This window comes from Vibrio sp. TRT 21S02, from assembly GCF_050113675.1.
Classification (GTDB): domain Bacteria; phylum Pseudomonadota; class Gammaproteobacteria; order Enterobacterales; family Vibrionaceae; genus Vibrio.
This window is the reverse complement of the sequence record NZ_JBNJOI010000003.1, coordinates 403,701-446,186: the sequence shown is the minus strand read 5'-3', so window position 1 is coordinate 446,186 and position 42,486 is coordinate 403,701. Positions and strand designations below refer to the sequence as shown.

The following is a 42,486-nucleotide window of genomic DNA, read 5'->3' as shown; positions in this document are numbered from 1 at the left end:
GAAGCTTCACCAGCTCCAGAACAAGAAGACGATCCGAAAAAAGCAGCCGTTGCTGCCGCTATTGCACGTGCTAAAGCACGCAAAGCGAAGCAAGAAAGCAAACCGATTGCTGAGCCGGAAGCTTCACCAGCTCCAGAACAAGAAGACGATCCGAAAAAAGCAGCCGTTGCTGCCGCTATTGCACGTGCTAAAGCGCGCAAAGCCGCAAAAGACCAACCATCAAAACCAAGCCAACAACCTGAGGAGGAAGAGTAATGGCCTTCTTCATTGCCAGCTCACCACACGCGCACAGTCGCAAAAGTACTCCTGATCTGATGAAATGGGTCGCCTTATGTGCGTTACCTGGTTTAGCAACACAGACGTATTTCTTTGGTTGGGGTACCATTATTCAGCTGATCATGGCCATTGTTATTGCATTGGTTTTAGAAGCAGGCGTGATGCTCGCTCGCAAGCGTCCCCCTATGTCAGCACTCAGGGACAATAGTGCCCTAGTCACCGCTTGGCTACTTGCGGTTGCGATACCACCACTCTCTCCTTGGTGGCTCATTACAATTGGTTTGGTGTTTGCTATTTTAATTGCCAAACATCTATACGGCGGGATCGGGCAAAATCCATTCAACCCAGCGATGGTTGCTTATGTGGTCCTACTGATCTCTTTCCCTGTTCAAATGACTAGTTGGATTTCTCCAGCTGAACTACAAACGACTCATATCTCTATGGGAGATGCTTTCTCGTTAGTATTCAGTGGATTGAATAATGAAGGGCTATCCTTACAACAAATCAGGACTGGCATTGATGGGGTGACCATGGCAACCCCTCTGGATGCATTTAAAACATCACTACACTCAGGCCATACAACAGCTGAAGCCCTAAGCCAACCTCAATTTTCTTCCTTAGCTGGTATCGGTTGGGAGTGGGTAAACCTCGCGTACTTGATCGGCGGATTACTGCTGCTGAAAATGCGAGTTATCAGTTGGCATATTCCCGTGAGCTTCCTTATGAGCTTATTGGTCATCAGTAGCCTATTTATGCTGTTCGCCCCTGATTCAACAGCGTCACCATTACTCCACTTGTTATCTGGCGCAACAATGCTCGGTGCATTTTTTATCGCGACAGATCCCGTTTCTGCATCAACAACCGTCAAAGGACGCCTGATTTACGGTGCCTTTATTGGGATCATGGTATTCATCATTCGTAGTTGGGGTGGTTTCCCCGATGGCGTAGCTTTTGCCGTATTACTCGCTAATATGTGTGTTCCGCTGATCGATTACTACACTAAACCACGAACTTACGGGCATTAAGGAGCAATATGTTAAACGCTATTCGTAAAAACGGCGTCACACTTGCCATTTTTGCCTGCGCTTCGACAGGCCTTGTGGCATTGACGCAATATCTCACTCAAGATCAAATTAAACTGCAAGAACAGAAACAATTGCTTTCCGTGCTAAATCAAGTTATTCCCCACGATTTACACGATAACGAACTTTATCGTTCATGCACTTTGGTCAGTGACCCCGCTCTGGGCACAACAACGCCGATGCCAGCCTATTTCGCCACGTTAAATGGTAAGCCAAGCGCACTGGCTATCGAAGCCATCGCCCCAGATGGCTATAACGGCGCAATTAAACTTATCGTTGGTATCAAGCAAGATGGCACCATTACTGGCACTCGAATTCTGTCTCACCAAGAAACACCGGGACTAGGTGATAAAATTGATTTACGTATTACCGATTGGGTCTTGGGTTTTAGTGGCAAACAGGTGACAGAGCAAAATATCAACACTTGGAAAGTGCGCAAAGACGGTGGCCAGTTTGACCAATTTACAGGCGCCACAATTACCCCTCGTGCGGTCGTCAAAGCGGTCAAAAATACCGTAAACTACGTCAACCAAAATCGCGAACAGCTACTTAAGCAACCAATGGATTGTGGAGACAATCATGGCTGAGCATAAAACTCTGATTAAAAATGGCATGTGGGACAACAACCCCGCACTTGTCCAACTGCTAGGCCTGTGCCCTTTGCTTGCGGTCTCATCTACAGTGACCAATGCTCTAGGGCTCGGCATTGCAACCTTACTGGTTCTGGTTGGATCTAATGTAACCGTTTCACTGGTACGAAATTTTGTCCCTAAAGAAGTGCGTATTCCTGTGTTTGTGATGATCATTGCTGCATTGGTTACTTGCGTACAGCTGCTCATGAATGCTTACGCTTATGGCCTGTACTTATCACTGGGCATTTTCATCCCCCTTATTGTTACCAACTGTATCATTATTGGCCGTGCGGAAGCCTTTGCGTCTAAAAATGATGTATTGCCCGCCGCGCAAGATGGTTTCTGGATGGGCATGGGAATGACCAGCGTACTCGTTTTATTAGGAGCCATGCGTGAAATCATTGGCAATGGGACACTATTTGATGGTGCAGATCTTCTGCTCGGAGATTGGGCAAAAGTGCTTCGTATTGAAGTCTTTCATTTCGACAGTAGCTTCTTACTTGCATTACTACCGCCAGGCGCATTTATTGGCGTTGGCTTACTGATCGCCCTCAAAAACGTTATCGATAAGCAAATGGAGTCTCGCCAACCAAAACAAGAAAAAGCGACGATAGAGCGCGTGCGAGTCACCAACCAATAAGAATACACAGGAAGCAGCCTACCAATGAACAAAACAAAACGCATCGAGATCTTGCAACGACTGAGGGATGACAATCCCAACCCACAAACCGAGCTTAACTGGAGCTCTCCATTTGAGCTCTTGATTGCAGTGCTGCTTTCTGCGCAAGCGACCGATGTCAGTGTGAACAAAGCCACAGATAAACTTTACCCTGTAGCTAACACACCACAAGCCTTATTCGATCTGGGTGTCGACGGTGTTAAAGAGTACATCAAGACCATTGGCTTATTTAACTCTAAAGCAGAGAACGTTATCAAAACGTGCCGTATTTTGTTAGACAAACACAATGGTGAAGTACCAGAAAACCGTGAAGCACTCGAAGCGCTACCTGGTGTCGGCCGAAAAACAGCCAATGTTGTCCTTAACACCGCATTTGGTTGGCCCACGATTGCGGTTGATACTCACATATTTCGTGTCTCCAACCGAACTAAGTTCGCAATGGGGAAAAATGTGGATGAAGTCGAAGAAAAGCTACTAAAAGTGGTCCCTAAAGAGTTTAAATTAGACGTTCATCATTGGTTAATTCTTCACGGTCGCTATACCTGTGTCGCCAGAAAGCCACGTTGCGGCAGCTGTATTATTGAAGATCTTTGTGAGTTCAAAGAAAAAGTCTATCCAGAGAGCTAGGAGCAAGCTATGTCAAATGGTCGTATTCTTCACACAATGCTACGTGTCGGTGACTTAGATAAGTCTATCGAGTTTTACACCCAAGTTATGGGTATGCAGCTTCTGCGTACCAACGAAAATACGGAATACAAGTATACCCTTGCATTTCTTGGCTACGGTGATGAATCTCAAGGAGCAGTGATTGAGCTGACTTACAACTGGGGAACCAGTGAGTATGATTTAGGCTCAGCATTTGGCCACATTGCGATTGGGGTCGATGATATTTACACCACTTGTGACACCATTAAAGCAGCTGGAGGCAACATTACACGTGAGCCAGGCCCCGTCAAAGGCGGAACAACCCACATCGCATTCGTAAAAGACCCTGATGGCTATATGATTGAGCTTATCCAAAATAAGCAAGCCAGTGCTGGACTAGAAGGCTAACCCTGTTTCAAATAAGCAATACATATCAAATAGATACAAAATATTCATAAGGTAGCACTTCGCTGCCTTATTTTTTAACTTTACATGATAATTGTTATCATTTAATCTTTCGATACCTCGTGTGTTGGAGATAATAAAATGGGCATCGCAGATTGGGAGAAGCATACTCTACTTGCTGACATAGCAATGAAGGAAGACGATCAGTTGAGAAGTATTCTTCATTATCAGCAAGCATTGACGCTCAGTGAGCAAATTGGTGATTCAGAAGACATTGATGTCGAAGATCGCTTAATGATTTCGGTGATTTCATGCCATAACCTCGCTTCTTTCTGGCGTACTGTTGGCGATACCACCTACGAACTTAAATATCTACAACTGGCATCCGAGAAAGTGTTAACGCTCGTACCACAGTGCCCAAATACAGATTGCAATGCGTTTATTGATTCGATGGGGTGCTGCAAAAAAGCGCTGATTGAATTTATGAAGCGTCACCCAAATCCTGAAATTGCGAAGCAAGTGCAAGATATTGATACCGCAACTAACTGCAATCTAATCGCCAAATTCCGCCTAAATTAAAAAAGCCAGCTGATGCTGGCTTTTTTGTTCATTAGACTTGTGTCCGACCCAGAGATATTACCACACGTCGATTTCGGTCTTTACCGATTGGAGAAGCATTGTCATCGATTGGTCGGCGTTTACCGTAACCTTGAACCTGAATCCTATCTTCCGGCAACCCCAGAGACTTAAAGTAGTTTCTTAACACTTCAGCACGGCGCTCAGATAGGTTTTGACTGGCACTTTTACTGTCCTCTGCATCGGTATAGGTCGAAACCAACACCAGATCAATATCTTGGTTATAGCGAATGTACTCTGCGATCTGAGCTAAGCGCTTTTGTGACGCTTTGTTAAGATCAACACTCGTACGGTCGTAATGAAGAATAGTGAACGATATATCTTCAAAACTGTAAGGTAATAAATTAGCAATACAGCTACTAAAAACATTGTATTGCTGCTGGAAAAGTACTGAAGACAGTGCAACTTCCACTCGTTGATCGCGGCTTTGCCACTCTTGATAACTAAACGTTGGATAACGCCCCTTTTCGAGTTCATCCAATAAACTCCAAGCGGTTTGCCCACCGACGTAACCGTCAAACTGCTTGAAAAAACGTAAATTGGTAATGCGCTCAGCACCATCGCCAGGGCGCCATACTGGCGGCATAGAAACCAAATTCACGTCACGGGTTTCCCCCATCGGACGCTTCATTTTCAATTCGAAATCGAGGTTAATTTTTTTGCTCGCATGAGACGAAAAAACCGCATCGCCAAAATTAGGGATCGGGTGCACTAAACGGCATTCAAGCGGCGTATTGGACACCATTTGCCAAGTCGACTGCTGCGGTTTAGCTACATAGCGCTTTTCTATTGCGTTAGAGGCGTATGACGCAATAGAACAGGAAAACAGAAGACTGATTGCTAACAGCTTTTTCATAGTGACGTTATCTCAATAGGTACAGCTTGAGGAGGCAACACATTGCCATCCGTATTTATTCTCACTAAATAATGCAAAAAGCTCGCCACACTGCGTGTCATGTTCACCGCTTTTTATTCAGCTCGCTGGTTTTTCTTACAACAAGAATCTGCAATAATGCCAGCTTCATCACACAATTGTAGAACGACATGACTGTAGAAAACGAAGCATTGACGTTAAAAAAACGTTTTCGTGGCTATTTCCCGGTGGTTATCGACGTAGAAACCGCTGGATTTAATGCAAAAACTGACGCACTTCTAGAAATATGTGCCATCACTTTAAAAATGGATGAAAATGGTGATTTGCATCCAGCCACCACTATGCATTTTCATGTCGAGCCATTTGAAGGCGCAAACCTTGAAAAAGAAGCGCTTGAATTTAATGGCATCCGCGACCCTTTCAGCCCATTACGGGGCGCAGTTAGCGAAGCCGAAGCACTAAAAGAAATCTTTAAACAGATCCGCAAAGAGCAAAAATCGGTCGATTGCAGCCGTGCCATTATCGTGGCGCACAACGCCACCTTCGATCATAGTTTTGTTACAGCTGCGACTGAGCGCTGTAAATTAAAACGAGTCCCTTTCCATCCCTTCGCTACGTTTGATACCGCAACGCTTGCTGGTCTAGCCTATGGCCAAACCGTATTAGCCAAAGCTTGTAAAACTGCCGGGATGGATTTTGACAACAAAGAAGCCCACTCTGCACTCTATGACACACAAAAAACAGCAGAGCTATTCTGCGGCATCGTTAACAAATGGAAAGCTCTCGGTGGCTGGCCATTGATTGATGCTGAAGAAAAATAACAAACACAACAATACGAGTTAAATATGAATCCTGTAGTTATTTCAGTATGTATCATGCTGATCCTCGCCTTGATGCGGGTGAATGTCGTTGTCGCTCTGACATTCAGTGCCATCGTTGGAGGCGTGGTTTCCGGTATGGATCTCAAAGAAGCGGTTTCGGCATTTGAAAGTGGTTTAGGTGGCGGTGCGACCATTGCGCTAAGCTACGCCATGCTTGGTACTTTTGCGGTGGCGATTTCGAAATCTGGCATTACTGACATCTTAGCCCGCAGCGTAATCAAGCGTTTAAACGGTAAAGAAGATGGTGCCGCCACAACCGGACTAAAATATGGCGTTTTGGTGGCTCTAATTGCCGTTACTATGTCATCACAAAACGTTATTCCGGTTCATATCGCCTTCATCCCCATCTTAATTCCACCTTTACTGAGCGTTTTTGCCCGACTAAAACTTGATCGCCGTATGGTCGCCTGTGTTCTGACTTTTGGCTTGATCACCCCTTACATGATTCTGCCAATTGGTTTTGGTGGGATCTTCCTTAACAATATCTTGCTAAAAAACCTGCACGACAACGGTTTAGACAATGTGGTGGCGAGCCAAGTACCAACAGCCATGTTGCTGCCTGCCGCTGGGATGATTTTTGGCCTCTTGACCGCTATCTTCTTCAGCTATAGAAAACCACGTGAGTACCCTGAAACCGAACTCACTCATGTGGAAGAGTCACCTCAGACCGTGTGTAAAAAGAACATTATGGTTGCCGTTGCCGGTATTATCGCAGCACTCGCTGTACAGCTCTTTACCGGCTCAATGATCATCGGTGCATTGGCTGGCTTTATGGTATTTACCTTTGGTGGCGTGATCGCGTGGAAAGAAACCCATGATGTATTTACTAAAGGCGTTCACATGATGGCAATGATTGGCTTTATCATGATCTCTGCAGCTGGTTTCGCTGCTGTCATGAAAGCCACTGGAGGCGTTGAAACCTTAGTGCAATCACTATCCACCAGCATTGGCGATAACAAACCGCTGGCTGCTCTATTAATGCTGGTTGTTGGTCTTTTAGTCACCATGGGCATTGGTTCATCATTCTCAACCATCCCAATTATCGCGACAATTTATGTGCCTCTGGCTGCTGCATTTGGTTTTTCACCCATGGCAACCATCGCTTTGGTGGGTACCGCAGCGGCATTGGGTGATGCAGGTTCACCGGCATCTGACTCTACATTAGGCCCAACATCTGGCCTAAATGCCGATGGTCAACATGAACACATATGGGAAACAGTGGTTCCAACCTTTGTTCACTACAACATTCCTTTAATTGTCTTCGGCTGGATTGCAGCGATGGTGCTCTAAAGCCAAAAGAAACAAAAGATAGCTATAAAAAACGAGCCCCTGAACTGGGGCTCGTTTTGTTTGATTAGTGCGGTGAGATATTTGATAGGCTTTGGATATGTACCGTGATCTCTTCACGGTCATGGTAAAGATGCTTTGCTTGCAGCTTAAACTTCACCCCGTTTTCTTTTAGGAAGATCTTAAGGTTTTCAATATCTTCCAGAACTTCATCATAACGGCCTTTCATCGGCAATTTCAGGTTGAAGATGGTTTCTTTTGCCCAACCACGGATGATCCACTCACCCATTAACTGAGCAACACGAGACGGCTTCTCTATCATATCGCAGACCAGCCATGTAACGTTCTTACGTGCTGGCTCAAACTTAAACCCATCTTCTTGGTGGTGTTTAACTTGCCCTGTCTCCATCAGGCTATCCGCCATCATGCCATTGTCCACAGAGTGGACAAACATTGAACGCTTCACCAATTGGTAAGTCCAGCCCCCCGGGCAAGCACCTAAATCCACGCCCCACATACCAGACGCTAAACGTTCATCCCACTCTTCACGCGGAATAAATACATGAAACGCTTCTTCTAACTTTAATGTCGAGCGGCTTGGCGCATCGGTTGGGAACTTAAGACGGGGGATCCCCATAAAGAACTGAGAGTTGTTACCCGATACCGAGTAGCCAATAAAGCAGTGACCAGGAGCCACAAAACAGATATGCAGAACCGGCTTTTTTGGATTCTCTTTATTGAGCAAAATCCCCTTGCCACGCAGCGCCTGACGCATAGGCACGGTAAACTTGCGACAAAACTTCAATAACTCTTTTGCTTCATTCGTGTCCGGGGTTTCAATCCGGATGTCACCACAGCGAGGGAAAGCTTCAATGTCACTCAATTCCTGCAGAATTGGGGAAATACGATCTTCACGTGGCAACTCTTCGAACTCAACGGCTACTGCAAACATTTGACGTGCAAAAATCAATGATTGGAAGTCCAGTTTTTTAACCAGCTTTTCTGCATCACCCGCTTGGTAACATTCAAACAGCACATAACCAGAATTCTTTTTAAGGCGTGGGAAACCATAAACTTCCAGTTCGGCGGCGCGATCTTGGATCTCTCCCGCACACTCTTTTTCAAAGCCCGAACGGCAATAAAGCATTACTTGTTTCACTTGCTAACCTCTTTTATCTGCAGTGCTGCGAATACGAACATCCCCCACCCTAACATAAACGTTACTCCACCAAATGGTGTGATTGGCCCAAACCACTTTATTCCAGTCAGAGTCAATGCGTAGAGGCTGCCACTAAAACAAAAGATGCCGATGATAAAGCAAATTGATGCGATGAAAAAATATTTTTGCGCTTTTACGGAAATTGGAAGACTAAGCAACACCCCACACAATAAAATCGCCAATGCGTGAATCAATTGATATTGCACTCCAGTTTGAAAGACATCCAATAGATATGCAGAAACCTGCTGCTTTAAACCGTGGGCCGCAAATGCACCCAGCGCAACAGCAACACCCATCAAGATTCCACCAAAAGCCAGTAAGTACTTATGCTTCATGATAAGCCTCTTTAATAAATTGACTCAGTTGTGCGATTGTTTGTTCGATATTTTCGGCCTCGGTATAACCTGAACGTTTCCGAGGTTTAAAACTATGATCCCCATCTGGCAGAAAATGAACCTGAATCTTTGGGGAAAGCTCAAAATCGACAAACTCTTCTTTTTTACCAAAGGTGTCACGCTCACCCTGCAAGATCAAACAAGGTTTTTCCAACGTTGCAAGGTGTTCGGCTTTGTACTTCTCCGGTTTTCCCGGTGGGTGAAATGGGAACCCTAAACAGGCGACCGCAGCGACATTCTCCTCCTGTGCTAATAAGCTTGCCATTCTTCCACCCATCGATTTTCCACCAATAACCACTGGTTTGGCCGCATATTTCGCGATGACGTCCTGAAAAGCCTCGAGCAGTTTTGGGGCGCGATCCGGTGGACGCTTCTTGCCGTCCTCAGCTCGTTTAACCATATAAGGAAAATTAAACCGAATAACTTGAATGCCAGTATTAACTAACCCCATTGCCACTTGCTCCATAAACGCATGCTCCATGCCGGCGCCAGCCCCATGAGCAAAAATAAATAGTGGATGCTCACTGTCACCTTGAACAATCACATCACTCATCTAATAGATCCTCTTGCTCACTTTGTGCCTTCGCTAACATCCAATCTCGGAACGTTGCAATCCGTCCCATGTCTGCCTGCTTTTCATGACACACAACGTAAAAGGCATTTTTTGAAACAAGCAGCTCATCAAACGGAGCGATGAGACGCCCGGCTTCTAGCTCTGGCTGTGCCAGCACGTTATTCCCGAGCGCAACCCCTTGTCCATGAGCTGCCGCTTGAAGCACCATGGTTGAGTGACTGAAGATAGGACCATGGTTAACGTTAACGCCATCAAGACCATGCTGCTTAGAAAATTGTTTCCAATCCTTTCTAGATGTGTCATGAAGTAACGTATGCTGTTTCAAATCGGTTAGTGATTCTAATGGTTTAGGCCCAAGCAATAGTGACGGTGAGCACAGTGGAATTAAATATTCTTGATAGAGTTTATCTGCACGTAAACCCGGCCAATTTCCACGGCCGTAATAGATCGCGACATCGACATCATCAGTCAGTGAACCTTCATCCATATCCACCGCTTTGATACGAACATCAATATCCGGCTCTTGTTGGTTGAAGTCAGATAACCTAGGAACCAACCACTGGATAGCAAAGCTCGGTGGCAGACTAATGGTTAAAGCCCCTTTCTCACTGCGTTCCAGCACTTTATCCGTCGCTTCAGAAAGCGAGGTAAAGATGTCTTTTATATCAAGAAAGTAACTTTGCCCCTCTTCCGTAAGCAATAAAGAACGGTTGCGACGACGAAAAAGTTTCAGCCCTAAAAACTCCTCTAGAGCTTTAATTTGGTGGCTGACAGCGGCTTGAGTAACAAAGAGTTCTTCAGCGGCGCGGGTAAAACTTAAGTGACGTGCAGCCGCTTCAAAAACTTTTAACGAGTTTAGGGGAGGCAATCTTCTGGACATGCTAGCTCTCAACGTTAAAGATTAGTTTTTTTAATCTGAAACATTATAAATTGTCCGTTGCCTCTCGACCAGAGAAATTCTATATTTCATCCCGCAACGCAAGCCTGAACGGCTTGATTCTTATTTAGAATCAATTGGCTTTGTTGTTGCGATGTTGTGTTTGCAAACTCGAATTTCGAGTTAGGTAGGTTTCTACCACCGTTCTGTTTCACACCGAAATAGAACATATACTTCCTGTATTTATTTTGACCTGTCTGTCAAATTTTTAGCACCGCCTCTTTGGCGGTGTTTTTTTATGCCGATTCAGTGCTACCCCACCTTTCAGATACAAAAAAAACGCAAACCGCTTTCACGATTTGCGCTTCTATACTCTTATGAGCAAAGATAATTAAGGGCGATATACCTTAACGTTATTAAAACCTTGCTCTTGCAAATACAATGCTTGTAGGCGGCTCATCACACCTCGGTCACAGTACAACAAGTACGTTTTAGACTGGTCTAAATCACCAAACTGGGTACCGAGCTTGTAAAATGGAAGGTGCTTTACTTCCACGCCATCAATTTCTAATGGATTGTCGTCTTCTTCTTCAGGGCTGCGAATATCCAAAACAATTGCATGCTCTTCAACCGCTTTCACTTGCTCGACTTCTGGCGCAGCTTGCTCAGACTCTTTCGCAATGTCACGAATGTCCATTTGGCGAGCATCTCGAACCACTTGTTCTAGAATATCGAAGTCAAACTTCTCTTCTTCCGCTTCGAGTTTCGCCTTCACGGCTTTCACTGTTGGCTTCTTCGAAATCACACCACAATACTCAGGCATTGTTTTCGCGAAGTCTTCAGTGCCAATTTGGCGAGCTAAGTTAATAATGTCTTCTTTGTCCCAGTTGATTAGAGGACGAAGGATAAGTGAGTCAGTTACACCATCAATATGACGTAAGTTGGTCAACGTCTGACTAGAAACCTGACCTAACGCTTCACCCGTCACCAAAGCCTGAATACCAAACTTCTCAGCAATCATGCCTGCGGCACGCATGAACATGCGTTTTAAGACAACACCCATCTGACCGTCATCGACTTTCTCTAAGATCTCAGCCACAACAGGTTCAAAGTCAACCGAGATAAAGCGAACTTTCGCGGAAGAACCATACTTGTTCCATAGGTAGTGAGAGACTTGCTTTACACCAATCTCATGCGCTGGACCACCAAGGTTAAAGAAGCAGTAATGAACCTTTGAGCCACGTTTGATGTGTAAGTAGCTTGATACGCCAGAGTCAAAACCACCGGAGATCAGGCTCAATACGTCTTCTTGAGTTCCAAGAGGGAAACCACCTAATCCTTTATGGCGAGCAATGATTTGGTTTAACTTCTCACCCGCCACTTCAATCTTCACGGTGACATCTGGGTTTTGCAGTTTAACTTTGGCACTCTCTACCGCTTGGTTAAGGCCACCACCGACATAACGCTCTAGTTCAATGGAGGTGAAATCATGTTTACCACGACGTTTTGCACGCACCACAAACGTTTTGTTTTCAATGTTTGGACGATTCAGTTCCAGTACTTGCTCGTAGATGTCGTGCAAATCTTTGAATTCAGATTGCTGAACTTCCAGTACATGATGAATACCCGGAGTATGAGTAAGTACTTGAAGTACTTCATTGAAATACTGATCACTTTCAGAAGTGACTTCAATGTGGTCTCGACGGTTAAATACCGCTACCGACTCAGTGCGACTCTGAATGATGTTGCGAATGTTGCATTCTAGGATCTTCGTGAAGCGCTTACGCACAGATTCACTTTTAACAAAAATTTCTGGATGGGGCTTTACGATAAATTTCATACTTCACTTCACTAGTTAGCAGCTTTCGCGGTTTAGTTCGCAATCTACGGTAGTGATGACAAGATCATCACTCTCTAAGGGCGCAAGATTATACATGATGAAATGACCATAAAAAAGACGAGCTTTTCAGCTCGCCTCTTGTTTGGCTTATTGCGGTGTGGATGGCACTTCATCACTATACAAAGGCTCACCCTGCATAATACTGATTTCCACTCGTCGGTTTCTTGAGCGTTGAGCTTCCGTATCATTTGGCCCTAGAGGAGCCGTATCTGCCATACCGCGAACTCGCAGACGTTGATGAGAAAAGCCGCGTACTTTTTCCATTTCTTGAGCAACCGATACTGCACGCTGCGCAGATAAATCCCAGTTGGAACGATACAACTCGGAATCGACTCGTTGGTTATCAGTGTGGCCAGAGATCCGCACAATGCCCGGAACATCTTTGACTAGCTCTGCAATTTGGCGAACTAGAGGACGGAATTTCGGTTGCAAGAATGCCGAACCTTCTGGGAACGCTCCCTTCTCTCGAATCCGAATCACAATTTGTTGGCCAAGGTTTTCAACTTCAATCGCCCCTTGTTCGATTTCACGTTCCAGCGCTTTTTTGATGGCTTCCATAACGGTTTCCATCTCTTCAGACATCGCCTCAGATTGTTGCTGAGTTTGATCCGATTCGGAATTCTGATTGTTCTTGGTCGATGTTTCGGGTGATTGTCCCCCCGTCATCTTACCTTGATCGCGCTGAGTTCCACCTGCTCTATCCGATTCCCCTTCATGGAATTCAAGCGTCTGCTGCGTAATGTCTATGGTTTGCTGCATGATGACATCAATGGGCGTTGGCTCTGGCCGACCAGGCCTAAATTCTTGCGCAATAATGCTGGTCCCTTTAGGGATATCTTTCACTTCTAAACGGTTTTGTACACCAAAGGCAAACTTCATTGAACCTGCAATCTGTTTGAACTTCAGCACGTCCATTTCTGAAAACGAAAGCAGAAGTACGAAGAAGCACATCAGCAGTGACATCAGGTCCGCAAATGTTCCCATCCATAATGGAAGGCCGGGTGGCGGACATTTGCATTCGTTATCATCATCCATTGTGCTTCCTTACTCGTTATCTACATCAAGCGCACGTTTACCTTCATTGAGGTAATTCTTCAGATAACTATCAATAACACGAGGGTTTTGACCATCTTGAATCGCGAGCACCCCATCCATGATCAAACGACGGTTAAGTTTTTCTTGCTCACGACGAAGTGAAAGTTTGTCTGCGATTGGGAAGAAAACCATGTTGGAAAGAATCGCACCATAGAGCGTTGTAAGAAGTGCAACTGCCATCGCAGGACCAATTGCCTTGGGGTCATCCATGTTTGATAGCATAGCAACCAGACCCACCAGCGTACCTATCATCCCCATGGCTGGTGCTACGTCGCCAAACGCACGAAATACACCAGCACCTTGCTCGTGACGCTCATCAGTTAACGCGATATCTTTTTGTAATGCTGCGCGGACGACATCGGCATCATGACCATCCACTAATAAGTCGATGCCTTTTTGCATGAAGCTGTTAGTGATTTCCATCTCTTCTAGAGCTAAGAAACCGCCTTTACGTGCCGCATCAGCCATTTCAACCACTTTCGCGATCAAATCCTCTGGCTCATCGGCTTTAAACATGAATGCTTTACCAGCGATTTTCGTGGCACCAAAGAATTGCCCCATGGTAAATTTCATTAACACAACGAAAGTTGAGCCGCCCACAACGATCAAAATCGACGTCACGTCGATGAACATCATGATGCTTCCGCCTAAAATCATTGCCATGATCACGAAAGCAAAGCCGCCAATGAGTCCTATCAGCGTTGCTAAATCCACAAAGCACTCCTCATGCTATCTTTAAAGCTTCTACCAAATTATATCGGCAACATGCTCAGATCTTTAATGTTTTATTGGTATCACACTCACACAAATTAGGCTTAGCCTGCTTATTTGTCATACTAGACTATAAATACGCCGCTGTTGATGACCTTTTTCCTTTTGTGGGCATGCATGTGTAAAATCTATTTTTCTGACAATTTTACTCGGTTAAATTTGACCATCATTACCTGCTAAGGTAACTTTCGTGCATCTTTCAAAACGTAGATAAGTTATGGCGAGCAAAAAACCTGAAAATATGACTTTTGAAGCCACAATTGACGAGTTGGACACACTGGTTGATCAGCTTGAAAATGGTGACCTGTCTTTAGACGACGCTTTGAAAAAATTCGAACGTGGTATTGCTCTAGCCCGAGCTGGTCAAACCAAACTGAGTGATGCCGAGCAGCGTGTCAGTATCTTGTTGCAAGATAACGATGATGCTCCATTGAGTGAATTTGATTCTCAGTCTGAATAACCGTACCAAAGAAGATCGCTTTATGCTTGAGGCTCTACCCTCTTACCAACAAAGAAATAATCAGCAGCTAGAAAACTGGCTGACTCAACTTCCACATCAGAACCAAGCCTTAATTGAGGCAATGCGTTATGGCCTTTTATTGGGAGGCAAACGCGCACGTCCTTTCTTAGTCTATATTACTGGCGAGATGCTCGGTATTGAACTTTCAGATCTCGATACGCCAGCGTCTGCTGTCGAATGTATTCATGCCTATTCGCTGATCCATGATGACTTACCTGCAATGGACGATGATGCGCTGCGCAGAGGTCAGCCGACATGCCACATAAAATTTGACGAGGCAACGGCGATTCTGACAGGCGACGCGCTGCAAACATTGGCATTTACCATTTTGGCCGAAGGCCAACTTGCGCCACAAGCTGAAACCAACCGAATTCGTATGGTGCAGGTCTTAGCTGAGGCATCTGGCGCACAAGGTATGTGTATGGGTCAAGCATTGGATTTAGCGGCAGAAAATAAAGCGATATCGATAGCTGAGTTAGAAGAGATCCACAGAAACAAAACAGGTGCATTAATTAAATGTGCCATTCGCCTTGGCGCATTGGCCGCTGGCGAAAAAGGCAAAGCCATATTGCCGCAACTGGATCAATTTGCGGATGCAATTGGTCTGGCGTTTCAGGTTCAAGACGACATTTTAGATATCATTAGTGACACCGAAACCTTAGGCAAGCCCCAAGGTTCCGATCAAGAATTGAATAAAAGCACCTACCCAGCTTTACTTGGCTTGGAAGGCGCAGTAAACAAAGCTCATACTCTGTTGCAAGAGGCACTTCAAGCGTTAGAAGCAATCCCATACAATACAGAGTTACTCGAAGAGTTCGCCCGATACGTCATCGAGCGCAAGAACTAAACTAAAAGCGCGCAACTATATGACTCTTAATATTTCAAAGTATCCAACACTGGCACTGGCAAATACACCTGATGAGCTACGCAGCTTACCCAAAGAGACGCTGCCGGAGCTGTGTGAGGAACTACGCACATATTTATTAAATTCAGTTAGCCAGTCTAGTGGTCACCTAGCATCTGGTTTGGGCACGGTTGAGCTGACGGTAGCACTTCACTATGTCTACAACACCCCTTTTGATCAGTTAATTTGGGATGTGGGCCACCAAGCATACCCACATAAGATCTTAACTGGCCGTCGCGAACAAATGCCAACCATTCGCCAAAAAAATGGGCTGCACCCTTTCCCGTGGAGAGAAGAAAGTGAATACGACACTTTGTCTGTCGGTCACTCATCCACTTCAATTAGTGCGGCTTTAGGAATGGCAATCAGTGCAGACAAAGAAGGCCAAAATCGTAAAGTAGTAAGTGTTATTGGCGATGGTGCCATCACTGCTGGTATGGCTTTTGAAGCAATGAACCACGCAGGTGATATTCATCCTGACATGCTGGTGGTTCTAAATGACAACGAAATGTCGATTTCAGAAAATGTTGGCGCGCTCAATAACCACTTAGCACAAGTATTGTCAGGCAGTTTGTACACTTCCATTCGTGAAGGTGGAAAAAAGGTCCTTTCTGGTATCCCACCAATTAAAGAGCTAGTGCGTCGTACTGAAGAGCATTTAAAAGGAATGGTAGTTCCAGGCACTCTTTTCGAAGAGCTTGGTTTTAACTACATTGGCCCAGTGGATGGTCATGATGTCATTGAACTGGTCAAAACACTCCGCAATATGCGTGAGTTAAAAGGCCCTCAGTTCTTACACATTATGACCAAAAAAGGTAAAGGCTACGCACCTGCCGAGAAAGATCCAATCGGTTATCACGGTGTACCTAAATTTGATCCTAGCCATAACTCACTACCTAAGAGTAACGGTGGCAAGCCATCTTTCTCGAAGATTTTTGGTGATTTCCTCTGTGATATGGCGGCCCAAGATCCCAAGCTTATGGCCATAACGCCTGCAATGCGTGAAGGCTCTGGCATGGTTCGATTCTCGAAAGAGTACCCGAATCAGTACTTCGATGTGGCGATTGCAGAGCAGCACGCTGTAACATTAGCAACAGGTATGGCTATTGCGGGTGATAGCCCAATTGTTGCCATCTATTCAACCTTCCTACAGCGTGGCTACGATCAGTTGATTCATGACGTTGCTATCATGGACTTGCCTGTAATGTTTGCGATTGATCGAGCGGGTTTAGTCGGCGCCGATGGTCAAACCCACCAAGGGGCTTTCGACCTTAGCTTTATGCGCTGTATTCCTAATATGGTGATCATGGCGCCAAGTGATGAAAATGAGTGTCGTCAGATGCTTTATACTGGTCATAAGCATACCGGACCTTCTGCTGTTCGTTACCCTCGCGGTACAGGTCGGGGCATTGAGATCGAAAAAGAATTTACCGCACTCGAAATCGGTAAAGGTCGCCTCGTTCGTCAAGGTGAGAAAGTCGCAATTCTTAGTTTCGGCACGTTCTTAGACAACGCACTTAAAGCGGCAGAAGCGTTGAATGCAACAGTTGCAGATATGCGTTTTGTCAAACCACTTGATGAAGCATTAATTAAGCAGTTGGCCAATGAGCATGATGTCCTCATCACTCTTGAAGAAAATGCCATCGCTGGCGGCGCTGGTGCTGGCGTGATTGAGTTCATGATGAAAGAAAAGCTATTGAAACCAGTTTTGAACCTTGGTTTACCCGATAAGTTCATCGCTCAAGGTACTCAAGAAGAACTTCATGAAGAACTAGGATTGGATGCTAAGGGAATTGAACAATCAATTCGCAACTACCTTGAAAAATGATCATTTATCATTGTAAAAAAGCCCTCTGATGAGGGCTTTTTTATTGCGGTAAAATCCAGTTAAACTCAGAACACAGTTTTTTCCAAGTATCATCAACTCCCGCTTTAATCACCACTGTTTGCTGACTAAACGGATGAGTAAACACCAACTTCGATGCATGCAACAACAAGCGATGAGAGTCATAAACCTCTCGAAATAGCTTATTGTGTTTTCCATCACCATGCGTCGTGTCACCAACGATTGGATGACGTAAGTGCGCCATATGACGTCTCAGCTGATGCTTTCGTCCTGTCAGAGGCTTTAACTCCATCAAACAATATCGTGTTGTTGGAAACTTTCCTGTCGAATAGGGGATTTCTACCTGAGCAAGAGGACAATAATCAGTAATCGCATCTTGGGCCTCTTTCTCCTGACTTGCATGTTTATCCGCTATCTTATCTAACTCAATTTTTAGCGGGTAATCTAAGCGTCCTTCTTCAACAATCCATCCGCGTACAATCGCATGATAGGTCTTTTCCATTTCATGATTCGCAAACATCGGCATCACTTGTGATGCGACTTCACTCGAAAGCGCAAACATCAACACTCCGGAAGTTGGTCTATCTAAACGGTGTAGTGGAAAAACATGCTGACCAATCTGATCACGCAACGTCTGCATCACAAATTGGGTTTCATGCTTATCTAACCAACTTCGGTGAACTAACATTCCTGCTGGCTTATTGACGGCGACAAAATATTCATCTTGATAGACAATTTCTAACATCAAGCACATGCCTCTTCAATTTGTCGAATAATTACAATCAATGACTCTAGGTGTGTTTCATCTTTCCAGCTTTCTTCAAAATAAGGCGACATTCTAAAACCAGCAGGGAGTTTTTCTCGGTGAAGCAATATCGACTCCATCTTGGGAATAAATACCCACTGCAGCCACTCATGAGGTGCTAATACATCAATAGCAAAAGGTTCGGTGCTTTCAAGCGCATCTTTGGCAGGGGAAGCCTCCTGCCAAAGCTCTAACCGCATCATAGTGACTTGCAGTTGCTTGAGTAACATTAATATTTGTTCTTCTTTCTTCATTATCTTCTTCAAGACCTTGAAAATCAGCAATAGAGTACCATTTATAAGGGAAAGAAAGTTAGGACAATTCTTCCATGGAAACGATTCATACTCTTACTCAGCTATTGATCAATAGTCACTGCCAGTACCAGATTTTCGATCTAGGACGACGCATCAGTCCTATCGATAACCATGTCTTTGAAAAGGTTGAGCAAGGCCAACAACCCTACCCTTATCCAATGCAGCGTAAAGCGCATCTAGCCATTGCATACTGGAATGAACATAACCAACCGTGGATATGGTTTCTTAAATTTGAACTGGATGAAAGAGGGTTGTTAAAGCAGTCCGATGTGGGTAATTTCATCAAATTTGTTGTTGAAGCGATGGGAAGTCGCTTACAAGATAATATGTCCGAAGAGCAACAGCAAAAACTCGCAAATAACCCATATACGTTTAAACCTGCCGAAGACAAGATGGCAGTATTTCATAGTCAGGTACGCGCTCTCTTAACTCTACCCTGCAGCCAATACTACGAACATGCACAGCACTACTTTTCTGGTGGTTTAGGGTGGGAGAAGTGGCAAACAGTCGGATTGCAAGGTGTCACCGACATGTGTGCACGCCTAGGACAAGAGCAAAATGGTGTAAACCTTCGTAAAGCACTGCCTCATTTACCAGCTGAGCCTCTCTATGCATTACTTGGGGCTTTAGAACATACTCCGCTACCGGAAAAGCTCGCCATACGCCTCGCTGAGATGGCGCAGCAACAAATATCCAGCTCAGACCCTGATCTTTTTTTGCTTGGAGCATTAGCCCGCGCTTTATCGGGTGCTGATAAGAGCCTAGCTCAGCCAATTCTAGAGCAGGTACTCACCTCCCCTCGGTTAAGCCATCAAGAAGTGTTGATAGGTATCGCAGGAAGAAGTTGGCATTTACTGGCAGACAGCACCCTTGCTGAGACATTCTTGTTACGCTTAGCACAAACAGGAAATCAGCCATTATTTAATCAGCTATTTGCCGACTTAGTGATGTTGCCTCAGTTACGGTTAGTATTGCTACCCTTGCTACATAGCAGCCCATCACCAGAGCTTTCCCAAGCTCTAATTAAACTCCAGCAAGCAACTAAGGGGTAAACAATGATGACTGATTTATTTGCTATATTAGCGCTATCAATGGTTTGTTTTTTGTTTTGGCAGCAACGGCGTCAGGCTGAAATTGCGAAAAACATTGTAAACCGTAAATGTGAACAGCTTGAACTGCAAATGATCAGTATCGCTCTTAAAGCCCATAAAATAAAAACGCTAGACGGCATCTGGCGTTGGCATACTGTGTATCAATTTGAGTTTTCTTCGCTTGGAGACGATTGCTACGTCGGAGAACTCACTATGTATGGCTTTCAAGCTGGCAATTTTCATCTGCCTCCACATCGGATGTGAAAACAAACTCCAAAAAAGGCCCGAACGTGTCTTCATGCTCACCAACCAAAACAAAGCCCAGTTTATTAAGGATTGAGAGCGACGCGGTGTGATGAGTATTTGCAGTCGCTTTGACTGTTTCTAAGTTCAGTTCCCAACATGCTCTTGAAAAGAAAGCTTTGACAGCCTCAGTACCAAGCCCCTTTCCCCAATAGGTTTTGTCAAAGAGATAACCAAGCTCTGGCGCACTGTCTATCTCTGATATAAACACATGCCCCATATATTCACGAGTTTGAATATCTAGCACTGCCATCGCGTAAATACTTGGGTCATTAAGAATACGCTGAAACAGTTGTTTTGCGCTGGCAACGGTATGAGGTCCATTCATTTCCGCACGATTTTTCGCGCAGCAGTTAAGCATCAAAAAATCTGATTGTAGTGACTCACTATAAGGCACTAAAAGCGTTCTTCGAGTTACAATCGTCATCACCATACCCTTGGTTTTGTAAATCAAATCGACTGACTAAGTGAAGGTCGAAACGTTAAACCAACTCACTATTGTATATATTGATCTGAGTATGAGTTTATTTATGTAATTGTAATTATTCTCATACCCCAGAAAGTCTTGGGTAAAGAAAAGCCCCAACATAGAAGTATGGGGCTAGTAGCTTATCGCATGGCATCCTGCTAGTTTTACTCCATATATTCCTTACTACATTACAGTAATCTGTATATGTCTACGCCATCCCAAGCGGTGTCCCTCCCCCTCTAGCACCAACACCTTTTGCTGTCTAGAGCACTACTTATTCCTTCAAAATAGTGGCGAAGTATTGTCCTTTACTTCTTCCTAATAAAAATCAACACGGTTTCCTGCCGTGGCTACACTATCCTTTGCCTGTCCTTCCATGTCAGCTTCCAACCAACAGGTTCTACTGTACCAATATTGCTTTTCCCAACAATATCCTTCCACTTATATCAATAGAGAAAACCATAACCAAAGAACAAAAAACACCAAAAGATCAATAAGTTAGGATGAATTAAATATAAAAACTCTTTCGTTTAAAAGACTCTTCTCACATTCAAGTAAGCGATCTCTCACAAAGCATCAGGCTATTGGGCTACTCGTGTTTTAATAACATTGTGCAAAGCAACTCAATAAGCAAGCATATCTTCTCAATAGAAAGGTTATAATATGGTTGTATCACCGATTTGACACAGGAATAGAGGATGTTAACTAAAGATGTAACCGAAGAATTGCATGGGATAATGCAGCAACTACAAAATCAGGGAAAAGAACCAACTGTAGCTTTGGTCAAAGCAAGATTAAGTAGTAATGTGCCTATTCCAGCCCTTATTACGACTATCAAAACATGGAAAAATGCTAATCGAGTACCTAAAGTCGAAATTGCTGCAACTGAATCAAATGAAAACAACAGAATCGAAGAACTTGAAAAGAAAGTCGCGGATCTGACATCGAGGTTGATTGCATTAGAAAAGAAACTGGATAAATAAGCTATATGTGATCAATTAAAAAAGGCTTGGTAAACCAAGCCTTTCCTTTTCCAAATTGGTTCAATTACCAACCCGTGATTTCGCGTAAACCTTTACCGATGTCAGCTAGAGACTTCACAGTCTTAACACCTGCCGCTTCTAGAGCTGCAAACTTGTCTTCCGCAGTACCTTTACCACCAGAAATGATTGCACCTGCGTGACCCATACGCTTACCCGGAGGAGCTGTTACACCTGCAATGTAAGAAACCACTGGCTTAGTGACGTTCTCTTTAATGAACGCAGCAGCTTCTTCTTCTGCAGTACCACCGATTTCACCAATCATTACAATTGCTTCAGTTTCAGGGTCTTCTTGGAACAGCTTCAGAATGTCGATAAAGTTTGAACCTGGGATTGGGTCACCACCGATACCTACACAAGTAGACTGACCAAAACCTTCGTCTGTAGTCTGCTTAACTGCTTCGTAAGTTAGTGTACCGCTGCGAGATACGATACCCACTTTACCTTTCTTGTGGATATGACCAGGCATGATACCAATCTTACACTCATCTGGAGTGATTAGACCCGGACAGTTAGGACCAATCATGCGAACGCCAGTTTCTTCTAGCTTCACCTTCACGTCGATCATATCGGTTGTAGGGATGCCTTCAGTGATGGTCACGATTAGCTCGATACCCGCATCAATCGCTTCTAGGATTGCATCTTTACAGAAAGGTGCTGGTACGTAGATAACTGTTGCTGTTGCGCCAGTTGCTTCTACTGCTTCACGTACTGTATTGAATACAGGAAGGCCTAGATGAGTTTGACCGCCTTTACCCGGAGAAACACCACCAACCATCTGTGTACCGTATGCGATAGCTTGCTCAGAGTGGAAAGTACCTTGACCACCAGTGAAACCCTGACAGATTACTTTGGTGTCTTTATTAATTAGTACAGACATTATTTGCCCTCCGCAGCAGCAACAACTTTCTTAGCTGCGTCAGTTAGCGACTCAGCTGCAATGATATCAACATCAGAATTAGCAAGAACTTCGCGACCTAGGTCTGCATTAGTACCTTCTAGACGAACAACTACTGGTACGCTTACACCTACCTCTTTAACTGCACCGATAATACCTTCAGCGATCATGTCACAGCGCACGATACCACCGAAGATATTTACTAGTACTGCTTTTACATTGTCGTCAGATAGGATGATCTTGAATGCTTCTGCTACACGTTCTTTCGTTGCGCCGCCACCGACATCTAGGAAGTTAGCTGGCTTACCACCGTGTAGATTTACGATATCCATCGTACCCATTGCTAGACCTGCGCCGTTAACCATACAGCCGACGTTACCGTCTAGTGCTACGTAGTTCAGTTCCCATTGAGCTGCGTGTGCTTCACGCTCATCTTCTTGCGAAGGATCATGCATTTCACGTAGCTTAGGCTGACGGTACATTGCGTTAGAGTCGATGTTGATCTTACCATCAAGACATAACAGATTGCCTTCACCAGTAATCACAAGAGGGTTGATCTCTAGTAGAGCTAGATCGTACTGAGAGAACATGTTGCCAAGACCCATGAAGATCTTAACAAATTGTTTGATTTGGTCACCTTCAAGACCTAGCTTGAATGCTAGTTCACGGCCTTGGTAAGCTTGAGGACCTACTAATGGGTCGATAGCCGCTTTGTGAATCAACTCTGGAGTCTCTTCTGCAACTTTCTCGATTTCAACACCACCTTCAGTAGATGCCATGAATACAACTTTACGAGTTGCACGGTCAACAACTGCGCCTAGGTAAAGTTCGTTAGCAATGTTCGATGCTTCTTCAACTAGAATCTTAGTGACAGGCTGACCATTTGCATCTGTTTGGTAAGTTACTAGGTTTTTACCTAGCCACTTTTGTGCAAACTCTTTAACGCCGTCTTTCGTATCGTGTAGCTCAACGCCACCAGCTTTACCACGTCCACCCGCATGGACCTGACATTTCACTACTTTCTTTTGAGTGCTGATACGGCCAGCCGCTTCAAAGGCTTCTTGAGGCGTATCGCATGCGTAGCCTTCCGGCACTGGCAAACCGAATTCTGCAAACAGCTGTTTGGCTTGATATTCATGCAAATTCATTTTGATATTCCGTTTGTTATTCCCTTAAGGGATTTATTATTTCCATAACACCGCTTTTACGATGCGTCTGTAGGGTCTTCTCAAGTAAGCCATATATTCAGAGTGCCTATACGACTCAAATGAAGGCCAGACGCTGAGCAAGTCTAGCCTTAGGTGCAAAAAACGTCGAGCTATCAGAGATAACTCGACGTTTTAGCGATATTAAACGTCTAATAGCAGACGCGCTGGATCTTCCAGTAGCTCCTTAATGGTGACAAGGAATCCTACTGACTCACGACCATCAATCAAACGGTGGTCATAAGAGAGTGCTAGGTACATCATTGGCAAAATTTCTACTTTGCCATCAACTGCCATTGGACGCTCTTGGATTTTGTGCATACCCAAGATTGCCGATTGTGGTGGGTTGATGATTGGCGTCGACATCAATGAGCCAAATACCCCGCCATTTGTGATAGTGAAATTACCACCCATCAGTTCATCAACGGTTAGCTTACCGTCACGGCCTTTAATAGCTAACTCTTTAATGCCTTTTTCGATGTCAGCAAAACCTAGTGTGTCACAGTCTTTTAGAACTGGAGTGACCAGACCACGTGGCGTAGAAACCGCCATACTAATATCGAAGTAGTTGTGATAAACGATGTCATCACCATCGATAGATGCGTTCACTTCTGGGTAACGTTTCAGCGCTTCTGTTACTGCTTTTACGTAGAAAGACATGAAACCAAGACGAGTACCGTGACGCTCTTCGAACTGATCTTTATATTGCTTACGAAGATCCATGATTGGTTTCATATTCACTTCGTTAAACGTTGTTAGCATCGCCGTATTGTTCTTAGCTTCTAGAAGACGGTTTGCCACTGTCTTACGTAGACGCGTCATTGGTACACGTTTTTGGCTGCGGGCTGCTGCTGGCGCTTCAACCACTGCAGAGGCTTCTGCTTTCGGTGCAGCCTTCGCGTTAGCTAGGTGAGAGTCAATGTCTTCTCGAGTAATACGACCACCGACACCTGTACCTTTCACTTGAGATGCTTCCAAGCTATGTTCAGCAAGCAGTCGACGAACGGCAGGGCTAAGTGCATCATTGCTTTCTTCAATAAGCGCAGCTTTATGACGCTTATCTGGAGACGCTTCTGTTTCTTCCGTAGTATCTGTCGTAGGCTCTCCAGCAACAGCACCAGGCTTAAGCTTAGCAATTAATTGTTTAGAAAGTACGGTTGCACCTTCTTCTTCAATAATGGCTTCTAAAACACCGGCTTCAGGAGCTGGCACTTCGAGCACAACTTTATCAGTTTCAATATCAACCAGAACTTCATCACGCTCAACGGCGTCGCCTGGTTGTTTGTGCCATGTTGCAACAGTTGCGTCGGCCACTGATTCAGGTAAATCTGGAACCAGAATTTCAATAGTCATATCTGTTTCTTCCTTTTACTTCTAGTTCTTAATCCGAAGTTTTTGCATTCACGTTTAAAGCGTCTTCAACTAACGCTTTTTGCTGTTTCAAGTGTACTGACATATAACCAACCGCAGGGGACGCTGAAGCAGGTCGTCCTGCATATTTAAGGTCAGCTCCTGTAGGTATCGCAGCACGGAAATTATGTTGACTACAGTACCAAGCACCTTGGTTCTGAGGCTCTTCCTGACACCACACAAAATCGACAACATTTTTGTACTCGGCGATCGAGGCTTGTACTTCCTCAAGTGGGAATGGGTACAGTTGCTCGATACGTACAATAGCAACATCATCTTGCTCATTATTTCGGCGCTGTTCAAGTAGATCGAAGTAGACCTTGCCAGAACAAAAAACAACACGTTTCACTTTTTCTGGAGCAATATTGTCAATTTCACCAATAGCAGGCTGGAACGTACCATTGGCGAGCTCTTCGATCGAAGACGTACACAACGGATGACGAAGCAATGATTTAGGAGACATTACAATCAAAGGACGTCGCATTGGACGAACGACCTGACGACGCAGCATGTGGTAAACCTGAGCAGGTGTTGATGGCACAACAACTTGCATATTTTGCTCAGCACATAACTGTAGGTATCGTTCAAGACGAGCGGATGAGTGCTCTGGCCCCTGACCTTCATAACCATGAGGTAGTAACATCGTTAGACCACATAAACGCGCCCACTTTTGCTCACCTGATGAGATAAATTGGTCAATAACAACTTGGGCACCGTTAGCGAAATCACCAAACTGCGCTTCCCATAACGTTAAACCACTTGGCTCTGCCGTCGCATAGCCGTATTCAAATGCAAGTACAGCTTCCTCAGACAATACCGAGTCAAACACTTGGAATGGCCCTTGTTTGTCATGAATATTCGCTAGTGGAATAAATGTGCTGGCGTCTGTTTGGTTATGCAGAACTGAGTGACGATGGAAGAATGTGCCACGTCCTGAGTCTTGTCCAGAAATTCGAATGCGTTTCCCATCATCAACCAATGTTGCATAGGCAAGCGTTTCAGCCATACCCCAATCGATCTGCTTCTCACCATTCATCATAGATAAACGATCGTTGTACAGCTTATTCACTCGACTTTGAAGCTTATGACTTTCAGGGAACTGACATACCTTATTGCCTAACTCTTTCAAGCGTTCAACATCAACTTGACTGTCCCAATCAATGTTCCAATCGTGTCCAAGATAAGGTGACCAATCAACAGAGTGCAATGCCATCGGACGCCATTCTTTAACAACGACTTCACCATGATCTAATGCATCACGGTATTCATTAACCAACTGGGTTGCCGTTTCAATATCGAACTCACCACGGTCGATCAATACATCTGCATACAGTTTGCGAGGCGTTGGGTGTTTTTTGATTTTCTGGTACATCAAAGGCTGAGTTGCATTTGGCTCATCTGCTTCGTTATGACCATGGCGGCGATAACAAACTAGATCAATCACAACATCACGCTTAAATGTATTGCGATAATCCAGAGCCAGGCGGGCAACAAAAGCAACCGCTTCAGGATCATCAGCATTCACGTGGAATATAGGTGCCTGTACCATTTTAGCGATATCAGTACAGTACATGGTTGAACGCGTATCACGAGGATTAGATGTCGTGAAACCCACTTGGTTATTCACCACGATTCGAACTGTACCACCGACACAGAAACCGCGAGCCTGAGACATATTGAATGTTTCTTGAACTACACCTTGACCCGCAATGGCAGAGTCACCGTGGATAGTGATAGGAAGAACAGCATCACCATTCTTATCATTCAAGCGGTCTTGACGAGCACGTACTGAACCAATAACCACTGGGTTAACAATTTCAAGGTGGGATGGGTTGAAGGCTAGCGCTAAATGTACATCGCCACCTGGCGTTGCAAAATCAGCAGAAAAACCTTGGTGATATTTAACGTCACCCGTTCCCCATGTTTCATCATGCTTACCAGCAAACTCGTCGAACAGGTCTTGAGGCTTTTTACCAAGAACGTTGACCAGCATGTTCAAACGTCCACGGTGAGCCATACCAACTACAACTTCACGCATCCCTTGACCACCGGCATGACGAATAATCTCTTTCGTCATTGGGATCAGGGCATCACCACCTTCTAACGAGAAACGTTTAGCCCCAGGGAATTTAGCCCCTAAATAACGCTCAAGGCCTTCAGCAGCTGTAAGCTCTTCTAAGAATGCACGCTTTTCTTCGTCATTAAATGATGGTTGACCTACCACTGATTCTAAACGCTGTTGAATCCAACGCTTTTGCTCAGTGTTTGTCATGTGCATATACTCAGCACCGATAGAACCGCAGTAAGTTTTCTTCAGTGCATCGTAGAGATCTTTAAGCACCATGGTCTCTTGACCAATAGCAAAAGAACCTACATTAAACGTTTCTTGGAAGTCGTCTTCGGTAAGAGTATGGAAGGAAGGATCAAGATCTTGAACCGCATCTCTTTTCCATAGACCTAGGGGGTCTAGGTTTGCAGCTTGATGCCCACGAAAACGATAAGCATTGATAAGCTGTAGAACTTTTACTTGTTTAGCATCGACATCAGGATCACTAACTTGGACATTGTAATGCTTTGTTTCTTGAGCGAGTCGTCGGAAGTAATCACGGACACGTGAATGTGGCTGTTCCACCACCTCAGAGGCTTGCACAGGCAAACCATCAAATACACGTCTCCACTCCTCACTTACCTGATCGGGGTCACTTAGATACAGTTCGTAGAGTTCTTCTACGTAGGTTGCATTGGCGCCAGCCAAGTGTGAAGACTCGAGCCATGCCTTCATCACGCCGTTGTGCATATTTTCCCTTAACCAGTAGTTTTCACGTTTGCGTCGGTCTACGCCGAGCTATAAAGAGCCGACCCTCTGGATCGGCAATTTGTTTTATTAAATTAAATCGAACGATTAACCAGCATACTCTTAATATGACCAATAGCTTTCGTCGGATTTAGTCCCTTAGGACAAACACTTACACAATTCATGATGCTATGGCAACGAAAAACGCTAAATGCATCGTCTAAATCTGACAAACGTTCATCCGTAGCCGTATCTCGACTATCAATTAGCCATCGGTAAGCAGCTAGCAAGCCCGCAGGCCCAATAAACTTATCAGGATTCCACCAGAATGAAGGACACGATGTGGTGCAGCACGCACACATGATACATTCGTATAAACCATCTAAATGGGCACGCTCATCTGGCGTCTGCAGGTTTTCTCGCGATGGTGGCAATTTGTCATCATCAATTAGGAACGGTTTTACTTTCGCGTAATTATCGTAAAACTGAGTCATATCAACGATGAGGTCACGTACCACAGGTAAACCCGGTAATGGGCGAATGACAATCTTATCACCCTGCAGTGCAGATAGCGGTGTGATACACGCTAGGCCGTTTTTACCATTCATATTTAGGCCGTCAGAACCACATACGCCTTCACGGCAGGAACGACGGAACGAGATGCTCGGATCTTGCTCTTTTAGTAGAATCAGCGCATCCAGAACCATCATGTCTGAGCCTTCTTCCACTTCAAGAATGTAATCCTTCATGTAAGGTTTAGTGTCCACATCCGGATTGTAGCGGTATAAAGAGAAGTTCAATTTCATGGTCATATCCTCCCTTTAGTAAGTACGTACTTTCGGCGGGAAAGCTTCACGATGAACTGGCGTCATGTTTACATCACGCTTAGTCATCGCTTCCGTTTCCGGATTGTAGATAGAGTGGCATAGCCAGTTTTCATCATCACGCTCTGGGAAGTCGAAGCGAGCATGTGCACCACGGCTTTCAGTACGGTAGTTAGCCGCCACTGCTGTTGAGAACGCAGTTTCCATCAAGTTATCTAACTCTAGACATTCAATGCGTTGCGTGTTGAATTCAGAAGACTTATCAGCAAGATGTGCATCCTGTAGACGCTCACGAATCACTTTTAGTTCTTCTAGACCTGTTGCCATTGCATCGCCTTCACGGAATACCGAGAAGCTGTTTTGCATGCAAGATTGCAGATCTTTGCGAATTTGAACTGGGTCTTCACCACCAGTGCTGTTTTCCCAACGCATAGTACGCGCTAGAGATGCTTCAATATCAGATTCTGTCGCAGGGCGAGCTTCAGCTTGTGCAGCCAATGTTTCGCCAAGGTGTAGACCTGTCGCGCGACCAAATACCACAAGGTCAAGCAGTGAGTTACCACCCAGACGGTTTGCACCGTGTACTGATACCGAAGCGATTTCACCACACGCGTATAGACCTTGAACTTCAACGTCATTGCCGTCAGCAGTCTGCTTGATTGCTTGACCTGAAACTTGTGTTGGAACACCGCCCATCATGTAGTGACAGGTTGGGATTACTGGAATTGGCTCTTTCACTGGGTCCACATGCGCGAATGTACGTGAAAGCTCACAGATACCTGGTAAACGAGATTCAAGAACGTCTTTACCTAGATGATCCAGTTTCAGCTTGATGTGCGGACCCCAAGGACCGTCACAACCACGACCTTCACGGATTTCAATCATCATTGAACGCGCTACTACGTCACGACCTGCAAGGTCTTTCGCGTTTGGTGCGTAACGTTCCATGAAGCGCTCACCGTCTTTATTTAGAAGGTAACCACCTTCACCACGACAACCTTCTGTAACAAGAACACCTGCACCAGCGATACCAGTTGGATGGAACTGCCACATTTCCATGTCTTGCATTGGAACGCCAGCACGAAGTGCCATACCAACACCATCACCAGTATTGATGTGTGCGTTCGTTGTTGACGCGTAGATACGACCTGCACCACCTGTTGCTAGAATGGTTGCTTTCGATTTGAAGTAACAAATCTCGCCCGTTTCCATACAGATAGCGGTACAACCCATGATCGCGCCATCTTGGTTTTTCACCAAGTCTAGTGCGTACCATTCAGAGAAAATAGTTGTCTTGTGTTTTACATTTTGTTGGTAAAGCGTATGAAGAAGTGCGTGACCTGTACGGTCTGCCGCAGCTGCTGTACGAGCCGCTTGCTCACCACCAAACTCTTTTGACTGACCACCAAACGGACGTTGGTAAATTGTACCGTTATCAAAGCGAGAGAATGGAAGACCCATTTTCTCGAGTTCGATAACAGACTCAGGACCGTTTTTACACATGTACTCGATTGCATTTTGATCACCAATGTAGTCCGAACCTTTTACAGTGTCGTACATGTGCCATTGCCAATTATCCTGATGCGAATTACCAAGCGCAACGGTGATACCACCCTGCGCAGAAACAGTATGAGAACGAGTTGGAAAAACTTTAGATAGCAAAGCACAAGATAAGCCTTGCTCTGATATTTGTAGTGCAGCGCGCATACCTGCACCACCAGCGCCGATAACCACGGCATCAAATTCACGAACTGGAATAGTCACTTACGCACCCCACAAAATAAACAGACCAGAGAAGAAATAACCCAATAGCACGGCTATCACACTTAATTGAAGTGCACCTCGTAGCTTGGTGCACTTGATGTAATCAGTTAGCACTTGCCACAAGCCAATCCAGGCATGAATTAAAACGGAAGCCAAAGCAAGCATGGTAAATACTTTAGTAAAAGTACCACCAAAGAATTGGGTCCAAGATGCGTAAGAGATATCAGTGAACGCACAGAAGCTCACTAAATAGATAGTGTATAACGTCATAATGATGGCTGTTGCACGGATCAATAGGAAATCATGCACACCATTACGACCAAAAGAGGAAACGTGTTTTACCATACCATAATCCCCGCCAATAACGATAAAACTGCCGTCGCACCAAATGCCACTTTGGCACTCAATGCTCCTGACTCAAGTTCTTCAAAATGACCGAGATCCATTAGCAAGTGGCGAATACCACCCGCAATATGATAGGCCAAAGCAGTTAGTATTCCCCAAAGAATTAGCTTCACAAAAAAACCATCGACAATATCGCTGGCTTCCATGAACCCAACAGGGGATGACAGAGAAATGGACAGCAACCATAACAAAATACCTACCGCTACAAACGTGATTACACCAGATACCCGGTGTAATATTGATGCGATTGCAGTGATAGGAAAGCGAATGGTCTGTAGATCTAGATTTACAGGTCTTGACTTTCTTTCTTTCACGGGCTTGCTCACTCAGCTCCATTGAGCATTTATTGTTATAAACGAAATTTGGCTGCAAACTTACAAAAGTTAACATTTATTTAACAAGAAAACCCTCAAATCGGGCCGGTTAATTGTAAAACACTTGTTAACAAACAAGGAAAGAAACGTCACCTCACATTTGTTTCAAGCCTTGAATTTATAAGGTTTCCCCCAAAATTTACAGCGTCACTATAAGACTAGCAACATTCTAATACAATTGATGTAACATTTTTTGCTACACAGAACAGATTTTTAACTTTATGCGCATAAAAAATCAAAACAAGTGCACACATCAGCGGAGAAAAATTGACTTTGTTAACGAACCAACGTACAAAAATGGCACATAAACATCCTGGACGGATTAAATAATAAACAAAGGAGATTGTTATGGCAGATAAGAAAGCGACCCTTCATATTGAAGGTAAAGCGCCAATCGAACTGCCGATTATGGACGGGACTATTGGCCCGCAAGTAATCGATGTTCGAAAACTGGGAGCAAATGGATTCTTTACTTTTGACCCTGGTTTTCTTGCCACTGCATCTTGTGAATCTCAAATCACCTACATCGATGGCGCTAAGGGCGTGTTACTGCACCGAGGCTTTCCAATCGATCAGTTAGCAAATAACGCTGACTACTTAGAAGTTTGTTACATTCTTCTTTACGGTGAAGCCCCTACTCGTGAGCAATACGAAAAATTTAAAACGACGGTTACCCGCCACACAATGGTCCATGAGCAAATTGCTAGCTTCTTCCACGGATTCCGCCGTGATGCGCACCCAATGGCTGTAATGTGTGGTGTTGTTGGTGCTCTAGCCGCGTTTTACCATGATTCCCTAGATATCCATAACGATACGCACCGTGAAATCGCTGCTTATCGTTTACTATCAAAGATGCCTACCTTGGCTGCGATGTGTTACAAATACTCTATCGGCCAACCATTCATTTATCCACGTAATGACCTAAGTTACGCAGAAAACTTCCTTCACATGATGTTTGCAAACCCTTGTGAGGAATACGAAGTGAATCCTGTGGTTGCACGTGCTATGGATAAGATTTTCACGCTTCACGCAGACCACGAGCAAAATGCTTCCACTTCAACGGTTCGATTAGCTGGATCTTCTGGTGCAAACCCATTTGCATGTATTGCTGCTGGTATTGCGTCTCTGTGGGGTCCTGCACACGGTGGTGCTAATGAAGCGTGTCTGAAGATGCTTGAAGAGATCGGCAGTGTAGATAACATTCCTGAGTACGTAGAGCGAGCGAAAGACAAAGATGACCCATTCCGTCTAATGGGCTTCGGGCACCGTGTTTACAAGAACTACGACCCTCGTGCAACAGTAATGCGGGAAGCTTGTCACGAAGTGCTTAAGGAACTTAATATCCAAGATCCACTTTTAGATGTGGCAATGGAGCTTGAGCGAATTGCACTCTCTGATGAATATTTCGTAGAGAAGAAGCTATACCCGAATGTTGATTTCTACTCGGGAATCATTTTAAAAGCTATTGGTATTCCTGTCTCTATGTTCACAGTGATCTTTGCTATGTCTCGTACAATTGGATGGATCGCTCACTGGAATGAAATGCATAGCGATCCAGGCAACCGAATTGGCCGCCCTCGTCAGCTTTATACGGGTGAAACACAGCGTGAGTTTTCACCACTTCACGAGCGTGAATAAGCAGCTAACAGTATGAAAAAAGGGTTGAGACTCGCGTCTCAACCCTTTTTTATTGCGCAAAGTCCAACTTGCTTATACTGGGTTATCGATATCAATAAACTCAACTTCAAGACCATGCTCTCTTGCTAACCATTCTCCCAGAGCTTTAATACCGTAACGTTCCGTTGCGTGGTGACCAGCTGAAAAATAATGAATATCCAACTCACGAGCGGTGTAAGTCGTACGTTCTGAGATCTCTCCCGAAATAAACGCATCTAATCCATGCTGAGTAGCAAGCTCAATGAAATCCTGACCTCCGCCAGTGCACCAACCGACTGCCTCTATCATTTTATCCGCATTTTCAGGTGCAATATGTAGAGGTTCACGGTTTAATATTAGATTGATTTTGTTAGCAAACTCAGCACCTGTCATCGCTTGCTTTAAACGACCAAACATAGCAACTGATTGAGGGTGGCCTTCAAGCCCGCCTTCCACTTCAATTTCCAATAAACGTGCAAGTTCTGCGTTATTACCAAGTTCTGGGTGAATGTCTAACGGTAAGTGGTACCCGTACAGGTTGATATCATTCTTAATCAAACTACGGATACGCTTTCCTTTCATACCACGAATTGGCTCTGGTTCACCTTTCCAAAAATAGCCATGATGAACAAGCAATGCATCTGCTTCCAACTCGATAGCTTTATCGATCAATGCTTGCGAAGCGGTTACACCCGTAATAATACGTTTGATTTCTGACTTACCCTCAACTTGCATACCATTTGGAGCGTAGTCTTTGATAAGTTGCGGCGACAGTTTCTCGTTGAGGATCTTTTCCAGCTGTAAATTGTTCATTATTACTTCCAATACTTGTGGCTTGACCAAAGTGTATATCGAACCGTAATCAGGATGCCAGTTGTCACATCCCCAACTCGAATAAATTTCGATACAATAAAAAGGCTTTCAGAGTGATAACAAGGATAATGGATGAATTCGCTACAACGTTTCTACCAATGGATTGCAAACACGCCTCCACTATTTAAACTCAAATCTCCTTTTGCCACTGTTGAAGATATTCCCAATCACCCCTTACCAGAAGATGAAAATTATAATGGTAACCCTCGACTTGGTTTTCTATACCAACACCTTTGCACTAAGCTGCTAACTAGCTCGCCTCGATATGAATTGATTGCTGAAGAAATTCAACTCAATGACGCGACTGGACGCACAATTGGTGCTGTCGACTTGATCCTGAAAAATCTGGAAAGCAATCAATACGAACACTGGGAAGTGGCAATTAAGTTCTACTTATTCCATAAAGGCATTTGGTATGGACCGAATGCTCACGATCAGCTACATAAAAAGCTCGATCGCATGCTGACCCACCAACTAAAAATGAGCCAGAGAGATGAATTCCGTCAACAACTGTCTTTGGGGAGCGTGCCGAGCGAACATTTATTGATGCAAGGACGCCTTTACATCAACCCTTTCTCAACGGATCCGTTACCGACAAGCTGCCTGGGTTACGAGTTAGACTCTAACCAAATATCTGGTTATTGGTGCTATCAAAGTCAATGGGATCTAATTACCGAGCCGCTTTACGCCCTTTCGAAACCTCTTTGGGCAATAGGCAATGGCGAGTTCTTGGAACCCATAGATAAGCCATCAAACCGGTTCATTCATGCTCAGACAAAGAGTGGTCAATTTTGGTTTGTTGTACCGGATACTTGGCCGAATTAAAAGCGGAGTACAACGCTCTGTAATCCTAAAAAATGCGCTCTGTTTGGGTTTCCATAAAAAAAGGGCCGACACTCGGTCAGCCCTTTTTAAAACCTTAATCGTTCGAATTACAGACCAGCGGCTGCAAACACTTGATTAACGATTTCTTGTGCTTCTGCTTCGATTTGTTTTAGGTGTTCTTCACCTTTGAAGCTTTCACAGTAAATTTTGTAGATGTCTTCTGTTCCAGATGGACGAGCAGCGAACCAACCATTAGCTGTCGTTACTTTTAGACCACCGATTGCAGCACCGTTACCTGGAGCGTGCGTCAGGCGAGCCGTAATTGCATCGCCGGCCAGTGTTTCAGCCGCAACCATTTCAGCAGACAGCTTCTTCAATACGTCTTTTTGAGGGCCATTCGCTACAGCTTGAATGCGGTTGTACTTAGATTCGCCATGCTTCGCCGCAAGCTCTTCGTAGTACTCTTGTGGGTTCTTGCCTGTAACTGCAGTGATTTCAGCCGCTAGAAGACATAGTAAAATACCATCTTTGTCAGTTGACCAAGGCGTACCATCTTTACGAAGGAAAGATGCACCTGCACTTTCTTCACCACCGAAGCCAAACTTACCAGTGTAAAGGCCATCAACAAACCATTTGAAGCCTACAGGCACTTCGCAAAGCTCACGACCTAGATCCGCAACAACACGGTCAATCAGTGCACTTGATACAAGCGTTTTACCAACAGCAACCTCTTTACCCCACACGTCACGATGACGGTATAGGTAGTCGATACAAACCGCTAAAAAGTGGTTAGGGTTCATTAAACCTTTTGGCGTTACGATACCGTGACGGTCATAATCCGGGTCATTACCAAATGCTAAATCGTATTCGTCTTTCAGAGCCAATAGACCTGCCATTGCGTAAGGAGAAGAACAGTCCATACGTACAACGCCATCTTTGTCTAGAGACATGAATTGGAAAGAAGGATCAATCGCTTCACTCACTAGTGTCAGATCTAGGTTGTATGCCTGGCCAATTTGACGCCAGTAATCGATGCCGCTGCCACCCAATGGGTCAACACCAATCTTCAGATTCGCTTTTTGGATAGCTTCCATGTCGATAACGTTTACTAGGTCATCTATGTATGGCTTCACTAAATCCATTTCAACAAACAACTCTGATGCTTTAGCTTCTGCTAGTGGAAGACGCTTAACACCCTGCAAACCTTCAGCAATTAGCGTATTTGCACGATCTTCGATAGCTTGAGTCAGTTCTGCTTCTGCTGGACCACCGTGAGTTGGGTTGTATTTAATACCGCCGTCTTGAGGTGGGTTGTGTGATGGCGTAATTACAATGCCATCAGCTTTATCATCATGCTTGATGTTATAAGTCAGGATCGCGTGTGAAATACCTGGTGTTGGAGTGTAGCCATTATCTTGTTGAACGATGACCTTTACACCATTTGCAATCAATACTTCAATTACGCTTGAGAATGCAGGCTCAGACAACGCATGCGTATCCTTACCAACAAATAAAGGACCTGTCGTACCTTGCTCTGCACGAACTTCAGCAACCGCTTGAGCAATAGCTAAGATATGATTCTCATTAAATGTTGCTTTATCTGCCGTACCACGATGTCCTGAGGTACCAAACTCTACTTTATGAGCAGGGTTTGAAGGTTCTGGTTGAAGAAGAAAATAATTAGAAACCAAAGCTGGGATGTTATGCAGATCTTGCTGCTGCGCTTTCTGTCCCGCTCTTGGGTGCATAGCCATGTCGACACCTTTCTTAAAATTAAGATTAGAAAAATAAAAAACCTCATAACACTGTTTCTTACCTGTTATGAGGTTTAAATTAGTTCGGCTTAAATGGCATTGATGACCTTTTCGGCGAGGTCAGCAGGCAAACTCATTCGGCCCATCAATTGTTCTACCATCTGTCTTTTTCGACTGGTGTTATTGTTGGTAATAACCCAGAAAGGCGTGTTAGGAATCGACTTCGGCTTGGTCGTATTCCCACTTTCTAGTAACGTCTGCTCATTTTCAGCAAAATAAACGCGCTTACGCCCTTTAACTTGAGTTGCTTCAGCAAAACCGGCTGGATCAATTCGGTATAACGTTGAAAGCACCAACATAAAACGATCAATTGCTTTTTTCAGTCCAGCAAATTCATCTGAAATTAGCATCGAACGCATTTCTTTAACGGCATCAACCGACATTCTTTCCCCAGCATCTTTGCTAACCACAATACCTTGTGGCTCAACATTTTTTACCGGTTCCATAACTTGAACATCACCATCAACGTTCAATAAACGACGCAGAATATCTGAAGCACTCTCTCCGATATGTTGGGTTTGACTTGCGATGTAACGGTATAAATCCTCATCAACCTCAATTGTTTTCATTCGCTTTTCACAATCTCTATGTTTAAACTCATGGGGATTATAGCGAGATCTTTTCTGATACTCTACGATAAACCAGTCACTAATAAGATAAAATGTCGCAGCTTCTCAACTATAAACTTGAAGGTGAGGGTCACACCGTCGTATTGATCCATGGTCTATTTGGCAATCTAGACAATCTAGGGCTTTTGGCGCGTGAATTAAAAAAACGCTTTCAAGTACTTAGCATTGATTTGCGCAATCACGGGCTTTCTTTCCACTCTGACAGTCACACATATCAGCAGCAAGCGGAAGATGTTCTCTCGCTATTGCAACATCTAAACATCCAACAATGTTCTATTATCGGCCACTCTATGGGTGGAAAAGTGGCAATGAAAGTCACTGCCATGGCTCAACACATGGTCGATAAGTTGGTGGTATTAGATATGGCGCCAGTCGCTTATCACGTTGCAAGACATGATAACGTTATTCAAGGGCTAAAAGCAGTTCAACAAGCCCAACCTGCTCACCGAAAAGAGGCGTTAGAGATCTTAGCCCAACACATCGAAATGGAAGGTGTAAGACAGTTCCTCGGTAAATCCTTATATAAGAACCATGATCATTTTAGTTGGCGTTTCAATGTCGACAGTTTACAAAAGAACTATTGGGATATTCTTGATTGGGAGACAGTTCCACCAGTCAAAGTCCCCACCCTCTTTATTAAAGGCGGAGAGTCTGATTACTTGACTGCTGAACATCAGCCGTTGGTAAAAAAACAATTTGTTAATGCAAAGGCGCATGTGATCTCAAATACTGGTCATTGGCTTCACGCAGAAAAACCAGCAGAAGTACTAAGGGCGATCACAAAGTTTTTCACTTAAGCTTCTAAACGAGTTTTGACGAGAATAAGAAGTATCTACACCACATTCATTAACTTTAGATGTTAACAATGGTATAGTGCGCGCAAGTAAATTGGCATAAAGGGATCCCATGCTTTACGACTATATGAATGTCCTCGAGTCTATTGGACTCGACCTGCTTTTTGCTGCTATTTTTTTCCTCATTGGTATGGCAATAAAAGATGTACTTAAAGCGGGGAACGTTCCGCCATTCGGGCGTCGTATTGTGTGGCTTGTCTTATTTCTGGGCTGCGCGGGTTTTATTGCGAAAGGTATAATCCAAATCAGCTGGGAAGGCACCGGATTAGGTTAAGCTATCCCGAAAAGCTAACAAATCACAATGTTAAAGGTAACGAATCTATGGCAAGTGTAGGTATCTTCTTTGGTAGTGACACAGGTAACACTGAAGCTGTTGCAAAGATGATTCAAAAGCAACTAGGTAAACAACTGGTTCACGTTCAAGATATTGCAAAAAGTAGCAAAGAAGACATTGATAACTTTGATCTACTATTATTAGGCATCCCTACTTGGTATTACGGTGAAGCCCAATGTGACTGGGACGACTTTTTCCCAGAACTTGAACAAATCGACTTCTCTACCAAGCTGGTTGCAATTTTTGGTTGCGGTGATCAGGAAGACTACGCGGAATACTTCTGTGATGCGATGGGAACAGTTCGAGATATCGTTGAAGCAAAAGGCGGTACTATCCTAGGCTACACTTCAACCGAAGGCTACGAATTTGAAGCTTCAAAAGGTCTTGTTGAAGGCGACGATAGTCTATTTGTTGGCTTGTGTATCGATGAAGATCGCCAACCAGAGCTAACTGAAGAACGCGTTAACAACTGGTGTAAGCAAATCCACGAAGAGATGTGCTTAGCGGAACTAGAAGACTAATTCCTTCTACCAAGCCAATTTAAAAACCTCCCATTGGGAGGTTTTTTTGTATCTGATTTAATACCTTTATCACTCAAAATTAGTTACTTCTCACTCTCTTCTCGGTATTTTGGTTTTTTGCGTACATAAAGCTTTCGTTGGACTTCAGACACTACCGTACCGTTTTTATCCTTTACGTAAGTGATAAATTCAGGAAAACACTTGTCTCCATTTGCGGTCTTATTCAGCAACTCCTGCAATTGAGCCTCACCCACACAAAAGTCAGCAAAAAGGTCACTCTGACCGGGCTTAATAAAATTGATACTCGCTTCTTTATCCCATACAAAATATTGCTCCCCTAGAATCCCCATCAACATCAGTGAATAGACAGGATCGGTAAGGGAAAAAATGCTGCCACCATACTGAGTTCGGTTTGCATTCTTATTCCACCAGCGCAATTTCAACTTCATTTTAACTTCTCGAAAGTCATCACTGATGGATAATATTTTAATACCTGCTCCCCAAAATGGCGGCCAGCTATTCAGTGCAAACTTTACAATACTCGGCTTATAAATCCTTGAAATGAATCCATCCATCCTTGTATTCTCACTAGATTATCAATAAGAGTTGTTACATAATTGTAACTGGTCAGACGAGATATATCAGTGACATCACACGACTTTACAAAAAAAGTCTAGTAACCCTTTGAAGTTCGTGGTTTATTGTTATCTGATAGTGCCCTATAATGATGGGAATATTGAATTCTGTTAAATAGCTGCAGATCATCAACAGGAAAGTATATGTCAGATAATAACCAAGCGCTTAAGGATGCTGGTCTTAAAGTTACCCTACCTAGACTTAAGATTTTAGAAGTATTGCAGCACCCTGATTGCCAACATATCAGTGCTGAAGAATTGTATAAAAAGCTGATCGATCTCGGCGAAGAAATTGGTCTGGCTACCGTTTACCGTGTTTTGAACCAGTTCGACGATGCAGGAATTGTTACACGCCACCACTTTGAAGGTGGTAAATCCGTATTTGAACTTTCAACACAGCATCACCACGATCACCTTGTATGTTTAGATTGTGGTGAAGTGATCGAATTTTCAGATGACGTTATTGAGCAACGACAAAAAGAAATCGCAGCACAATACAATGTGACACTAACCAACCACAGCTTATACCTTTATGGTAAATGTGGTGACGGTAGCTGCAAAGACGATCCAAACGCGCACAAATCCAAGAAGTAGTCTAATCTCAATATTAGCAATCAAGCGCCAGCCTCAGCTGGCGTTTTTTATACCCAAACAATCAAAGCAAATACAAAAAAGCCAGTCATCAAGACTGGCTTTTTTATTTAGAGCGGTTGACTACTTAGCTTCGATTTTAGCCCAAGTATCTCGCAAGCCTACAGTACGGTTGAACACTAATGCTTCTGGTTTTGAATCTTTAGCATCCGCACAGAAGTAACCCATACGCTCAAACTGGAAACCTTTCTCCGCTTCAGCTTTCGCTAGGCTTGGTTCAACAAAACCGTTTAGCTTAACAAGCGAGTCTGGATTCAGTGTCTCTGCAAAATTATCTGCCGCTGCTGGGTTTGCTACCGTAAATAGACGATCGTACAAACGAATTTCTGCTGGTAAGCCTTTATCCGCTGATACCCAATGGATTACACCTTTTACTTTACGGCCGTCTGCTGGGTTCTTACCTAGCGTTTCGTCATCATAAGTACAGAAGATAGTAGTGATATTACCTTCAGCATCTTTCTCAATACGCTCAGCTTTGATCACATAAGCACCACGTAGACGAACTTCTTTACCAAGCACTAAACGCTTGTACTTCTTGTTCGCTTCTTCACGGAAATCTTCACGCTCAATCCACACTTCACGCGTAAATGGTACTTCACGCTCACCCATTTCAGGCTTGTTCGGGTGGTTAGCAACGGTCAGAGTTTCCACTTTATCAGCATCGAAGTTTTCAATCACAATCTTAACAGGATCAAGAACAGCCATTGCACGCGGTGCGTTTTCGTTTAAGTCATCACGAATACAAGACTCTAGTGAGCCCATTTCAATCATGTTGTCTTGCTTAGTTACACCAATACGCTTACAGAACTCACGAATCGATGCCGGTGTGAAGCCGCGACGACGTAGGCCAGAAATCGTTGGCATACGCGGGTCGTCCCAACCATCAACCAGTTTCTCTGTCACAAGCTGGTTTAGCTTACGCTTAGACATTACCGTGTACTCTAGGTTCAGACGGCTGAACTCGTACTGACGAGGCTGACAATCAATCGTGATGTTGTCTAGCACCCAGTCGTATAGACGACGGTTGTCTTGGAATTCAAGCGTACAGATAGAGTGCGTAATGCCCTCTAACGCATCAGAAATACAGTGCGTGAAATCGTACATTGGGTAAATGCACCATTTGTCGCCCGTTTGGTGATGCTCTGCAAAACGAACACGGTAAAGAACTGGATCGCGCAGTACGATGAAAGAAGACGCAAGGTCAATCTTCGCGCGTAAACACGCTTTACCTTCTTCAAAGCCACCATCACGCATTTTTTCAAATAACGCTAGGTTCTCTTCAGGCGTGCGGTCACGGTACGGGCTTGGCTTACCAGGTTGAGTCAGAGTACCTCGGTACTCGCGGATCTGCTCAGGACTTAGCTCTTCAACGTACGCTAAGCCTTTGTTAATTAATTCCACTGCGTAGCCGTATAGCTTGTCGAAGTAGTTTGATGAATAACATACATCCCCACTCCACTTAAAGCCTAACCAGCTCACATCATTCTTAATTGACTCAACGTATTCAACGTCTTCTTTTTCTGGGTTCGTGTCATCAAAACGTAGATTACACTGGCCCTGGTAGTCCTGAGCAATACCGAAGTTCAAGCAAATTGACTTAGCGTGACCGATATGCAGATAACCGTTAGGCTCTGGCGGAAAACGGGTATGCACGCTTGTGTGTGTACCATCCGCTAAATCTTTATCAATGATTTGGCGAATGAAATTCGATGGACGAGCTTCAGCTTCACTCATCTATAGCACCTCAATTGTTGTAGTATTGTTCAGAGAAATCGTGCGCTTTAAGCCATGTATAGAAGCTCAAAGCATATAACGTCTAATGATCCACAATTCTTACCCATTACACAACTACAACTGAGCGCTAATTCGCAAATAATGGCTGATTTCTCTGTCTGATAACTAAAACAATGGTCAGCTTTTCATCGAATCAATTTATCAAGACAGCAGAAACAAGAAAGCCTCCCAAAGGAGGCTTTCATCATTCACTTATTAACAAGTCGTTATTAAGGAAGTTTTACATCTGATAGGTCTTCGTTAGCACCGATTGCTTTCATTTCACCAGCAACGATTTCAGCTAGAGGACCAAGGATAACTTGAAGGTTGTTCTCACCTAGTTTAACGACACCCTTCGCACCAAGCTTCTTAAGTACAACTTCGTCAGCTACAGAGCGGTCTTTTAGAGTAAGACGTAGACGAGTAATACAAGCGTCGATTGACGTTAGGTTATCGTGACCACCTAGAGCTTTTAGGTATTGACGAGCTAGGTCACCATTTTTAGCTTCACCAGCTGGTGCGCCTTCAGAAGCTTCATCATCATCTTCACGACCTGGTGATTTCAGGTTGAATGCGCGGATAGCGAACGTGAAAGTGAAGAAGTATAGAGCACCAAAACCTAGACCGATTAGTAGTAGAACAACTGGCTTAGTAGCTAGACCCCAGTTCAGTACGAAGTCGATTAGACCAGCAGAGAAACCAAAGCCGTGTAGCGTACCAAACATGT

At 44.3% G+C, this 42,486-nt stretch carries 45 protein-coding genes and 1 pseudogene (1 of these 46 cut by a window edge); 21 read left to right on the top strand and 25 right to left on the bottom strand.

Annotation, left to right across the window (positions count from 1 at the left end; all coding sequences use genetic code 11):
* From ACQEXU_RS06100 to ACQEXU_RS06070, 7 genes and pseudogenes are all read left to right on the top strand, one after another.
* Positions 1-255: pseudogene (locus ACQEXU_RS06100) on the top strand (electron transport complex subunit RsxC); the annotation flags it as partial.
* Positions 255-1,301, top strand: a complete 1,047-nt coding sequence (gene rsxD, locus ACQEXU_RS06095; RefSeq protein WP_427010073.1) for an electron transport complex subunit RsxD — start codon at positions 255-257, stop codon at positions 1,299-1,301. The pseudogene ACQEXU_RS06100 and the gene rsxD, both read left to right, overlap by 1 nt.
* 8 nt (positions 1,302-1,309) lie before the next feature.
* Positions 1,310-1,945, top strand: a complete 636-nt coding sequence (rsxG, locus tag ACQEXU_RS06090; RefSeq protein ID WP_427010072.1) for an electron transport complex subunit RsxG — start codon at positions 1,310-1,312, stop codon at positions 1,943-1,945.
* Entirely contained in the window at positions 1,938-2,630 is a 693-nt protein-coding gene (locus tag ACQEXU_RS06085; protein WP_427010071.1) for an electron transport complex subunit E, read from the top strand. Before rsxG ends, ACQEXU_RS06085 begins: the two co-directional genes overlap by 8 nt.
* Before the next feature lie 24 nt (positions 2,631-2,654).
* Complete coding sequence (nth, locus tag ACQEXU_RS06080; RefSeq protein WP_367987024.1) at positions 2,655-3,296, top strand: endonuclease III; 642 nt, start codon at positions 2,655-2,657, stop codon at positions 3,294-3,296.
* A 9-nt stretch (positions 3,297-3,305) separates the two neighbouring features.
* Positions 3,306-3,722 carry a lactoylglutathione lyase gene (gene gloA / locus ACQEXU_RS06075; protein WP_427010070.1) on the top strand — a complete coding sequence of 139 codons (417 nt, stop codon included), beginning with the start codon at positions 3,306-3,308 and terminating at the stop codon, positions 3,720-3,722.
* Positions 3,723-3,860: 138 nt separating this feature from the next.
* Positions 3,861-4,298, top strand: a complete 438-nt coding sequence (locus ACQEXU_RS06070) for a DUF2753 domain-containing protein (RefSeq protein ID WP_427010069.1) — start codon at positions 3,861-3,863, stop codon at positions 4,296-4,298.
* 31 nt (positions 4,299-4,329) lie between these two features.
* Here the strand turns inward: ACQEXU_RS06070 and motY are convergent, their stop codons facing one another.
* Complete coding sequence (gene motY, locus ACQEXU_RS06065) at positions 4,330-5,211, bottom strand: flagellar protein MotY (RefSeq protein ID WP_367987027.1); 882 nt, start codon at positions 5,209-5,211, stop codon at positions 4,330-4,332.
* 188 nt (positions 5,212-5,399) lie between these two features.
* Between motY and rnt the strand changes: the two genes are divergently transcribed.
* On the top strand, positions 5,400-6,050 hold the full coding sequence (gene rnt / locus ACQEXU_RS06060; RefSeq protein ID WP_367987028.1) for a ribonuclease T: 651 nt from the start codon (positions 5,400-5,402) through the stop codon (positions 6,048-6,050).
* 24 nt (positions 6,051-6,074) lie between these two features.
* Positions 6,075-7,400 carry a Na+/H+ antiporter family protein gene (locus ACQEXU_RS06055; protein WP_427010068.1) on the top strand — a complete coding sequence of 442 codons (1,326 nt, stop codon included), beginning with the start codon at positions 6,075-6,077 and terminating at the stop codon, positions 7,398-7,400.
* A 64-nt stretch (positions 7,401-7,464) separates the two neighbouring features.
* Here ACQEXU_RS06055 and rlmM read toward each other — a convergent pair whose 3' ends face one another.
* The 7 genes from rlmM to pomA form a co-directional block, all read right to left on the bottom strand.
* Positions 7,465-8,556, bottom strand: a complete 1,092-nt coding sequence (gene rlmM, locus ACQEXU_RS06050; RefSeq protein ID WP_427010067.1) for a 23S rRNA (cytidine(2498)-2'-O)-methyltransferase RlmM — start codon at positions 8,554-8,556, stop codon at positions 7,465-7,467.
* The gene (locus ACQEXU_RS06045) at positions 8,553-8,951 is read right to left on the bottom strand and encodes a DUF423 domain-containing protein (protein ID WP_427010066.1); all 399 of its coding nucleotides are present in this window, start codon (positions 8,949-8,951) and stop codon (positions 8,553-8,555) included. Before ACQEXU_RS06045 ends, rlmM begins: the two co-directional genes overlap by 4 nt.
* Positions 8,941-9,564 carry an alpha/beta family hydrolase gene (locus ACQEXU_RS06040; protein ID WP_427010065.1) on the bottom strand — a complete coding sequence of 208 codons (624 nt, stop codon included), beginning with the start codon at positions 9,562-9,564 and terminating at the stop codon, positions 8,941-8,943. The genes ACQEXU_RS06045 and ACQEXU_RS06040 overlap by 11 nt, the downstream gene beginning before the upstream one ends.
* A complete protein-coding gene (locus tag ACQEXU_RS06035) occupies positions 9,557-10,465 on the bottom strand; it encodes a transcriptional regulator GcvA (protein ID WP_367987033.1) in 909 nt (302 codons plus the stop codon). The genes ACQEXU_RS06040 and ACQEXU_RS06035 overlap by 8 nt, the downstream gene beginning before the upstream one ends.
* A 388-nt stretch (positions 10,466-10,853) precedes the next feature.
* A complete protein-coding gene (gene thiI / locus ACQEXU_RS06030) occupies positions 10,854-12,302 on the bottom strand; it encodes a tRNA uracil 4-sulfurtransferase ThiI (protein WP_427010064.1) in 1,449 nt (482 codons plus the stop codon).
* 147 nt (positions 12,303-12,449) lie between these two features.
* On the bottom strand, positions 12,450-13,397 hold the full coding sequence (locus ACQEXU_RS06025; protein ID WP_367987035.1) for a flagellar motor protein MotB: 948 nt from the start codon (positions 13,395-13,397) through the stop codon (positions 12,450-12,452).
* Positions 13,398-13,406: 9 nt separating this feature from the next.
* A complete protein-coding gene (gene pomA / locus ACQEXU_RS06020; protein WP_367987036.1) occupies positions 13,407-14,171 on the bottom strand; it encodes a flagellar motor protein PomA in 765 nt (254 codons plus the stop codon).
* Between the two features lie 274 nt (positions 14,172-14,445).
* Between pomA and xseB the strand changes: the two genes are divergently transcribed.
* Genes xseB through dxs form a run of 3 tightly spaced genes read left to right on the top strand, consistent with a single transcriptional unit; the run spans position 14,446 to position 17,480 of the window.
* The gene (xseB, locus tag ACQEXU_RS06015) at positions 14,446-14,688 is read left to right on the top strand and encodes an exodeoxyribonuclease VII small subunit (RefSeq protein ID WP_367987037.1); all 243 of its coding nucleotides are present in this window, start codon (positions 14,446-14,448) and stop codon (positions 14,686-14,688) included.
* Between the two features lie 22 nt (positions 14,689-14,710).
* Positions 14,711-15,595: a (2E,6E)-farnesyl diphosphate synthase gene (ispA, locus tag ACQEXU_RS06010; RefSeq protein ID WP_427010080.1), complete on the top strand. Its 885-nt coding sequence runs from the start codon at positions 14,711-14,713 to the stop codon at positions 15,593-15,595.
* A 19-nt stretch (positions 15,596-15,614) separates the two neighbouring features.
* Positions 15,615-17,480 (top strand): 1-deoxy-D-xylulose-5-phosphate synthase, encoded by a 1,866-nt coding sequence (dxs, locus tag ACQEXU_RS06005; protein ID WP_427010063.1) that lies wholly within the window; start codon positions 15,615-15,617, stop codon positions 17,478-17,480.
* Between the two features lie 40 nt (positions 17,481-17,520).
* Here the strand turns inward: dxs and truC are convergent, their stop codons facing one another.
* Positions 17,521-18,243: a tRNA pseudouridine(65) synthase TruC gene (gene truC, locus ACQEXU_RS06000; protein ID WP_427010079.1), complete on the bottom strand. Its 723-nt coding sequence runs from the start codon at positions 18,241-18,243 to the stop codon at positions 17,521-17,523.
* Complete coding sequence (locus ACQEXU_RS05995) at positions 18,243-18,557, bottom strand: YqcC family protein (protein ID WP_427010062.1); 315 nt, start codon at positions 18,555-18,557, stop codon at positions 18,243-18,245. Before ACQEXU_RS05995 ends, truC begins: the two co-directional genes overlap by 1 nt.
* A gap of 74 nt (positions 18,558-18,631) precedes the next feature.
* Between ACQEXU_RS05995 and ACQEXU_RS05990 the strand changes: the two genes are divergently transcribed.
* Positions 18,632-19,669, top strand: coding sequence for a DUF3549 family protein (locus ACQEXU_RS05990; protein WP_427010061.1), 1,038 nt, complete (start codon positions 18,632-18,634; stop codon positions 19,667-19,669).
* Positions 19,670-19,672: 3 nt separating this feature from the next.
* Positions 19,673-19,972 carry a DUF3301 domain-containing protein gene (locus ACQEXU_RS05985; protein ID WP_427010060.1) on the top strand — a complete coding sequence of 100 codons (300 nt, stop codon included), beginning with the start codon at positions 19,673-19,675 and terminating at the stop codon, positions 19,970-19,972.
* Here ACQEXU_RS05985 and ACQEXU_RS05980 read toward each other — a convergent pair.
* Entirely contained in the window at positions 19,920-20,438 is a 519-nt protein-coding gene (locus ACQEXU_RS05980; protein ID WP_427010059.1) for a GNAT family N-acetyltransferase, read from the bottom strand. The genes ACQEXU_RS05985 and ACQEXU_RS05980 overlap by 53 nt on opposite strands.
* A 740-nt stretch (positions 20,439-21,178) precedes the next feature.
* On the opposite strand from ACQEXU_RS05980, the gene ACQEXU_RS05975 reads away from it, so the two are divergent.
* On the top strand, positions 21,179-21,463 hold the full coding sequence (locus ACQEXU_RS05975; RefSeq protein ID WP_367987043.1) for a hypothetical protein: 285 nt from the start codon (positions 21,179-21,181) through the stop codon (positions 21,461-21,463).
* A 64-nt stretch (positions 21,464-21,527) separates the two neighbouring features.
* Here ACQEXU_RS05975 and sucD read toward each other — a convergent pair whose 3' ends face one another.
* From sucD to sdhC, 8 genes are all read right to left on the bottom strand, one after another.
* Entirely contained in the window at positions 21,528-22,400 is an 873-nt protein-coding gene (gene sucD / locus ACQEXU_RS05970; protein ID WP_005476019.1) for a succinate--CoA ligase subunit alpha, read from the bottom strand.
* Complete coding sequence (gene sucC, locus ACQEXU_RS05965) at positions 22,400-23,566, bottom strand: ADP-forming succinate--CoA ligase subunit beta (RefSeq protein WP_367987045.1); 1,167 nt, start codon at positions 23,564-23,566, stop codon at positions 22,400-22,402. The genes sucD and sucC overlap by 1 nt, the downstream gene beginning before the upstream one ends.
* Positions 23,567-23,767: 201 nt before the next feature.
* Positions 23,768-24,976: a 2-oxoglutarate dehydrogenase complex dihydrolipoyllysine-residue succinyltransferase gene (odhB, locus tag ACQEXU_RS05960; RefSeq protein ID WP_427010058.1), complete on the bottom strand. Its 1,209-nt coding sequence runs from the start codon at positions 24,974-24,976 to the stop codon at positions 23,768-23,770.
* Positions 24,977-25,004: 28 nt separating this feature from the next.
* On the bottom strand, positions 25,005-27,830 hold the full coding sequence (gene sucA / locus ACQEXU_RS05955; protein WP_427010057.1) for a 2-oxoglutarate dehydrogenase E1 component: 2,826 nt from the start codon (positions 27,828-27,830) through the stop codon (positions 25,005-25,007).
* Between the two features lie 92 nt (positions 27,831-27,922).
* Complete coding sequence (locus tag ACQEXU_RS05950) at positions 27,923-28,633, bottom strand: succinate dehydrogenase iron-sulfur subunit (RefSeq protein WP_427010056.1); 711 nt, start codon at positions 28,631-28,633, stop codon at positions 27,923-27,925.
* 15 nt (positions 28,634-28,648) lie between these two features.
* Entirely contained in the window at positions 28,649-30,415 is a 1,767-nt protein-coding gene (gene sdhA, locus ACQEXU_RS05945; RefSeq protein ID WP_367987049.1) for a succinate dehydrogenase flavoprotein subunit, read from the bottom strand.
* Complete coding sequence (gene sdhD / locus ACQEXU_RS05940) at positions 30,416-30,760, bottom strand: succinate dehydrogenase, hydrophobic membrane anchor protein (protein WP_367987050.1); 345 nt, start codon at positions 30,758-30,760, stop codon at positions 30,416-30,418.
* Entirely contained in the window at positions 30,754-31,146 is a 393-nt protein-coding gene (gene sdhC / locus ACQEXU_RS05935; protein ID WP_427010055.1) for a succinate dehydrogenase cytochrome b556 subunit, read from the bottom strand. Before sdhC ends, sdhD begins: the two co-directional genes overlap by 7 nt.
* 396 nt (positions 31,147-31,542) lie before the next feature.
* Between sdhC and ACQEXU_RS05930 the strand changes: the two genes are divergently transcribed.
* Positions 31,543-32,832 carry a citrate synthase gene (locus ACQEXU_RS05930; protein ID WP_367987052.1) on the top strand — a complete coding sequence of 430 codons (1,290 nt, stop codon included), beginning with the start codon at positions 31,543-31,545 and terminating at the stop codon, positions 32,830-32,832.
* 72 nt (positions 32,833-32,904) lie between these two features.
* Here ACQEXU_RS05930 and ACQEXU_RS05925 read toward each other — a convergent pair whose 3' ends face one another.
* A complete protein-coding gene (locus ACQEXU_RS05925; protein ID WP_427010054.1) occupies positions 32,905-33,663 on the bottom strand; it encodes a Nif3-like dinuclear metal center hexameric protein in 759 nt (252 codons plus the stop codon).
* A 132-nt stretch (positions 33,664-33,795) separates the two neighbouring features.
* Between ACQEXU_RS05925 and ACQEXU_RS05920 the strand changes: the two genes are divergently transcribed.
* Positions 33,796-34,548 (top strand): DUF1853 family protein, encoded by a 753-nt coding sequence (locus ACQEXU_RS05920; RefSeq protein ID WP_427010053.1) that lies wholly within the window; start codon positions 33,796-33,798, stop codon positions 34,546-34,548.
* Between the two features lie 107 nt (positions 34,549-34,655).
* On the opposite strand, the gene pgm is transcribed toward ACQEXU_RS05920, so the two are convergent.
* Positions 34,656-36,302 (bottom strand): phosphoglucomutase (alpha-D-glucose-1,6-bisphosphate-dependent), encoded by a 1,647-nt coding sequence (gene pgm, locus ACQEXU_RS05915; protein WP_427010052.1) that lies wholly within the window; start codon positions 36,300-36,302, stop codon positions 34,656-34,658.
* An 89-nt stretch (positions 36,303-36,391) separates the two neighbouring features.
* On the bottom strand, positions 36,392-36,931 hold the full coding sequence (seqA, locus tag ACQEXU_RS05910) for a replication initiation negative regulator SeqA (protein WP_367987056.1): 540 nt from the start codon (positions 36,929-36,931) through the stop codon (positions 36,392-36,394).
* Positions 36,932-37,023: 92 nt separating this feature from the next.
* Between seqA and ACQEXU_RS05905 the strand changes: the two genes are divergently transcribed.
* The 3 genes from ACQEXU_RS05905 (at position 37,024) to fldA (ending at position 38,700) form a co-directional block, all read left to right on the top strand.
* Positions 37,024-37,788, top strand: a complete 765-nt coding sequence (locus ACQEXU_RS05905; RefSeq protein ID WP_367987057.1) for an alpha/beta fold hydrolase — start codon at positions 37,024-37,026, stop codon at positions 37,786-37,788.
* A gap of 109 nt (positions 37,789-37,897) precedes the next feature.
* On the top strand, positions 37,898-38,119 hold the full coding sequence (locus ACQEXU_RS05900) for a DUF2788 domain-containing protein (RefSeq protein ID WP_367987058.1): 222 nt from the start codon (positions 37,898-37,900) through the stop codon (positions 38,117-38,119).
* Positions 38,120-38,166: 47 nt separating this feature from the next.
* Positions 38,167-38,700 carry a flavodoxin FldA gene (gene fldA, locus ACQEXU_RS05895; RefSeq protein ID WP_038140110.1) on the top strand — a complete coding sequence of 178 codons (534 nt, stop codon included), beginning with the start codon at positions 38,167-38,169 and terminating at the stop codon, positions 38,698-38,700.
* 83 nt (positions 38,701-38,783) lie between these two features.
* Here the strand turns inward: fldA and ACQEXU_RS05890 are convergent, their stop codons facing one another.
* Entirely contained in the window at positions 38,784-39,275 is a 492-nt protein-coding gene (locus tag ACQEXU_RS05890) for a DUF4442 domain-containing protein (protein WP_367987059.1), read from the bottom strand.
* A gap of 204 nt (positions 39,276-39,479) precedes the next feature.
* Between ACQEXU_RS05890 and fcrX the strand changes: the two genes are divergently transcribed.
* Positions 39,480-39,929, top strand: coding sequence for a ferric iron uptake transcriptional regulator FcrX (fcrX, locus tag ACQEXU_RS05885; RefSeq protein WP_367987060.1), 450 nt, complete (start codon positions 39,480-39,482; stop codon positions 39,927-39,929).
* A gap of 120 nt (positions 39,930-40,049) precedes the next feature.
* Here fcrX and glnS read toward each other — a convergent pair whose 3' ends face one another.
* Positions 40,050-41,720, bottom strand: a complete 1,671-nt coding sequence (glnS, locus tag ACQEXU_RS05880) for a glutamine--tRNA ligase (RefSeq protein ID WP_367987061.1) — start codon at positions 41,718-41,720, stop codon at positions 40,050-40,052.
* Between the two features lie 269 nt (positions 41,721-41,989).
* A protein-coding gene (gene nagE, locus ACQEXU_RS05875) for an N-acetylglucosamine-specific PTS transporter subunit IIBC (protein WP_367987062.1) crosses the window boundary here: on the bottom strand, positions 41,990-42,486 show its end. It continues 1,078 nt past the right edge of the window; the window shows 497 of its 1,575 coding nt (coding positions 1,079-1,575); its start codon lies off the right edge, out of view; the stop codon is at positions 41,990-41,992.

Bases quoted from the DNA above. Each gene is read 5' to 3' on its own strand.
- ACQEXU_RS05920 (WP_427010053.1), top strand. From the start codon at position 33,796: ATGAATTCGCTACAACGTTTCTACCAATGGATTGCAAACACGCCTCCA.
- thiI (WP_427010064.1), bottom strand. From the start codon at position 12,302: ATGAAATTTATCGTAAAGCCCCATCCAGAAATTTTTGTTAAAAGTGAA.
- nth (WP_367987024.1), top strand. From the start codon at position 2,655: ATGAACAAAACAAAACGCATCGAGATCTTGCAACGACTGAGGGATGAC.
- ACQEXU_RS06035 (WP_367987033.1), bottom strand. From the start codon at position 10,465: ATGTCCAGAAGATTGCCTCCCCTAAACTCGTTAAAAGTTTTTGAAGCG.
- ACQEXU_RS05890 (WP_367987059.1), bottom strand. From the start codon at position 39,275: ATGGATGGATTCATTTCAAGGATTTATAAGCCGAGTATTGTAAAGTTT.
- xseB (WP_367987037.1), top strand. From the start codon at position 14,446: ATGGCGAGCAAAAAACCTGAAAATATGACTTTTGAAGCCACAATTGAC.
- ACQEXU_RS05995 (WP_427010062.1), bottom strand. From the start codon at position 18,557: ATGAAGAAAGAAGAACAAATATTAATGTTACTCAAGCAACTGCAAGTC.
- sucC (WP_367987045.1), bottom strand. From the start codon at position 23,566: ATGAATTTGCATGAATATCAAGCCAAACAGCTGTTTGCAGAATTCGGT.
- motY (WP_367987027.1), bottom strand. From the start codon at position 5,211: ATGAAAAAGCTGTTAGCAATCAGTCTTCTGTTTTCCTGTTCTATTGCG.
- dxs (WP_427010063.1), top strand. From the start codon at position 15,615: ATGACTCTTAATATTTCAAAGTATCCAACACTGGCACTGGCAAATACA.
- ACQEXU_RS06070 (WP_427010069.1), top strand. From the start codon at position 3,861: ATGGGCATCGCAGATTGGGAGAAGCATACTCTACTTGCTGACATAGCA.
- ACQEXU_RS05905 (WP_367987057.1), top strand. From the start codon at position 37,024: ATGTCGCAGCTTCTCAACTATAAACTTGAAGGTGAGGGTCACACCGTC.
- ACQEXU_RS05950 (WP_427010056.1), bottom strand. From the start codon at position 28,633: ATGAAATTGAACTTCTCTTTATACCGCTACAATCCGGATGTGGACACT.
- rsxG (WP_427010072.1), top strand. From the start codon at position 1,310: ATGTTAAACGCTATTCGTAAAAACGGCGTCACACTTGCCATTTTTGCC.
- glnS (WP_367987061.1), bottom strand. From the start codon at position 41,720: ATGAGTGAAGCTGAAGCTCGTCCATCGAATTTCATTCGCCAAATCATT.
- sucD (WP_005476019.1), bottom strand. From the start codon at position 22,400: ATGTCTGTACTAATTAATAAAGACACCAAAGTAATCTGTCAGGGTTTC.
- ACQEXU_RS06085 (WP_427010071.1), top strand. From the start codon at position 1,938: ATGGCTGAGCATAAAACTCTGATTAAAAATGGCATGTGGGACAACAAC.
- seqA (WP_367987056.1), bottom strand. From the start codon at position 36,931: ATGAAAACAATTGAGGTTGATGAGGATTTATACCGTTACATCGCAAGT.
- rnt (WP_367987028.1), top strand. From the start codon at position 5,400: ATGACTGTAGAAAACGAAGCATTGACGTTAAAAAAACGTTTTCGTGGC.
- ispA (WP_427010080.1), top strand. From the start codon at position 14,711: ATGCTTGAGGCTCTACCCTCTTACCAACAAAGAAATAATCAGCAGCTA.
- ACQEXU_RS05925 (WP_427010054.1), bottom strand. From the start codon at position 33,663: ATGAACAATTTACAGCTGGAAAAGATCCTCAACGAGAAACTGTCGCCG.
- ACQEXU_RS05985 (WP_427010060.1), top strand. From the start codon at position 19,673: ATGATGACTGATTTATTTGCTATATTAGCGCTATCAATGGTTTGTTTT.
- ACQEXU_RS05900 (WP_367987058.1), top strand. From the start codon at position 37,898: ATGCTTTACGACTATATGAATGTCCTCGAGTCTATTGGACTCGACCTG.
- odhB (WP_427010058.1), bottom strand. From the start codon at position 24,976: ATGACTATTGAAATTCTGGTTCCAGATTTACCTGAATCAGTGGCCGAC.
- ACQEXU_RS05990 (WP_427010061.1), top strand. From the start codon at position 18,632: ATGGAAACGATTCATACTCTTACTCAGCTATTGATCAATAGTCACTGC.
- ACQEXU_RS05930 (WP_367987052.1), top strand. From the start codon at position 31,543: ATGGCAGATAAGAAAGCGACCCTTCATATTGAAGGTAAAGCGCCAATC.
- ACQEXU_RS06040 (WP_427010065.1), bottom strand. From the start codon at position 9,564: ATGAGTGATGTGATTGTTCAAGGTGACAGTGAGCATCCACTATTTATT.
- ACQEXU_RS05980 (WP_427010059.1), bottom strand. From the start codon at position 20,438: ATGACGATTGTAACTCGAAGAACGCTTTTAGTGCCTTATAGTGAGTCA.
- ACQEXU_RS06055 (WP_427010068.1), top strand. From the start codon at position 6,075: ATGAATCCTGTAGTTATTTCAGTATGTATCATGCTGATCCTCGCCTTG.
- ACQEXU_RS05975 (WP_367987043.1), top strand. From the start codon at position 21,179: ATGTTAACTAAAGATGTAACCGAAGAATTGCATGGGATAATGCAGCAA.
- sdhD (WP_367987050.1), bottom strand. From the start codon at position 30,760: ATGGTAAAACACGTTTCCTCTTTTGGTCGTAATGGTGTGCATGATTTC.
- ACQEXU_RS06025 (WP_367987035.1), bottom strand. From the start codon at position 13,397: ATGGATGATGATAACGAATGCAAATGTCCGCCACCCGGCCTTCCATTA.
- ACQEXU_RS06045 (WP_427010066.1), bottom strand. From the start codon at position 8,951: ATGAAGCATAAGTACTTACTGGCTTTTGGTGGAATCTTGATGGGTGTT.
- sucA (WP_427010057.1), bottom strand. From the start codon at position 27,830: ATGCACAACGGCGTGATGAAGGCATGGCTCGAGTCTTCACACTTGGCT.
- gloA (WP_427010070.1), top strand. From the start codon at position 3,306: ATGTCAAATGGTCGTATTCTTCACACAATGCTACGTGTCGGTGACTTA.
- truC (WP_427010079.1), bottom strand. From the start codon at position 18,243: ATGTTAGAAATTGTCTATCAAGATGAATATTTTGTCGCCGTCAATAAG.
- rsxD (WP_427010073.1), top strand. From the start codon at position 255: ATGGCCTTCTTCATTGCCAGCTCACCACACGCGCACAGTCGCAAAAGT.
- fldA (WP_038140110.1), top strand. From the start codon at position 38,167: ATGGCAAGTGTAGGTATCTTCTTTGGTAGTGACACAGGTAACACTGAA.
- pgm (WP_427010052.1), bottom strand. From the start codon at position 36,302: ATGGCTATGCACCCAAGAGCGGGACAGAAAGCGCAGCAGCAAGATCTG.
- fcrX (WP_367987060.1), top strand. From the start codon at position 39,480: ATGTCAGATAATAACCAAGCGCTTAAGGATGCTGGTCTTAAAGTTACC.